At 72.6% G+C, this 57,142-nt stretch carries 53 protein-coding genes, 1 pseudogene and 1 riboswitch (1 of these 55 cut by a window edge); of the genes and pseudogenes, 33 read left to right on the plus strand and 21 right to left on the minus strand.

Annotation, left to right across the window (positions count from 1 at the left end):
- Positions 1-13 precede the first annotated feature (13 nt).
- The 7 genes from GCL84_RS15880 to GCL84_RS15910 all read left to right on the plus strand — a co-directional run bounded on the left by GCL84_RS15880 (position 14) and on the right by GCL84_RS15910 (position 4,015).
- Positions 14-226: a hypothetical protein gene (locus GCL84_RS15880; RefSeq protein WP_407924396.1), complete on the plus strand. Its 213-nt coding sequence runs from the start codon at positions 14-16 to the stop codon at positions 224-226.
- Positions 227-309: 83 nt separating this feature from the next.
- On the plus strand, positions 310-930 hold the full coding sequence (locus GCL84_RS15885; protein ID WP_156756241.1) for a CDP-alcohol phosphatidyltransferase family protein: 621 nt from the start codon (positions 310-312) through the stop codon (positions 928-930).
- A 49-nt stretch (positions 931-979) separates the two neighbouring features.
- Positions 980-1,360 (plus strand): glycine cleavage system protein GcvH, encoded by a 381-nt coding sequence (gene gcvH / locus GCL84_RS15890; protein WP_156756242.1) that lies wholly within the window; start codon positions 980-982, stop codon positions 1,358-1,360.
- A 155-nt stretch (positions 1,361-1,515) separates the two neighbouring features.
- Positions 1,516-1,971 carry a glycogen accumulation regulator GarA gene (gene garA, locus GCL84_RS15895; RefSeq protein WP_156756243.1) on the plus strand — a complete coding sequence of 152 codons (456 nt, stop codon included), beginning with the start codon at positions 1,516-1,518 and terminating at the stop codon, positions 1,969-1,971.
- 20 nt (positions 1,972-1,991) lie between these two features.
- Positions 1,992-2,657 (plus strand): transcriptional regulator FtsR, encoded by a 666-nt coding sequence (ftsR, locus tag GCL84_RS15900; protein ID WP_156756244.1) that lies wholly within the window; start codon positions 1,992-1,994, stop codon positions 2,655-2,657.
- Positions 2,658-2,796: 139 nt separating this feature from the next.
- Complete coding sequence (locus GCL84_RS15905) at positions 2,797-3,270, plus strand: bifunctional nuclease family protein (protein WP_156756245.1); 474 nt, start codon at positions 2,797-2,799, stop codon at positions 3,268-3,270.
- Between the two features lie 187 nt (positions 3,271-3,457).
- Positions 3,458-4,015 carry a MerR family transcriptional regulator gene (locus tag GCL84_RS15910; protein WP_156756246.1) on the plus strand — a complete coding sequence of 186 codons (558 nt, stop codon included), beginning with the start codon at positions 3,458-3,460 and terminating at the stop codon, positions 4,013-4,015.
- Between the two features lie 381 nt (positions 4,016-4,396).
- Here GCL84_RS15910 and GCL84_RS15915 read toward each other — a convergent pair whose 3' ends face one another.
- The gene (locus GCL84_RS15915; protein WP_156756247.1) at positions 4,397-5,176 is read right to left on the minus strand and encodes a GNAT family N-acetyltransferase; all 780 of its coding nucleotides are present in this window, start codon (positions 5,174-5,176) and stop codon (positions 4,397-4,399) included.
- A gap of 94 nt (positions 5,177-5,270) precedes the next feature.
- A riboswitch (glycine riboswitch) is annotated at positions 5,271-5,371 on the plus strand.
- Between the two features lie 174 nt (positions 5,372-5,545).
- On the opposite strand from GCL84_RS15915, the gene gcvP reads away from it, so the two are divergent.
- A complete protein-coding gene (gene gcvP, locus GCL84_RS15920) occupies positions 5,546-8,419 on the plus strand; it encodes an aminomethyl-transferring glycine dehydrogenase (protein WP_156756248.1) in 2,874 nt (957 codons plus the stop codon).
- 63 nt (positions 8,420-8,482) lie between these two features.
- Here gcvP and GCL84_RS15925 read toward each other — a convergent pair whose 3' ends face one another.
- Complete coding sequence (locus GCL84_RS15925; protein ID WP_156756249.1) at positions 8,483-8,674, minus strand: hypothetical protein; 192 nt, start codon at positions 8,672-8,674, stop codon at positions 8,483-8,485.
- Positions 8,675-8,900: 226 nt separating this feature from the next.
- Between GCL84_RS15925 and GCL84_RS15930 the strand changes: the two genes are divergently transcribed.
- Positions 8,901-9,743 carry an aldo/keto reductase gene (locus tag GCL84_RS15930; RefSeq protein WP_156756250.1) on the plus strand — a complete coding sequence of 281 codons (843 nt, stop codon included), beginning with the start codon at positions 8,901-8,903 and terminating at the stop codon, positions 9,741-9,743.
- Positions 9,744-10,023: 280 nt separating this feature from the next.
- Here the strand turns inward: GCL84_RS15930 and rnhA are convergent.
- Positions 10,024-10,524, minus strand: a pseudogene (rnhA, locus tag GCL84_RS15935) (ribonuclease HI); the annotation flags it as partial.
- A gap of 87 nt (positions 10,525-10,611) precedes the next feature.
- Here rnhA and map point away from each other — a divergent pair.
- Complete coding sequence (map, locus tag GCL84_RS15940; protein ID WP_156756252.1) at positions 10,612-11,388, plus strand: type I methionyl aminopeptidase; 777 nt, start codon at positions 10,612-10,614, stop codon at positions 11,386-11,388.
- Between the two features lie 88 nt (positions 11,389-11,476).
- On the opposite strand, the gene GCL84_RS15945 is transcribed toward map, so the two are convergent.
- The 5 genes from GCL84_RS15945 to GCL84_RS15965 all read right to left on the minus strand — a co-directional run bounded on the left by GCL84_RS15945 (position 11,477) and on the right by GCL84_RS15965 (position 16,259).
- On the minus strand, positions 11,477-12,373 hold the full coding sequence (locus tag GCL84_RS15945) for a 3-methyladenine DNA glycosylase (protein ID WP_407924397.1): 897 nt from the start codon (positions 12,371-12,373) through the stop codon (positions 11,477-11,479).
- Entirely contained in the window at positions 12,333-13,382 is a 1,050-nt protein-coding gene (locus tag GCL84_RS15950) for a hemolysin family protein (RefSeq protein WP_156756253.1), read from the minus strand. Before GCL84_RS15950 ends, GCL84_RS15945 begins: the two co-directional genes overlap by 41 nt.
- On the minus strand, positions 13,379-14,707 hold the full coding sequence (locus GCL84_RS15955) for a hemolysin family protein (protein WP_407924398.1): 1,329 nt from the start codon (positions 14,705-14,707) through the stop codon (positions 13,379-13,381). Before GCL84_RS15955 ends, GCL84_RS15950 begins: the two co-directional genes overlap by 4 nt.
- Positions 14,708-14,908: 201 nt before the next feature.
- Complete coding sequence (locus tag GCL84_RS15960) at positions 14,909-15,475, minus strand: TIGR03086 family metal-binding protein (RefSeq protein ID WP_235926304.1); 567 nt, start codon at positions 15,473-15,475, stop codon at positions 14,909-14,911.
- Positions 15,476-15,671: 196 nt separating this feature from the next.
- Positions 15,672-16,259: a TetR/AcrR family transcriptional regulator gene (locus GCL84_RS15965; RefSeq protein ID WP_156756254.1), complete on the minus strand. Its 588-nt coding sequence runs from the start codon at positions 16,257-16,259 to the stop codon at positions 15,672-15,674.
- A 159-nt stretch (positions 16,260-16,418) separates the two neighbouring features.
- Here GCL84_RS15965 and GCL84_RS15970 point away from each other — a divergent pair, with 159 nt between their 5' ends.
- The 4 genes from GCL84_RS15970 to egtD are packed head-to-tail and all read left to right on the plus strand — an operon-like array spanning position 16,419 to position 20,714.
- On the plus strand, positions 16,419-17,654 hold the full coding sequence (locus GCL84_RS15970) for a glutamate-cysteine ligase family protein (RefSeq protein ID WP_156756255.1): 1,236 nt from the start codon (positions 16,419-16,421) through the stop codon (positions 17,652-17,654).
- Positions 17,651-18,982 carry an ergothioneine biosynthesis protein EgtB gene (gene egtB / locus GCL84_RS15975; protein WP_156756256.1) on the plus strand — a complete coding sequence of 444 codons (1,332 nt, stop codon included), beginning with the start codon at positions 17,651-17,653 and terminating at the stop codon, positions 18,980-18,982. The genes GCL84_RS15970 and egtB overlap by 4 nt, the downstream gene beginning before the upstream one ends.
- Before the next feature lie 3 nt (positions 18,983-18,985).
- On the plus strand, positions 18,986-19,729 hold the full coding sequence (gene egtC / locus GCL84_RS15980) for an ergothioneine biosynthesis protein EgtC (RefSeq protein ID WP_156756257.1): 744 nt from the start codon (positions 18,986-18,988) through the stop codon (positions 19,727-19,729).
- Between the two features lie 13 nt (positions 19,730-19,742).
- The gene (gene egtD, locus GCL84_RS15985) at positions 19,743-20,714 is read left to right on the plus strand and encodes an L-histidine N(alpha)-methyltransferase (protein ID WP_156756258.1); all 972 of its coding nucleotides are present in this window, start codon (positions 19,743-19,745) and stop codon (positions 20,712-20,714) included.
- A gap of 179 nt (positions 20,715-20,893) precedes the next feature.
- On the opposite strand, the gene GCL84_RS15990 is transcribed toward egtD, so the two are convergent.
- Positions 20,894-22,228, minus strand: a complete 1,335-nt coding sequence (locus tag GCL84_RS15990) for a VWA domain-containing protein (protein ID WP_156756259.1) — start codon at positions 22,226-22,228, stop codon at positions 20,894-20,896.
- Entirely contained in the window at positions 22,225-23,103 is an 879-nt protein-coding gene (locus GCL84_RS15995; protein ID WP_156756260.1) for an AAA family ATPase, read from the minus strand. Before GCL84_RS15995 ends, GCL84_RS15990 begins: the two co-directional genes overlap by 4 nt.
- 67 nt (positions 23,104-23,170) lie before the next feature.
- Between GCL84_RS15995 and GCL84_RS16000 the strand changes: the two genes are divergently transcribed.
- The 3 genes from GCL84_RS16000 (at position 23,171) to GCL84_RS16010 (ending at position 25,894) form a co-directional block, all read left to right on the plus strand.
- Positions 23,171-24,385, plus strand: coding sequence for a metallophosphoesterase (locus GCL84_RS16000; RefSeq protein ID WP_156756261.1), 1,215 nt, complete (start codon positions 23,171-23,173; stop codon positions 24,383-24,385).
- Between the two features lie 208 nt (positions 24,386-24,593).
- Positions 24,594-25,352, plus strand: coding sequence for an NPP1 family protein (locus GCL84_RS16005; protein ID WP_156756262.1), 759 nt, complete (start codon positions 24,594-24,596; stop codon positions 25,350-25,352).
- A 38-nt stretch (positions 25,353-25,390) separates the two neighbouring features.
- A complete protein-coding gene (locus tag GCL84_RS16010) occupies positions 25,391-25,894 on the plus strand; it encodes a YceI family protein (RefSeq protein WP_197523286.1) in 504 nt (167 codons plus the stop codon).
- On the opposite strand, the gene GCL84_RS16015 is transcribed toward GCL84_RS16010, so the two are convergent.
- The 4 genes from GCL84_RS16015 to GCL84_RS16030 form a co-directional block, all read right to left on the minus strand.
- A complete protein-coding gene (locus GCL84_RS16015) occupies positions 25,884-26,039 on the minus strand; it encodes a DUF397 domain-containing protein (protein ID WP_156756264.1) in 156 nt (51 codons plus the stop codon). The genes GCL84_RS16010 and GCL84_RS16015 overlap by 11 nt on opposite strands.
- 2 nt (positions 26,040-26,041) lie before the next feature.
- Complete coding sequence (locus GCL84_RS16020; protein ID WP_156756265.1) at positions 26,042-26,902, minus strand: helix-turn-helix domain-containing protein; 861 nt, start codon at positions 26,900-26,902, stop codon at positions 26,042-26,044.
- Positions 26,903-27,016: 114 nt separating this feature from the next.
- Positions 27,017-27,856 (minus strand): aminoglycoside phosphotransferase family protein, encoded by an 840-nt coding sequence (locus tag GCL84_RS16025; RefSeq protein ID WP_156756266.1) that lies wholly within the window; start codon positions 27,854-27,856, stop codon positions 27,017-27,019.
- 73 nt (positions 27,857-27,929) lie between these two features.
- A complete protein-coding gene (locus GCL84_RS16030) occupies positions 27,930-30,761 on the minus strand; it encodes an aconitate hydratase (RefSeq protein ID WP_197523288.1) in 2,832 nt (943 codons plus the stop codon).
- Between the two features lie 140 nt (positions 30,762-30,901).
- Between GCL84_RS16030 and GCL84_RS16035 the strand changes: the two genes are divergently transcribed.
- On the plus strand, positions 30,902-31,255 hold the full coding sequence (locus tag GCL84_RS16035; protein ID WP_156756268.1) for a VOC family protein: 354 nt from the start codon (positions 30,902-30,904) through the stop codon (positions 31,253-31,255).
- Positions 31,256-31,555: 300 nt separating this feature from the next.
- Here the strand turns inward: GCL84_RS16035 and GCL84_RS16040 are convergent, their stop codons facing one another.
- Together GCL84_RS16040 and GCL84_RS16045 are read right to left on the minus strand one after the other, a co-directional pair.
- Positions 31,556-33,034 carry a flagellar basal body protein FliL gene (locus GCL84_RS16040; protein WP_156756269.1) on the minus strand — a complete coding sequence of 493 codons (1,479 nt, stop codon included), beginning with the start codon at positions 33,032-33,034 and terminating at the stop codon, positions 31,556-31,558.
- Positions 33,031-33,594, minus strand: a complete 564-nt coding sequence (locus GCL84_RS16045; RefSeq protein WP_156756270.1) for a hypothetical protein — start codon at positions 33,592-33,594, stop codon at positions 33,031-33,033. The genes GCL84_RS16040 and GCL84_RS16045 overlap by 4 nt, the downstream gene beginning before the upstream one ends.
- Positions 33,595-33,779: 185 nt before the next feature.
- Between GCL84_RS16045 and GCL84_RS16050 the strand changes: the two genes are divergently transcribed.
- A complete protein-coding gene (locus GCL84_RS16050) occupies positions 33,780-35,105 on the plus strand; it encodes an NlpC/P60 family protein (protein WP_156756271.1) in 1,326 nt (441 codons plus the stop codon).
- Between the two features lie 73 nt (positions 35,106-35,178).
- Positions 35,179-35,931, plus strand: coding sequence for an ATP-grasp domain-containing protein (locus GCL84_RS16055; protein WP_156756272.1), 753 nt, complete (start codon positions 35,179-35,181; stop codon positions 35,929-35,931).
- On the opposite strand, the gene GCL84_RS16060 is transcribed toward GCL84_RS16055, so the two are convergent.
- Positions 35,916-38,363: a P-loop NTPase fold protein gene (locus GCL84_RS16060; RefSeq protein WP_197523289.1), complete on the minus strand. Its 2,448-nt coding sequence runs from the start codon at positions 38,361-38,363 to the stop codon at positions 35,916-35,918. The genes GCL84_RS16055 and GCL84_RS16060 overlap by 16 nt on opposite strands.
- A 401-nt stretch (positions 38,364-38,764) precedes the next feature.
- On the opposite strand from GCL84_RS16060, the gene GCL84_RS16065 reads away from it, so the two are divergent.
- The 9 genes from GCL84_RS16065 (at position 38,765) to GCL84_RS16105 (ending at position 48,129) form a co-directional block, all read left to right on the plus strand.
- The gene (locus GCL84_RS16065) at positions 38,765-39,145 is read left to right on the plus strand and encodes a VOC family protein (protein WP_156756318.1); all 381 of its coding nucleotides are present in this window, start codon (positions 38,765-38,767) and stop codon (positions 39,143-39,145) included.
- Positions 39,146-39,334: 189 nt separating this feature from the next.
- Positions 39,335-41,656 carry a PEP/pyruvate-binding domain-containing protein gene (locus GCL84_RS16070; RefSeq protein WP_156756274.1) on the plus strand — a complete coding sequence of 774 codons (2,322 nt, stop codon included), beginning with the start codon at positions 39,335-39,337 and terminating at the stop codon, positions 41,654-41,656.
- Complete coding sequence (gene mobA, locus GCL84_RS16075) at positions 41,653-42,201, plus strand: molybdenum cofactor guanylyltransferase (RefSeq protein ID WP_156756275.1); 549 nt, start codon at positions 41,653-41,655, stop codon at positions 42,199-42,201. The genes GCL84_RS16070 and mobA overlap by 4 nt, the downstream gene beginning before the upstream one ends.
- 66 nt (positions 42,202-42,267) lie before the next feature.
- The gene (locus tag GCL84_RS16080) at positions 42,268-43,326 is read left to right on the plus strand and encodes an AAA family ATPase (protein ID WP_197523290.1); all 1,059 of its coding nucleotides are present in this window, start codon (positions 42,268-42,270) and stop codon (positions 43,324-43,326) included.
- Between the two features lie 71 nt (positions 43,327-43,397).
- On the plus strand, positions 43,398-44,279 hold the full coding sequence (locus GCL84_RS16085; protein ID WP_197523294.1) for a DUF58 domain-containing protein: 882 nt from the start codon (positions 43,398-43,400) through the stop codon (positions 44,277-44,279).
- A gap of 2 nt (positions 44,280-44,281) precedes the next feature.
- Positions 44,282-45,265, plus strand: coding sequence for a VWA domain-containing protein (locus GCL84_RS16090; RefSeq protein WP_156756319.1), 984 nt, complete (start codon positions 44,282-44,284; stop codon positions 45,263-45,265).
- 136 nt (positions 45,266-45,401) lie between these two features.
- Positions 45,402-46,118 (plus strand): 3-oxoacyl-ACP reductase FabG, encoded by a 717-nt coding sequence (fabG, locus tag GCL84_RS16095; RefSeq protein WP_156756278.1) that lies wholly within the window; start codon positions 45,402-45,404, stop codon positions 46,116-46,118.
- A gap of 200 nt (positions 46,119-46,318) precedes the next feature.
- Complete coding sequence (gene fabI / locus GCL84_RS16100; protein ID WP_156756279.1) at positions 46,319-47,086, plus strand: enoyl-ACP reductase FabI; 768 nt, start codon at positions 46,319-46,321, stop codon at positions 47,084-47,086.
- 14 nt (positions 47,087-47,100) lie between these two features.
- On the plus strand, positions 47,101-48,129 hold the full coding sequence (locus GCL84_RS16105) for a ferrochelatase (RefSeq protein ID WP_156756280.1): 1,029 nt from the start codon (positions 47,101-47,103) through the stop codon (positions 48,127-48,129).
- 4 nt (positions 48,130-48,133) lie between these two features.
- Here GCL84_RS16105 and GCL84_RS16110 read toward each other — a convergent pair whose 3' ends face one another.
- From GCL84_RS16110 to GCL84_RS16120, 3 genes are all read right to left on the minus strand, one after another.
- Complete coding sequence (locus GCL84_RS16110) at positions 48,134-49,963, minus strand: vWA domain-containing protein (protein WP_156756281.1); 1,830 nt, start codon at positions 49,961-49,963, stop codon at positions 48,134-48,136.
- A 119-nt stretch (positions 49,964-50,082) separates the two neighbouring features.
- Positions 50,083-50,886, minus strand: a complete 804-nt coding sequence (locus tag GCL84_RS16115; protein ID WP_156756282.1) for a hypothetical protein — start codon at positions 50,884-50,886, stop codon at positions 50,083-50,085.
- 48 nt (positions 50,887-50,934) lie between these two features.
- Complete coding sequence (locus GCL84_RS16120; RefSeq protein ID WP_156756283.1) at positions 50,935-51,411, minus strand: YcxB family protein; 477 nt, start codon at positions 51,409-51,411, stop codon at positions 50,935-50,937.
- A gap of 183 nt (positions 51,412-51,594) precedes the next feature.
- Between GCL84_RS16120 and GCL84_RS16125 the strand changes: the two genes are divergently transcribed.
- Complete coding sequence (locus GCL84_RS16125) at positions 51,595-52,998, plus strand: ATP-binding protein (protein ID WP_156756320.1); 1,404 nt, start codon at positions 51,595-51,597, stop codon at positions 52,996-52,998.
- On the plus strand, positions 52,995-54,956 hold the full coding sequence (locus tag GCL84_RS16130; protein ID WP_156756284.1) for a vWA domain-containing protein: 1,962 nt from the start codon (positions 52,995-52,997) through the stop codon (positions 54,954-54,956). Before GCL84_RS16125 ends, GCL84_RS16130 begins: the two co-directional genes overlap by 4 nt.
- Here the strand turns inward: GCL84_RS16130 and GCL84_RS16135 are convergent.
- On the minus strand, positions 54,953-56,116 hold the full coding sequence (locus GCL84_RS16135; RefSeq protein ID WP_156756285.1) for a TIR domain-containing protein: 1,164 nt from the start codon (positions 56,114-56,116) through the stop codon (positions 54,953-54,955). The genes GCL84_RS16130 and GCL84_RS16135 overlap by 4 nt on opposite strands.
- 383 nt (positions 56,117-56,499) lie before the next feature.
- On the opposite strand from GCL84_RS16135, the gene GCL84_RS16140 reads away from it, so the two are divergent.
- Together GCL84_RS16140 and GCL84_RS16145 are read left to right on the plus strand one after the other, a co-directional pair.
- On the plus strand, positions 56,500-56,727 hold the full coding sequence (locus GCL84_RS16140) for a hypothetical protein (RefSeq protein ID WP_156756286.1): 228 nt from the start codon (positions 56,500-56,502) through the stop codon (positions 56,725-56,727).
- Positions 56,724-57,142, plus strand: partial view of a hypothetical protein gene (locus GCL84_RS16145; protein WP_156756287.1) — the 5' portion only. 358 nt of this gene lie beyond the right edge of the window; the window shows 419 of its 777 coding nt (coding positions 1-419); its start codon is at positions 56,724-56,726; its stop codon lies beyond the right edge, outside the window. Before GCL84_RS16140 ends, GCL84_RS16145 begins: the two co-directional genes overlap by 4 nt.

A 57,142-nucleotide genomic window follows, 5' to 3' on the forward strand; every position in this document is an offset into this window, starting at 1 on the left:
AGCCGACCCCCGCGTGGAGAAGGACATCGCGATGCGCAGCACCACCCAGACCGAACCCCCGAGTACCCAGACCGAACTGCCCACCGACCCCTGCAGCGTCGTGTGGAGCCGCGGCCGCGCCTACGTCCTGGAACCGCCCGTGTGGGTCGGTCTCGACAGCTTCGGACGCGCCTGCCGCCTGGCTCCTGCCGACTTGCAACGCCAGGGCTGGTCGCGGCACCGCTGAGAGCGGCCCCAGGCCCCTGAAGGCCACCCCGGGGACGCCAGGGGCGGCGTGGTGGCCCTGGACCCCGCGAATACGCTGCGGGCATGTCCGACGCGGCGCCCCCCACCCCGGCCGACCCGGGGGAGGGGCAACCCACCGACCGGGTGTTGACCATCCCCAACGTGCTCAGCATCCTGCGGCTGCTCGGCGTGCCCCTGTTCCTCTGGCTCCTGCTCGGCCCGCGGGCGGACGGTTGGGCCATCGCGGTCCTGATGTTCGCGGGCCTGTCCGACTGGCTCGACGGCAAGATCGCCCGCTGGCTCAACCAGACCAGCAGGCTCGGCATGCTGCTCGACCCCGCCGCCGACCGGCTCTACACCCTGGCCACGATCCTCGCGTTCGTCGTCCGCGACATCGTCCCCTGGTGGGTGGCGGCGGTGCTGATCGCCCGGGACCTCGTGGTCGCCCTGTGCATCGCGCTGCTGCGCCGCGGCGGGTTCGCCCCGCCGGAGGTCACCTACATCGGCAAGGCCGCCACGTTCAACCTGATGTACGCCTTCCCGCTGCTCCTGCTCGCCCAGGGTTCCTCGGACCTGGCCACCATCGCCCGTCCGATCGCGTACGCGATGGCCATCTGGGGCGGCGGCCTGTTCGTGTACTCGGGCCTGCTCTACGTGATCCAGACCCGGATGGCACTGCGCGGGCCCGTTCGCGCCGCCGGCTAAGCTTCCGCGCGCCCGGCTTGGCGGGCTCGTTTGCGAGAGGCGACCGACGGTGATTCCCGAAGAGCTCCACTACACAGAAGAGCACGAGTGGGTGCAGGCGCGGACCGAGACGCTGGTGCGGGTCGGCGTCACCGAGCACGCCCAGCAGCAGTTGGGCGACGTCGTGCGCGTCCAGTTGCCCGAGGTCGGCGACCAGGTCGACCAGGGCGCGCCGGTCGGCGAGGTCGAGTCGACCACGGGCGTCGCCGAGCTGTTCGCGCCGCTGACCGGCGAGGTCGTGGCCGTCAACGACGAGGTGGTCCAGCAGCCCGAGCTGGTCAACTCCGACCCCTACGGCGAGGGCTGGCTGCTCGAGATCGCCGTGGACGACCCCGACTCCGTCGACGCGCTGCTCGACGCCGAGGCGTACGGACCGCTCACACGCGGTTGAGGTTTCCGTGGGACGATCTTGAGTACACCCGGCGCGCACTCGGCCGGTCGCGGGACCCGATCCCCCCGGGCAGCGGGGGACCACCGTCCGGGGCGCTAGTCGCGCACGGTACGTTGGAACCAGTTAAGCGAAGTGACCAGCAAGGGAGAGCTCAGGTGAGCACGAACGACGGGCCCGGCGTCCCGCCGGAGCAGTCTCCGGAGCGGACTTCGGTCTTCCGGGCCGACTTCCTGGCCGACCCTGAGGCTCCGGCCCAGGCGCCTGCCCCCGAGCCCGCTGTCGCGGGCGTCGACGCGCTGCCTGCCGGGTCCGCCCTGCTGGTGGTCAAGCGCGGCCCCAACGCGGGCTCGAGGTTCCTGCTCGACCGCGACACCACCAGCGCGGGCAGGCACCCCGACAGCGACATCTTCCTCGACGACGTGACCGTGTCGCGCCGCCACGCGGAGTTCCGCCGCGAGGGGGGCGAGTTCGTGGTGATCGACGTGGGCAGCCTCAACGGCACCTACGTCAACCGCGAGCCGGTCGACCAGGCCGTGCTGGCCGGGGGCGACGAGGTGCAGATCGGCAAGTTCCGGCTGGTGTTCCTGACCGGCCCCGGCGCCGGGGCGTAGTCGCCACGGCTGGGGAAGCGATGGCCGGGGGCGGACGGCCGGACCGGGACGGGGCGAGCATCGGAGCGGTGCTCGAGGCGCTGCGCCCCGACTTCCCGGACGTGACCATCTCCAAGATCCGGTTCCTGGAATCGGAGGGGTTGGTCACCCCCGAGCGCACCCCGTCCGGCTATCGCCGCTTCACTGACTCCGACGTCGACCGCCTGCGGTACGTCCTGTCGGCGCAGCGCGACCAGTACCTGCCGCTCAAGGTCATCCGCGAACGCCTCGACCGGGGCGCCCCGCGGCGGCCCGCGGTCGTGGCCCTGGTCGAGCCCGCGCCCACCAACGGCCTCCTGACCAGGGCCGAGGTCGCCGAACGGGCGGAGGTGTCCGCGGAGTTCATGCGCGAACTCGAGGAGTACGCCCTGCTGCGACCCGGCTCCGACGGCCGGTTCGACGCCGCGGCGGTGGCCATCGCCCAGACCGTGTCCGCGCTGGCCGGGCACGGCATCGAACCCCGCCACCTGCGCGCCCACCGGGCCGCGGCCGATCGCGCCGTCGGCTTGGTCGAGCAGGTCGTGGCCCCGATGCGCAAGCAGCGCGACCCCGCCGCGGGCAAGCGCGCCGCCGAGGTGGCCGACGAGCTCGCGGAGCTGTCCGTGGGCCTGCACGCGCTGCTCGTGCGGACGGGTCTGCGCGGCTGACCGGCGGGAAGAAAGTGGGCAGACTTGTGGAATGGATCGGCACTGGGTCCGGATGGCGGGTAGCGTCGAAGCCGGGGATCGGCAATCCTCGACGGATGCGGGACGCCGATGCCCCAGCGAGCGGAGGGAGGCGAACCCGATGAGCGAGATGCGCGTCGTGGGTGTGCGGGTGGAGTTGCCCCAGAACCAGCCCATCCTGTTGCTGCGTGAGGCCGAGGGGGAGCGATACCTCCCCATCTGGATCGGCTCGGTCGAGGCCACGGCGATAGCCCTGGAGCAGCAGGGGGTGCGGCCCGCGCGGCCGCTGACCCACGACCTGCTCAAGGACGTGATCGGGGCGCTCGGCCGCGAGCTGGAGCAGGTCCGCATCACCGACCTGCGGGAGGGGACGTTCTTCGCCGAGCTGGTCTTCGACGGCGACATCCGGGTCTCCGCCCGACCCAGCGACTCGGTGGCACTGGCCCTGCGGATCGGGGTGCCCATCCACGCCGAGGACTCCGTCCTGCAAGAGGCGGGGCTGATCATCCCCGACGAGCAGGAGGACGAGGTCGAGAAGTTCCGCGAGTTCCTCGACTCGATCTCCCCGGAGGACTTCCGCGGAGCCGACACCTAGACCGCCCTTCCCCCGCGCGTCGCGTTGACCTCCCCACGCGCCCGACTTACCGTCATTGACGAGCCCGACATCCAGCGGTGGGACCAGGTGCCCCACCGCCGTGACCGGTGCTCGACCGACGGTCCCCAAGGTGGAACGGGCGGTCTCGTTCGCCGGCCGACGACGGCCGGACGGAGGGGAGGCAGGCGTGTTCGAGCAGGGTCAGGACTCCGCTGAGCAGGGAGAGCTGTTCCCGGACTCCTCCCTCCCGGATGAGCTCGTCGGCTACCGCGGCCCAGCCGCGTGCCAGATCGCGGGAATCACCTACCGGCAGTTGGACTACTGGGCGCGGACCAGCCTGGTCGTGCCCACGGTCCGCAGCGCCGCGGGGTCGGGCTCGCAGCGGTTGTACTCGTTCAAGGACGTGCTGGTCCTCAAGGTGGTCAAGCGCCTCCTGGACACGGGCGTGTCACTGCAGAACATCCGGGTCGCGGTGGACCACCTGCGCAAACGCGGGGTTCGGGACCTCGCCCGGATCACTCTGTTCAGCGATGGCACGACGGTCTACGAGTGCACGTCGCCGGAGGAGGTCGTGGACCTGCTGCAGGGCGGGCAGGGCGTCTTCGGGATCGCGGTGGCGGGGGCCATCCGGGAGATCAGCGGGACGATCCACGAGTTCCCGGCCGAGCGGGCGGATGGACTTGAGGTGGACCACGCCTCGGATGACGAGCTGACTCAACGGCGGAACGCTCGGAACGCGGGCTGAGAGGGTTCGCTCGTTCGGGTGGTTTTTGGGATGAGCTGGGCTGGCGCGGCGTGAGGCTCCAAAAGTGATGCTGAAATGGCGTGGCTTGCTGTAAAGGTGCAGGTCAGTAAGTGTCCTCCCCGCGCAGGCGGGGCTGTTCCCCGCTCGAAACACAGCGCTACGAGCGTCACGAGGTCCTCCCCGCGCAGGCGGGGCTGTTCCCCGCTGGCTATCCAGCATCGACCTTGATTTCCGGTCCTCCCCGCGCAAGCGGGGCTGTTCCGGGCGAGGAAACGCCTCTCAAGGCCAACGACCAGTCTTCCCCGCGCAAGCGAGGCTGTTCCCCCGGTGAGCATCGGTGCGAAGTCTTCCCTGTGCGAACGGGGCTGGGTGGAAGGCGGCTCAGGCGTTGGGGAGGGTGTAGGGGGTGGTGGACGTGATCTTCTGGAAGCCCATCCTGGTCAGGATGGGGCGGCTGGGCGGCATGGCGTCCACGTGGAGCCAGCGGACTCCCCGGTCCAGGGCCAGGGCGGCGCGGTGGGAGACCAGGGCTCGGTAGATCCCCCGGGAGCGCCATTCCGGCACCGTCCCCCCTCCCCACAGGCTCGCCCACGGCCTGCCGGGGTAGTACTCGCTGCGGGCGGCGCTGACCGGGGTGCCATCCGCTTCGGCCACCAGCACGTCCAAGCGGTCGGGGGCCGTTTCCAGGGCGTCCAGGAGGCGGTCGCCGAGCCAGGTGAAGGGGGCGTGGAAGGCGGCCTCGTGGACGGCCACCACCTTGGCGATCCCCGCCTCGTCCGTGACCGGGGTCAGGGTGATGCCGGGGGGCGGGGGGACGGGGGCGATGGCGGCGGTTTCGGCGACCATGACCCATTCGACCTCGCCGGGGCGCAGGCCCGCGGCCACCAGGTACTCGGGGAGCGCCAAGAAGGCGTCGTGGTGGTAGTGCTTCCACTCACAGTCGCCCGGCAGGGTTTTGAAGAGGGCCACCTCCTCGGTGACGACGGACTCGGCCGTGTGCTCGTCGACCTGGCACCAGACCACGCCGGACCAGCCGCGGTCGCGGGGGTCTACGTGCCTGGTCACGTACGGGGTCTGGACGACGGTGGCGTGGTCGTCGAGGGCGGGCATGTCGCGGCGCAGGTCGCGGTCTAGTGCGGCTAGCACGGCGCTGTGGTCCATGGGCCGGTCCATGGACCCAGTCGACCATGGCCGGGCCAGGGTGCGCGACGCGATTACTCCAGGGGTTCGCGGGTTAGACTCGGCGGGACGTCGCAGAACCCGCGCGGGAGAGTCCGGACGGCCGACAGGCCGGGTCGGCGCCGAAGGAGCAAATCCTCCCCGGAACCTCTCAGGCCAACGGACCGCGTGGGTGAGGCGCCTCTGGAAAGCGGGCTCCCCGGCGACCACCGGGTGGCCCCGCCGAAGGTGCAAGCCCGCGCCGAGCGGGTGAAGCTCTCAGGCGCCCGGATCGCCGGGCACGGACAGAGGGGGAGGGCCAGGGCATCGCCGCCCGCACCGGCCCGACCCCGAAATCCGGAGGTAGCCCGCATGACCGCTGACCGCATCCCCCTCGCCGCCCTCGAGCACGGCACCCCGTTCGCCGACCGGCACGTCGGCCCGCGGCCCGCCGAGCTGGCCCGCATCCTCGACGTGGTCGGGGTCGGCTCGCTGGAGGAGTTGGCCGACGCGGTGGTCCCGGACTCCATCCGCGACGCCGACCTGGCGCTGTCGCTGCCCGAGGCGGCCACCGAGGCGGCGGCGCTGGCCGAGTTGCGCGAGCTCGCGGGCCGCAACCAGAACCTGGTCTCGATGATCGGCCTGGGCTACCACGGCACGCTGACCCCGCCGGTCATCCTGCGCAACGTCCTGGAGAGCCCGGCCTGGTACACCGCCTACACCCCGTACCAGCCGGAGATCTCCCAGGGCCGCCTCGAGGCGCTGCTCAACTTCCAGACGATGGTCGCCGACCTGTCCGGGCTGCCGGTGGCCAACGCCTCCATGCTCGACGAGTCCACCGCCGCCGCCGAGGCCATGACCCTGCTGCGCCGCGCGGGCCGGTCGAAGTCGCCGCGGTTCGTGGTCGACGCCGACACCTACCCGCAGACCCTCGCCGTCATCGAGACCCGGGCCGAGCCGCTGGGCATCGAGGTCGTCGTCGCCGACCTGGCCGAGGGGCTGCCCGACGGCGACTTCTACGGCCTGCTGCTGAGCTACCCCGGCGCGTCCGGCGCGGTGGCCGACCACGCCGACCTCATCGCCGAGGCGCACGAGCGCGGCGCGAAGGTGGCCGTGACCGCGGACCTGCTGGCGCTGACGTTGCTGCGCGCGCCCGGCGAGATCGGAGCGGACGTCGTCGTCGGCACCACCCAGCGCTTCGGTGTGCCGATGGGCTTCGGTGGACCGCACGCCGGGTACATGGCCGTCGGCAAGGGCCTGGAGCGGCAACTGCCCGGCCGCCTGGTCGGGGTGAGCACCGACGCCGACGGGAACCTGGCCTACCGGCTGGCGCTGCAGACCCGCGAGCAGCACATCCGCCGGGAGAAGGCCACCTCGAACATCTGCACGGCCCAGGTGCTGCTGGCCGTCGTCGCCTCGATGTACGCGGTCTACCACGGCCCGGAGGGGCTGCGCGGCATCGCGACCCGGACCCACCGCATGGCCGCCGTGCTGGCCGCCGGGTTGCGCTCGGGCGGGGTCGAGGTCGTCCACGGCGGCTTCTTCGACACCGTCACCGCCCGCGTCCCCGGCCGCGCCGCCGAGGTCGTCGAGGCCGCGCGGGCCGAGGGGGTGAACCTGCGGCTCACCGACGCCGACACGGTCGGGGTCAGCACCGACGAGACCACCACCCGGGCCGACCTGGAGCGGGTGTGGCGGGCGTTCGGCGTCGACGCCGAGGCCGACGAGCTCGACCTGGACACCCCGGACGCGCTGCCCGCCGCCCTGGTGCGCACTTCGGACTACCTGACCCACCCGGTCTTCTCCGCGCACCGCTCCGAGACCGCCCTGCTGCGCTACCTGCGCGCGCTGTCGGACAAGGACGTCGCGCTCGACCGCAGCATGATCCCGTTGGGCTCGTGCACGATGAAGCTCAACGCCACCGCCGAGATGGAGCCCATCACCTGGCCCGGGTTCGCGAACCTGCACCCGTTCGCGCCGGTCGACCAGGCCGAGGGCATCCTGCGGGTCGTCAGGGACCTGGAGGACTGGCTGGCCCAGTTGACCGGGTACGACGCGGTCAGCCTGCAGCCCAACGCGGGCAGCCAGGGCGAGTTCGCGGGCCTGCTGGCCATCCGCGCCTACCACCGCTCGCAGGGGCACGGCGAGCGCGACGTCTGCCTGATCCCGTCGAGCGCGCACGGCACGAACGCCGCCAGCGCGGTCATGGCCGGGATGCGGGTGGCCGTGGTCACGTGCGACGACTCGGGCAACGTCGACCTCGACGACCTCAAGGCCAAGATCGACGCGCACCGCGACGACCTCGCCGCCATCATGATCACCTACCCGTCCACGCACGGGGTGTACGAGGACACCGTGCGCGAGGTCTGCGGGCTGGTCCACGACGCGGGCGGCCAGGTCTACGTCGACGGCGCGAACCTCAACGCGCTCATCGGCCTGGCCCGCTACGGCAAGTTCGGCTCGGACGTGTCCCACCTGAACCTGCACAAGACGTTCTGCATCCCGCACGGCGGCGGCGGCCCCGGCGTCGGCCCGATCGGCGTGCGGTCGCACCTGGCGCCGTTCCTGCCCAACCACCCGTTGCAGCCCGCGGCCGGTCCGGAGACCGGGGTCGGCCCGATCAGCGCCGCGCCGTGGGGCTCGGCGTCGATCCTGCCGATCTCGTGGGCGTACGTGCGGATGATGGGCGTCGACGGCCTGCGCCGGGCGACCCTGACCGCCGTGGCGTCGGCGAACTACATCGCCCGCGTGCTCGACGAGCACTACCCGGTGCTCTACACCGGCGCGGGCGGGCACGTCGCCCACGAGTGCATCCTCGACCTGCGGCCGCTGACCAAGGCCACCGGCGTGACCGTGGACGACGTGGCCAAGCGCCTCGCCGACTACGGCCTGCACGCGCCGACGATGTCGTTCCCGGTCGCGGGCACGCTGATGGTCGAGCCGACCGAGTCCGAGGACCTGGCCGAGATCGACCGGTTCTGCGACGCCATGATCGCCATCCGCCGCGAGGTCGACCGGGTCGCGGCGGGGGAGTGGCCCAAGAACGACAACCCTCTGGTCAACGCCCCCCACACGGCAATGTCGATCGCGGCCAAGTGGGACCACCCCTACACCCGCGAGGAGGCGGTGTACCCGGCGGGCACCGCGGCGCCGAAGATCTGGCCGCCGGTGCGCCGCATCGACGGCGCGAAGGGTGACCGCAACCTGGTCTGCTCCTGCCCGCCGATCGAGGCGTTCAGCGGCTGAGGTCCACCTGGGACTGTCCCGACCGAACGGCGCCGACCCCCGCGGTCGGCGCCGTTCGACGTCCTAGACCAGCTCCAGGCTGAACTTCTCGCCGCCGGCGTCGACGTTGATCACCCGGACCTCGACGACTGAGCCGACCTCGACGGTCTGCCCGTACAGCAGGCCGTGGGCGCCTCCGGGGTGCTCGACGAACGAGCCGAAGGGCGCGTTGCTGACGACCGTGCCCGTGAAAGTGCTGTCCTTTTTGGGAAGCATGTGTGGTTTCACCTCCTTCCTCCCGCGAGTCCGTCAGGACGTCCAGCGGGGGCGGAGGGGCCCGGATCAGGTCCGGGCCGGGCAACCGTTCTGTGCGCGGCACGTGGCCGACCCGGCAGTCATGAGGAGAGCCTAGCGGGGGATGGGTCACACGTGGAAGGTTTGAGCCGGTTGTGATTGTTGGTAGTACCGGAAGAGCAGCGAACAATCGGAGGATGCACAGTCCATGGCAGCCGCACCCCGCGCGACAGTTCCTACGGTGGCCCTCAACGACGGCTCCGTCATCCCGCAGCTCGGCTTCGGGGTGTGGCAGGTCCCGGAGGACGAGGTCACCGCGGCCGTCGCCACCGCCCTGGCGGCCGGTTACCGGTCGATCGACACCGCTGCCATCTACGGCAACGAGAAGGGCACCGGCGAGGCCATCGCCGCCTCGGGCATTCCGCGCGACGAACTCTTCGTCACCACCAAGCTGTGGAACTCCGCGCAGGGCTACGACTCGACCCTGCGCGCGTTCGACGAGAGCATGGCCAAACTCGGCCTCGACCAGCTCGACCTGTACCTGATCCACTGGGCCTCGCCCCGGCGGGACAAGTACGTCGAGACGTTCAAGGCCTTCGAGAAGCTGCGGGCCGATGGCCGGGTGCGCGCCATCGGCGTGTCCAACTTCCACATCCCGCACCTCGAGCGCCTGCTCGACGAGACCGATGTGGTGCCCGCGGTGAACCAGATCGAGCTGCACCCGAACCTGCCGCAGGCCGAGCTGCGCGCCTTCCACGCCGAGCACGGCATCGCGACCGAGGCCTGGAGCCCACTGGCCTCCGGCGGCCTGCTCGGCGACGAGACGCTGGGCGCGCTGGCCGACAAGCACGGCAAGTCGCCCGCCCAGGTGATCCTGCGCTGGCACCTGCAACTGGGCACCATCGCCATCCCCAAGTCGGTCACCCCCGAGCGCATCCGCGCCAACATCGACGTCTTCGACTTCGAACTGGACGCGGACGACCTCAAGGCCATCGCGGGCCTGGAGAACGGCGAGCGCACCGGCCCCAACCCGGACGAGTACGAAGACTGAGCGCCCGGTCCCCCCGATCTCGGGCCCCGTCCTGCGACCCAGGGCGGGGTTCGTGCTGTCAGCGGTGGTAGTCGCACCGCCCGCCCCCGGTCGCGATGGCGCACGGCCGGCCGTCGCGCTTGGTCACACCGCACTGGACGGCGGGGTCGTGCACGTGGCACAGCCCCGAAGGGCGCGGTGTCACCGGACAGGGCGTGCCCTTCTTCGTGACCGCCTTGCACGAGCCCTCGCCGATCGGTCCCGGCACCCGTTCGCGCTCGGGCTTGGCGGGTTTCCCGACCACCGGCACCCCGGCCGCCCGCAAGGACTGCTGGAGACCCCGCAGCGCCAGCCGGTCGGCCCGCTCGTTCTCCGGGTGTCCACTGTGCCCCTTGACCCAGTGCCACTCCACCTCGGCGACCCGCACCAGCTCGTCGAGCCGCTTCCACAGGTCGACGTTCTTCACCGGTGTGTTGGTCGAGGTCATCCACCCCCGCTTGCGCCACCCCGCCACCCACTGCGTGATCCCGTTGCGCACGTAGGTGCTGTCGGTGTAGATCGCCACCGGCACCTGCCGCGTCAACGACTCCAGCGCCCGGATGGGCGCGGTCAGCTCCATCCGGTTGTTGGTCGTCTCACTCGCCTCGCCACCGCACAGCTCCCGCTCGTGTCCGTTGTAGCGCAGCACAGCGCCCCAGCCGCCCGGGCCGGGATTGGGCACGCACGCCCCGTCGGTGTAGATCTCCACCAAGCTCACGCCGCAGCACGCTACCCGGGCGGCGCCGTTCGGCGGGGAAACCATCCACAGGCCCCCGCCGAGGACGGCCGCGACACCGGTACCGGTATGATATGGCCGGTATAGTTATTGGTCATTTCGAGGAAGGCCCGCATGATCGAGATCCTGAACCCCACCGACCTGCCCCGAGCGAGGCAGGCGGGAGCCCTGGTCGCCGACATCCTGCAGGCGCTCAAGAGCCGCAGCGCGGTGGGCACCAACCTCCTGGACATCGACAAGTGGGCCGAGTCGATGATCGTCGAGGCCGGGGCGCTGTCCTGCTACGTCGACTACGCGCCCTCCTTCGGGCGCGGGCCGTTCGGCCACTACATCTGCACGTCGGTCAACGACGCCGTGCTCCACGGGCTGCCCCACGACTACGCGCTCGCCGACGGCGACCTGGTGTCCCTCGACCTCGCGGTCTCCCTCGGCGGGGTCGTCGCGGACTCCGCCATCAGCTTCATCGTGGGCGACTCCGAGCCCCCGGAGAGCGTCGCGATGATCAGCGCGACCGAACGCGCGCTGCGCGCGGGGATCGCCGCTGCCGGGCCCGGGGCCCGCGTCGGCGACATCTCGCACGCCATCGGCTCGGTCCTGTCCGAGGCGGGGTACGCGATCAACACCGAGTTCGGCGGCCACGGCGTCGGGTCGACGATGCACCAGGACCCGCACATCTCCAACACCGGACGGCCCGGTCGCGGGTACAAACTGCGCCCCGGGCTGCTGCTGGCACTGGAGCCGTGGGTCATGGCGGACACCGCCGAGCTCGTCACCGACGAGGACGGGTGGACGCTGCGCAGCGCGACGGGCTGCCGGACCGCGCACAGCGAGCACACGATCGCCATCACCGGCGACGGAGCCGAGATCCTCACCTTGCCGAAGCAGGCCTAGGCCGTATTTCGAAAGCCGCTGTCCGCGATAGCCGCGCCAGGGACCACACCGATCACGTCTCTCATCGAACGGACTCCCGAAACACGGCCTAGCCCAGCAGCCTCCGGCAGAGATCGATCAACCGGGCGCGCAGGGGAGCGCCGCGCTCGGCGAAGGCCGCCTGGCGGCGGGCGTACTCGGCGCGGCCTTCGGGGGTCTCGATGGGCACCGGGTCGTACCCCAGCTCGGACAGGTCGTACGGGCTGGCGCGCATGTCGAGGGCGCGGATGTCCATGGCCAACTCGAAGCAGTCCGCCACCAGCTCCGACGGGGTGTACGGGTCGAGTTTGTAGGCCCACTTGAACAAGTCCATGCCCGCGTGCAGGCAGCCCGGCTGCTCCATGCCGGTCTGGCCCTCGCGGGACGGCGACAGGGTGTTCAGCGGGCGGGCGGGGGGCGTGAAGAAGCGGAACGCGTCGTAGTGGCCGCAGGCGATGCGCTGGGACTCCACGACCGCGTCCGTCCCCGCCTGTCCCAGGCGCAGGGGCCAGGCGACGTGGCGGATCTGCTCGGCGGGCTGGCGGTAGACCATGGCCCACTCGTGCAGGCCGAAGCAGGACAGGCGGGGCGGCCGCGACGCCGTGGCCTGCAGGAGGTCGCGGACGAAGACGGCGGTGCGGCGGCGGTTGTCCGGCAGCACCGGGTCGACGGTGACGCCCGCGTCGGTGGTGGTGTAGTGCTTCCAGCGCAGGTATTCGGCGGCCGACGGGCCCTGTAGCGCGACGCCGACGCCGGGGTGCCAGCGCTCCAGGTGGGCCGGGCGGTGGCTGTAGTAGGTGAACAGGAAGTCCAGCACGGGGTGCTTCTCGCCCAGCGCGCGGCGGCGCACGTGCGGCCCGGTCCACTGGCGGACCCGCCGCTCGTGCGCCGCGCGGCGCTCGTGCCAATGCGGTTCGGCGAGCGGCTCAGCCACTGCCGCCGACGTGCGTTCCGTCTCGGACGACACCGACGTACTCCTCCAACAGGTCCTCCAACGCCACTACACCCAGCACCGTACGGTCCGCCGACACGGCCTTGGCGAGGTGGCTGTGCGCGCGGCGCAGGGCGGTCAGCGCCTCGTCCACGCGCGAGTCGGCGGGCAGCTCCGGCAGGCCGCGCACCCGGGACCACGGCATCCGCGTGCCGGGGTCGGCGTCGACCAGGTCGAGGACGTCCTTGACGTGCACGTACCCGTTGAGGGTGCCGTCGGCCATGCGGACCGGGAAGCGGGAGAACCCGGTCTCGGCCACCGCCGCCTCCACCGCGCCCACGGTGGGCGGGTGCGGGATGGTCTTGAGCTCGTCCATCGGCACCAGCACCTCGGCGACGGTGCGCTCGGCCGAGCTCAGGGTGTTGGTCAGGCGGCGGTGCTCGGAGTCGTCGAGCAGGCCCTCGGCCCGCGACTCGGCGATCATCGTGGCCAGCTCGTCGGAGGTGTAGGCGGTGTCCAGCTCATCCTTGGGCACGACCCCGAACCGGCGCAGGACAGCGGTGGACGCCCTGGTGAACAGCGCCAGCAGCGGCCGGACGAGTTTGCAGTAGGCGAAGTGCAGCGGCACCAGCGCCATCGCGGTGCGCTCCGGGCCCGCGATGGCCAGGTTCTTCGGCACCATCTCGCCGATCACCGTGTGCAGGGCGGTCACCATCCCCAGGGCGATCGCGAACGCCACCCCGTGCACGACCGCGGCGGGCAGCCCGAGGGCGGCGAACGGGACCTCGATCAGGTGCGCGATCGTCGGCTCCGCCAGCGCGCCCAGACCCAGCGAGCACACGGTGATGCCCAACTGCGCCCCCGCGATCAGCAACGGCAGCTCCCGCGACGCGTCGATGACCAACTGCGCGCGGGCCGCGCCCTCGCGGGCCAGCGCCTCCAACCGGTCGCGACGGGCGGTGATGATGGCGAATTCAGAACCTACAAAAAAGGCATTCCCCAACAGCAGGAGCAGTGTGGCCAGGAGGGCGAGGGCGTCGCTCACGCGGTCGCCTCCTGGCGGGGCAGGCGGGCCACGCGCAGTTCGGCGATGCGGTGGCGGTCCATCCGCATCACCGTGATGCGCCAGCCGTCGAGGCGGATCTCGTCGTTGACCTCCGGGATGCGGCCCAGCTCGCTGAGCACGAGTCCGGCGACGGTCTCGTACTCGCCCCGCGGCATGCGGAGACCGGTCGCGTCGGCGAGTTCGTCGTCGCGCAGCAGGCCGGAGACCATCCAGCTCTCGCGGCCCAGCGGGCGCACCGGGCTGACCTCGCCGCGGTCGTGCTCGTCGCGCACGTCGCCGACGATCTCCTCGACCAGGTCCTCCAGGGTGACCAGGCCCGCGGTGCCGCCGTACTCGTCGACGACCACGGCCACCTGCAGGCCGGAGCCGCGCAGCCGCTCCAGCAGCACGTCGCCGTCGAGGGTCTCCGGGACGGTGGGCACCGGCCGGGCCAGCGAGCCCACGCGCGTGGTCTGCCGGACCGCCGCGGGCACGCTGAACACCTGCTTGACGTGCACCACGCCGCGGATCTCGTCGAGGTCGCCGCCGTGCACCGGGAAGCGCGAGTGGCCGGTGGCCCTGGCCAACGAGACCAGGTCGGCCACGGTGGCGTCGGCGCGCAGCGCGCGCACCCGCACCCGCGGGGTCATCAGCTCGCCGGCGGTGCGGTCGCCGAAGCGCAGCGACCGGCTCAGCAGCGCCGCCGTGCCGGTGTCCAGGGTGCCCGAGGCCTCGCTGGAGCGGACCAGGCCGCCCAGCTCCTGCACCGAGCGGGCCGACCGCAGCTCCTCCTGCGGCTCGACGCCCATCCGCCGCACGACCCAGTTCGCCGACCCGTTGAGCCCGTTGATCAGCCACCGGAACACCGACGAGAACACCGCCTGCGCCCCGGCCACCGCCCGCGCGGTCGGCAGCGGCTTGGCGATGGCCAGGTTCTTGGGCACCAGCTCGCCGAACACCACCGACAGCGCCGTGGCCACCAGCAGCGCGATCACGATCGCCACCGGCTCCGCGCCCGCCTCGGGCAGGCCGACCAGGGTCAGCGGCCCCTCGATGAGCGCGGCGATGGCAGGCTCGGCGATGTAGCCGGTGACCAGGGTGGTGATCGTGATGCCCAGTTGTGCGCCGGAGAGCTGGAAGCTCAACGTCCGGTGCGCCTTGGCGATCGCCACCGCGCGCCGGTCGCCCACCTGCTCGACGTGGCTGTCGACCTGCGTGCGCTCCAGGGTGGTGAGGGAGAACTCGGCTGCCACGAACAGCGCCGTGCCCAGGGTGAGCGCGCCGACGGCCAGCAGCCCCGCCACGCTCAGCAGAGTCTCGATCACCGGGCCGCTCGCGCGGTGATCGCGCCGGTATGGTCGCCGGGGTCGTCTCCCGGCCCGCTGCCGCGACCTGGGGACTGGGAGGACTTGCGCACGGGAGGTGTGCCTCTCGGTGTGATGAGGTGCTGTTCGTGGGGACAGGGCTGTGACCCACCCAGTTTAAGCCCTGTTCGGCGGAGATCGACCCCTTGTGGCCCCGCCGGGTCACGGCCGCCAGTGCGGATCGCGGCCCATGAGCGCCACCAGCCGGTCGGTGGGGCTGGCGTCGCGGTCGGTGGCGACGGCGTCGGCGAAGATCCAGCCCCGCCACGCCTCGATCTGCTCGGTGAACTCGGTGATCAACGCCTCGGCGACGGCTGCGTCGACCGCGGGGTCGGCGCCGGTGGCCTTGGCCATGTCCCAGCCGTGCACGGCCAGGTCGAGGGTCATCTGCCACCGGTAGTCGCGGGCGGGGGCCTCGCCGGAGGACAGGTGGACCGGCATGTCGTCCGAGGTGGCGGCCCAAGCCGCCGCCGCGGCGGTGTTGGCCCGCTCCCAGGCGGCTATCGGGTCGTCGCCGAGCACGTCGCCGTCGTAGCGGTTGCCCACGTCGTCGGTCGTCTCGCCGTTGAGCAGGTGCGGGACCCAGAGCTGCTCGGAGACCAGGTGGTTGAGCAGGTCGCGGGCCGTCCACCTGGCGCACGGAGTGGGCGCGGACCAGTCGGTGGCGGTGTGGACGACGCGGTCGAAGAAGGCGCGTGCGGAGTCCATGTGCTTGCTGGGCTGTGTCACCGTTCCCAGTCCAGCACCCGGGGCCGGGACCTGCCACTCAGCGCGCCCACGGCGACCAGGCTGGAGTGGTCGCCGCTGGTCAGCGGCAGCGCGCGGTTTCCGGTGCGGTGCATGACAAGCAGGACGAATGCGACACCGGCCCTCTCGTCGGCCGCTCGCGCGGTCGTCGCGGCGACCAGGCGCCTGGCCGTGTCCCTCAGAAGCCGCGGCGGTGGCGCCTGACCGTTTCCTCGACAAGGTCCAGGACCGGGTCCATGTCGTCGGCGGGCAGGCCCATCGCCAGGTGCGAGACCAAGCCCTCCAGGACCAGCTCCAGGAAGGAGGTCAGGACGTCCACGTCGATGTCGTCGCGCAGGTTGCCCGCCTCGCGCTGGCGCAGGAGGCGTTCCCTGGTCGCCTTGGTGAGCTGTTCGGAGCGCGCGGCCCAGCGGGCGCGGAACTCCGGGTCGGTGCGCAGGCGGCGGGAGACCTCCAGGCGGGTACCCAGCCAGTCCGCGGGGTGGTCGCCCTCGGCGGGCGGGGCGATCAGCTCCCGCATCACCTGCACCAGGCCCTGTTCGGCGACGATGTCGGTCATCCGCAGCACGTCGTCCTCGGCCAGGGCGAGGAACAGCGACTCCTTGTCGCGGAAGTGATGGAAGATCGCCCCCCGGGACAGTCCGGTAGCCTCCTCCAACCTGCGCACGGTGGCGCCCTCGTATCCGTGGCGCGCGAAGCACGAGCGCGCGCCGTCGAGGATCTGGCGCTTGCGCGCGTCGAGATGGTCCTGGCTCACCCTGGGCACCCGGGCATGGTCTCAGCATCGCCGGACGCTGGCAATCCGTACGTACGTTTTGGGAGACGCGCCACCCAGGCGGCGCAATCGGCCACCTGCGTGTGTCTGTGCCCGCGTGTAGCGTCGAACGGGCGTGTCGCGACCTCTCTTCCGTTGCGGCGAAAGGGGATGATCAACCTGACTGCCGTCCAGCGCCCAGGCGCGGTGGAACCGGACCAACGCCGGTTCCGGGCCCGCGTCGAGGCCGAGGCGTACGTCGCCTCGGTCTGCTTCAAGCACGGGCCCCCGAGACTCGTCGGAGTCGAACTCGAATGGACCGTCCACCACCACGACGACCCCCGGCGACGCCTCGACCGCCACCACCTCGCCGACGCCCTCGGGCCCCACGCGCCGCCGACACTGGCCGCGGACAGCCCCCATCTCCCTCTCCCATCCGGCTCGTCGTTGACCGTCGAGCCCGGTGGCCAGGTCGAGATCTCCTCCCTCCCCTCCCCCTCGCTCGGTTCGCTGGTCGACTCCGTCACCACGGACACCGAGCACCTCACCACCCTGCTCGCCGAGGCCGGGCTGGCGCTGGGCCCCGGGGGGCTGGACCCGCACCGCAGCCCGCGCCGGGTCCTCGACACCCCCCGCTACACCGCGATGGAGCGGGCCTTCGCCCGCGTCGGCGACGCCGGGATCACGATGATGTGCGCCACGGCGGGACTGCAGGTCTGCCTCGACTCGGGCGAGCGGGCGGACGTGGCGACCCGGTTCGCCGCGGTCACCTCGCTCGGGCCGGTGTTCGTCGCGCTGTTCGGCAACTCCCCGGCCCCCGGCTGGCACTCCGCCCGCACCAAGGCGGTGCAGGCGGTGGACCCCTGCCGGTCCAAGCCGCTGCCGATCACCGACGACCCCGCCGCGGACTGGGCGCGCCGGGTGCTGGACACGCCGCTGCTGTTCGTACGGCGCGACAGCGACGACTGGAGCGCCCCGGGCGGGGTGACCTTCGCCGACTGGATCGCGGGCGCGTTGCCCGAGCCACCCACCCACGACGACCTCGACTACCACCTGACCAGCATGTTCCCCCCGGTGCGCCCACACGGCTACCTCGAGGTGCGCTACCTCGACGCCCAGCACGGGGCCGACTGGGCCGTGCCCGCCGCACTGCTCACCGCGCTCATGGCCGACCCGGCCACCGTCGACCGGGTCGTGGAGCTGTGCGCGCCCGCCGCCGACCGCTGGGTGCGGGCCGCGCGCCTCGGCCTGGCCGACCCGGCCACCAGGGCGGCGGCCCACCGGGTGCTGGACCTGGGTCTGCCCGCCGTCGCGGGCCTGGACCTGCCCCCACCGACCGCCGAGGCGGTCACCACCGCCCTCACCCGACTCGCTGACCGCACCGCACTGCCCGGGAGGCAGCAGTGACCAGCACCGACAACCGCTCCACCGACCGACTCCGCGACCACGTGGCCGAGCAGTTGCGCCGCTCCCGCGAGCGCAGCACCGCGCTGGCCGACGCCGTCGACGAACACGACCTCACCCGCCAGCACTCCCCGCTGATGTCGCCGCTGGTGTGGGACTACGCCCACATCGGCAACCAGGAGGAGCTCTGGCTGGTGCGCGACGTGGGCGGCCGCGAGCCGGTCCGCGACGACATCGACAACATCTACGACGCCTTCCAGCACTCCCGCGCCTCCCGGCCGGGACTGCCGCTGCTCACCCCCGCCGAGGCCCGCGGCTACGTGCGCGAGGTGCGCGACAAGGTGCTCGACGTCCTGGACACCACCCCGCTGGAGGGCGACCGGCTGGTCGCCGACGGGTTCGCCTTCGGCATGATCGTCCAGCACGAGCAGCAGCACGCCGAGACCATGCTGGCCACCCACCAGCTCCGCGTGGGCGCCCCGGTGCTGCACGCCCCCGCGCCGCCGCCCGCCACCGCCCCGCCCCGGGCCAAGGAGGTCCTGGTCCCCGGCGGGGAGTTCACCATGGGCACCTCGGCCGAGCCCTGGGCGCTGGACAACGAGCGGCCCGCGTTCCGCACCCACGTGGACGCCTTCTTCATCGAGACCGCCCCGGTCACCAACGGCGAGTACCTGGCCTTCGTCGACGCGGGCGGCTACGACGACCCCCGCTGGTGGACCGACGAGGGCTGGGCGCACCGCCAGGCCGCCCGCCTGGTCGCGCCCCAGTTCTGGGAGCGCGGCCCCGAGGGCTGGCAGCGCACGCGCTTCGGCGTCGTGGAGCCGGTCGCGCTCGACGAGCCGGTGGTGCACGTGTGCTTCCACGAGGCCAAGGCCTACGCGGCCTGGGCGGGCAAGCGCCTGCCGACCGAGGCCGAGTGGGAGAAGGCCGCCCGCCACGACCCGGACGGTGACCGCTCCCGCCGCTACCCCTGGGGCGACAACGACCCCGGTCCCGAACACGCCAACCTCGGGCAGCGCCACCTGCGCCCCGCCCCGGTCGGCGCGTACCCGGCGGGGGAGTCGGCCCTGGGCGTCGCGCAGCTCCTGGGCGACGTGTGGGAGTGGTGCGACTCGGACTTCGTGCCCTACCCGGGTTTCGCGTCCTTCCCGTACAAGGAGTACTCGGAGGTCTTCTTCCGCGGCGACTACAAGATGCTGCGCGGCGGGTCGTTCGGCACCGACGCCTCGGCCGTGCGCGCCACCTTCCGCAACTGGGACCACCCGGTCCGCAGGCAGATCTTCTCCGGCCTGCGGCTGGCCCGCGACGCCGCGCCGCACGAGACGCGCTGAGGGGTGTGCCGCCACCTGGGGTACCTGGGCCCCGCCGTGCCCGTCGCCGGGCTCGTCGGCGGCCCGCGCGGGCTGCTGACCCAGACCTGGGCCCCCGCCGACATGCGCGGCGGGGGCACGGTCAACGCCGACGGGTTCGGCGTCGGCTGGTACCCCGCCCCGGGCGCCGACCCGGTCCGGTACCGGCGCGCGGTCCCGATGTGGGCCGACGCCTCGTTCGCCTCCCTCGCCGGGGCGGTGACCAGCACGGCGGTGCTGGTCGCCGCCCGCTCCGCGACGGTGGGCATGCCGGTCGTGGAGACCGCGTGCGCGCCGTTCGCGGAGGGGCGCTGGCTGTTCAGCCACAACGGCGTCGTGCGCGGCTGGCCGGACAGCGTCGCCGACCTGGCCTCGACACTGCCCACCACCGACCTGATGACCCTCGACGCCCCCACCGACAGCGCCGTGCTGTGGGCCCTGGTGCGCCACCGACTGCGCACGGGGGCGGCGCCGGGTGACGCCCTCGCCGAGGTCGTGCTCGCGGTCGCCGACCGGGCGCCCGACTCCCGGCTCAACCTGATGCTCACCGACGGCACCACGCTGGCGGCCACCACCTGGTGGCACTCGCTGTCGGTGCTCGCCGGACCGGACAGCGTCGTCCTGGCCTCCGAGCCGTGGGACGACGACCCCCTGTGGACCCCCGTGGACGACCGGCGGCTCGTGGTCGCCACGGCCGGGACGACCCCCAGCGCCACCGCGCTGGGATGACCGAGGAGAACCCTTGCCAGATCCCAGGATCGACGTCCACCTCCCGCCCGACCACGCCGCCACCGCCCTAGCCACCGATGCCCGCACCGGGCTCACCTCCACCCCGAAGACCCTGCCCCCCAAGTGGTTCTACGACGCCCGGGGCAGCGAGCTGTTCGACGAGATCACCGCCCTTGACGAGTACTACCCGACCCGCTCCGAGCGGGCCATCCTCCAGGCGCGCGCCGCCGACATCGCCGCCGCCACCGGCGCGAACACGTTGGTGGAGCTCGGGTCCGGCTCGTCGGAGAAGACCCGCCTGCTGCTCGACGCCCTGCGCGACGCGGGCACCCTGGAGCAGATCGTCACCCTCGACGTCTCCGAGACGGCCTTGCGCGCCGCCGCGGCGGACCTGGCGGCTGAGTACCCGGCCGCCCGCGTCGAGGGCGCGGTCGGCGACTTCACCGAACACCTGCCGCTGCTCCCCGGCGATCCCACCCGCCTGGTGGCGTTCCTCGGCGGCACCATCGGCAACTTCCTGCCCGCCGAACGGGACCTGTTCCTCCGCGCCGTCCGCGACATGCTCAAGCCGGGGGAGTGGTTGCTGCTCGGCACCGACCTGGTCAAGGACCGCGCGACTCTGGAGGCCGCCTACGACGACGCCCGGGGTGTCACCGCCGAGTTCAACCGCAACGTCCTGCACGTCCTGAACAGGGAACTGGGCGCCTCCTTCGACATTGACGCCTTCGCCCACGTATCGCACTGGGACGATGAGCACGAGTGGGTCGAGATGCGCCTGCGGGCGCTGTCGGCACAGACGGTGCGGGTGCCCGCGCTGGACCTGACCGTGGAGTTCGCCGAGGGCGAGCAGATGCGCACGGAGATCTCGGCGAAGTTCCGGCGTGCCGGCGTGGAGCGGGAGTTGGAGGCCGCCGGGTTCACGCTGTCGCAGTGGTGGACGGACCCGGAGGGTCGCTACGCGCTGTCGCTCTCCCACGCGGAGTAGGACCGCCACGGGCGAGTGCTGGACCGAGTTCATCTGACTTCTCCTCAAGTCGGGTTGGCTCGGTCCAGCATCGTCCCGGCGCGACAGGGGATCCAGACCCGCGTCGGATCTGTGGATGAATCCGGCGCTTGTGGACAACTCGGCGGCGCCCACCTCACCGCGCGGGGTTCTCTCGCGCGTCAAGTGGGAAGGAGCTTGCCCACCAGGGTGGTGAGCTGGCGGGTGTTGCGGCATTCGTGCATGGGGACCACGGTCGCGTACCGGTCCGCCTCGGAATCCCCTGTGGACCACAGGGCGGTGCGCTCCGGGTTGAGCCAGTGGGCGTGCCGGGCCGGGGCCAGCAAGTCCCGCAGCACCGCCAGCTCGGGGTCGGCGCCGTTGGTGCGCGCGTCGCCCAGGATCAGGACCGAGGTGCGCGGGCCGATGGCGTCGGCGTGGTGCGCGGCGAAGTGGCGGAAGGCGCGGCCGTAATCGCTGTGGCCGTCCCAGGTGGACAGGGTGGCCTCGCTGTGGACGCGGGCACCGAGGCTGTCCGGGTTCGCGGCGCCGGTGTGCACCAAGTGGGTGATCTCGTCGACCGTGTCGATGAAGCCGAAGACGCGGATCTTGCTGAACTGGTCGCGCAGGGCCTGCACGAGCAGCATGGTGAAGTTGGCGAAGCCCGCCACCGAGCCGGACAGGTCGCAGACCAGGACGATCTCCGGGCGGGCCGGGCTGCGCCTGCGGTGGGCGAGGTGGATGGGCACGCCGCCGGTCGACAGGGATCGGCGCAGGGTGCGGCGGATGTCGATGTGGCCCCGGTTGGCGCGGCGCCTGCGGGCGGCCAGGCGGGTCGCGAGCTTGCGCGCGAGGGGCTGCACGGCCCTGCGCAGTTCGGCGAGCTGCTTGCGGTTGGCGACCAGGAAGTCCACCCGGTCCGCCGAGGGGGCCACGGCGTGTTCGAGCACCCGTTGCCTGCCGCGCGCCTCGGCCGTGCGCCTGCGGGCCTCGGTGCGCACCGCCTCCCGGAACGACTCGACCCGGCGGCGCACCTCGTCGCGTTCCAGCCGGTCGGTGAAACCGCCGCCCCCGCCACCGGACTCGGCCAGCACGCGCGCGACCAGGGTCTGCGGGCGGACCCGCTCCAGCGCCTCGTACGCCGAGAACCCGCCGCCGTACCGGCCGAAGGCCTCGACGGCGATGCCCGCGAGCCTGCCCACCGCGTCCCCGTCGTCGTCAGCGAGGGCGGCCACCAGTTCGTCGCGCAGGCGGTCGAGGTCCCAGTCCTGGTCGCGGGCCAGCTCCGGGGATCCCACACCCAGCGGGAAGCACACGTCGAAGACCGCGTCGAACACCGGGCGCTGGCCCTCGCCGCGCAGCAGCGCCGCCGCCAGACCGGCGCGCAGCCGCTCCCGGTCGGCCAGGCCGAGCACCCCGGCCACCGCGGCGGCGTCGACCGTCTCGCTCGACCCGACGGCCACGCCGTGCCCGCGCAGCGCGGAGACCAGCTCCACCAGCCGCGAGGGCAGGCTCACCGGCCCGCCTCGGACAGGTTCAGCCGGTCGCGAACACGGGTCACGTCGTCCTGGTGCTTGACGATCACGCCGAGGCTCTGCCGCACCAGGTCGTCGTCGAGGGTGTCCGCGCCCAGCGCCAGCAGGGTGCGCGCCCAGTCGACGGTCTCGGCGACCGACGGGGCCTTGCGCAGCTCCATCGCCCGCAGCGCGCCGACCACCCGCACGAGTGACGCGGCCAGCGCCTCGTCGACCCCGGGCACCTTCGTCCGCACGATCCGCTGTTCCAGCTCGGCGTCGGGGAAGTCGATGTGCAGGAACAGGCAGCGCCGCCGCAGCGCGTCGGACAGGTCGCGCGTGGCGTTGGAGGTCAGCACGGTGAACGGCTTGCGCTTGGCCACGATCGTGCCCAGCTCCGGGACGGTGACCTGGAAGTCGCCGAGGACCTCCAGCAACAGGCCCTCCACCTCGACGTCGGCCTTGTCCACCTCGTCCACCAGCAGCACCGTCGGCTCGTCGCCGGTGATCGCGGTCAGCAGCGGGCGGGCGAGCAGGAACTCCTCGGTGAATATGTCCGCGCGCGCGGCCTCCCAGCCCTCGTCGCGGCCCGCGGTGATGCGCAGTAGCTGCTTGGCGTGGTTCCACTCGTAGAGCGCCCGCGCCTCGTCGACGCCCTCGTAGCACTGCAACCGCACCAGCCGCGACCCCGTGGCCGCCGACACCGCCCGCGCCAGCTCCGTCTTGCCGACCCCGGCCGGGCCCTCCACCAGCAGCGGCCTGCCCAGCCGGTCGGCCAGGAACACCGTGGTGGCCACGGCCGCCGAGGCCAGGTAACCCCGCGCGGCCAACCGGTCGACGACGTCGTCGACCGAGGCGAAGAATCCGCTTTCCGTCACACCGTCACCGTACGGTAGGCCCCGTTCCGCGCGGGTATCGTGCGGATATCGAGGAAGGAGCGGTCCGATGTCCGGTCCGGTTCACCACACAGAACCCACAGCCGCGCTCAGCGCGGAGCTCGCCGACGTCCCCGCCCCGCCTTCGGGTCCGCGGCGGGTGTCGTTCGCCGTCATCGGCGTGATCGCGGTGGCGCTGCTGTTCGGCGTGCCCTGGTGGCTGCTGGTCGTCAACGGCCAGGCGTGGCCCGGGTGGCTGGTCGCCGCGGCGACGGTGGTGCTGGCGGGGATGGCGGTTGCCTTCCCGGTGCTCATGGTGCGCGGCCACACCCGCGGCAGCGACCGCGCGTCCCTGATCGCGGACACGACCCTCGGCGTGATCTGGGTCGTGTTCACCTGGAGCATCATCGGCTCGCTGGTGAGCCTGGCGCTCGCGTTGGCCGGTGTGGACAACCCCGGTCGGGCCAGGTGGGTGACGCTCGCGATCCTCGTCGTGTCGGCGACCCTGTTGGCGTACGGGCACTTCGAGGCGATGCGCGTGCCCAGGGTGCGGCGCACGGAAGTGCGCGTCCCCCGGCTCGGGGCCGGTTTGGACGGTCTGCGGCTCGTGCTCCTCGCTGACACGCACTACGGCCCCATCGACCGGGCGCGGTGGTCGGAGAAGACCGTGGCCGCCGTGAACGCCCTCGAACCGGATGTGGTCGCCCACGCGGGCGACATCGCCGACGGTCGGGTGGCCGAACGCGAACCGCAGTCGCGCCACCTCGGCGACGTCCGCGCCACGCTGGCCCGCGTGTATGTGACGGGCAACCACGAGTACTACAGCCAGGCCCAGGAGTGGCTCGACCACATGGCCGACCTCGGCTGGGAGGCACTGCACAACCGGCACGTCGTCATCGAGCGCGACGGCTCCCGCATGGTCGTGGCGGGCACTGACGACCGCACCGCGCACGGCTCGGGTCTGCCCGGCCACGCCGCGGACGTCCCCCAGGCCCTCGCGGGCGCCGACCCCGACCTGCCGGTGCTCCTGCTGGCCCACCAGCCCAAGCAGGTCGGCGAGGCCGTGGCCGCGGGGGTGGACCTCCAGGTCTCCGGCCACACCCACGGCGGCCAGATCTGGCCGTTCCACTGGCTGGTGCGCACCGACCAACCGTGGTTGCAGGGGCTGACCCGGCTCAACGACCGCACGGCGCTCTACACGACCCGGGGCGCGGGCTTCTGGGGGCCGCCGTTCCGCGTGTTCGCGCCCTCGGAGATCTCCCTGCTGGTGTTGCGCGCCGGCTGAGAGGTCGGGTGAGCCCAACTGGGGGCCAAGTCGAGATCAGGTTGCGCCGGACAACATGCCGGGCGCCCAAGGTGGCCCGCGCTTGGGTGCTGACGTCTCGCGCGTGATGACTGCCCTTTCGCCCCCGTTCCCCGTTGGTGGTTGTGCTGTTCAGTGAGCGGTTGGTAAATCTTGTCCGCACTGTTCGGCCGGGGAGCGGAGGCGCGGGATGGGGTTCGGGAAGCGCAAGGCGGGATTCGTCGTGGCGGTGGCCGCGGTGGTCGGGATCGCGGTGCCCGGTGTGGCGTGGGCCGACCCGCCCACGGCGCTGCCGGGGAGCGCGGCGGCCGAGGACGCCCGGTGGCAGCCCGCGTTCGACTACGACGGGGACGGGTGCTACCCCACCCCGGCCATCGGGCCGAACGGCGTGGTGGCGCCGGGGCTGAACAACTCGGGCGCGCTCAACGGCAACTGCCGCGACCAGTCCGACTTGGACAACACCAACTCGTACTCGCGCTCCAAGTGCAACAACGGCTGGTGCGCGTACCTCTACGACCTGTACTTCGAGAAGGACCAGGCCGTGCCCGGCCTCGACTGCTGCGGGCACCGGCACGACATCGAGCACGTGGTCGTGTGGGTGCAGGACAACCAGGCGAAGTTCGTCTCCACCTCGGCGCACGGCAACTACTCCACCCGCGGCCGCGACTCGGTCTCCTGGGAGGGCGAGCACCCCAAGATCGTCTACCACAAGGACGGCGTGGGCACGCACTGCTTCCGCCTGGCCAGCGCCAGTGAGGCCCCGGAGAACCACTACGGCGCCTGGCAGTACCCGGACCTGGTGAGCTGGGACCACTTCCCCGGCGGCATCCGCGACACCCTGGTCAACGCCGACTTCGGCAGCGCGAGCCTGGGGATCAAGGACTCCGCGTTCAACGACAACCTGAACAAGGCCAAGCCCAGCGGCATCGCCTTCAACCCCTACGCCTGACCCGCCCGGCCGCGCGCCCGGGGGCTATGGTCCAGGCCATGACCATCCAGATCCCGCCCCCGGGCGAGTACCGCATCGACCCGGCCGCCAGCACGGTGGCGTTCCGCACCAAGCACTTCTTCGGCCTCGGAGCGGTCAAGGGCACCTTCACCATCGCCGAGGGTGACATCACCGTCGCCGACCCGCCGACCGCATCAACCGTTCGAGTGGTCATCGTCGCCGACAGCATCAACACGGCGAACCCGACCCGCGACAAGATGGTGGTCTCCAAGACCTACCTGGACGCCGCCAACCACCCGACGATCACCTTCGTCGCCGATTCCGTGAGCCCGCCCGCGGTGCAGGGCGACCTCGCGGTCCGCGGCTCCAGCGCCTCGGTGACGCTGACGGTCGAGTCCGCCGTGACCGATGGGGAGAACCTGACCCTGAACGCCACCACCGAGATCGACCGCTACGACTTCGGGGTCAAGGCCATGCCCGGCATGACCGGCCGCAAGCTGGCCTTCACACTCGACGTGGTCGCCCGAAAGGTCAGCGGCTGAGCTTGGTGATCAGCTCTCGCACGGCGGCGCGGGGCAGGGGCAGCGTGACGATCGGCTGCTTGCTGTCCCGCACGGCCGCGAGGTCCTGCCGCAGCTCGACGCAGTTGCCGGTGCTGCCGGAACGGGACGACTTGCGCCACTCCATGATCACAACCTCTCTCGTAGTCGCTTGACCATGCTGCGGCTTTCCGCGCTGGAAAGCGCTCGCTGATCGAGCATCGAGCGCATTTTCTCATAGCCGTGCACCTCGGAATCGTGCAGATACACACCGCTTCCGTACAGCTCCACGTAGAGCACCGGGGTCGTGTCGGGGAAGTCCAGCAGCATCCAGGAGTGCAGCAGCACCCGGTGTGGCACGTGTTCTCGCACGATCCTGATGCCGAGGCCTCGGTTGGTGGCTGCCTCCAAGTGACTCAGTTGCTCTTTGAGGGCGTCGACGCCACCGAAGGGCCTGCGGAGGGCGCTCTCGTGGATGAAGGCCACATAGTCGACCGTGGGCACGACCTGTTGCCGTCGGAGTCGAGCGAGCCACCGCATCTCGATGTCCTGCGGCTCGACGCCGTCATCCGCCATGATGCCCGCGGCGTACTGCTCGGTTTGCAGCAGACCTGGGACGACGGTGAGGGACCAGTCTGTGATCCCGCTCGCCGAGGCTTCGTAGCTGGCGAGGGTGCCCACGTCGGGCAGCACCCCGGGCAGCGGACGCGACCACCACCCGGCCAGGGCGCCGACCCGTGCGCTGGCGATCAACTCCTCGCGCTGGGCGGTCGGCACGCCGTAGATGGCCAGGACCGTCGCCACGTCCTCGCTGGTGATGTGCCGTTTGCCGTTCTCCGTCCGGCTCAGCGTCGCCGCCGACCAGCCGATCGCGCGGGCGGCGGCTTCCAGGCTCAGCGTGGTCTGCTCCACCCGAACGGCTTTGAGCTGCGCGCCGATAGTCCTGTCGCGCGCTTGAGGGCTCTTCCTCTGACCGGACACGGGATTCCTTTCCACCCCGGCAAGGAACACGCGCCCTCAACACGGGGAATCTACAGTGTGGGACCCACGCACACCGCAGACTTCACATCCCCCTCAGAATAGGAGACCCTGAAACACCCGTACAACAAGGGGTCTACGAAGGACTCAACCCAGCACCGTCCGGATTACGTGCCGGGCATTGCCCGCCATCGCCGGGTTCGTCGTCCGGTAATACGGCAGTGCCACCATCGCCTGCGACAGTGTCCGTGCCCGCCCGCGGGCCCAGGTCGCGTCGTCCACGCCGAGCGCCTCGCGGAACACCTCCCGGGCGTCGGCGGGCAGCAGGTTCCACGCCGGGAACAGGTCGCAGGCCGGATCACCGATGCCCGCGCAGCCAAAATCGATCACGCCGGTCAGCCTGCCGTCCTCGACCAGGAGGTTGCCGGGCATCAGGTCCGCGTGCAGCCACACCGGCGGCCCGTCCCACTCCGGCGCGTCCTCCCACACGGCGAGCGCGGCGTCGCAGTCGACAGCCTCCTCCGGGACCGTGCGCAACTCCTCGATCGCCGACCGGGTCGCCGCGTCGAGTGCGGCCAGTGGCCCACCGCGGTGGGCTGGGGGAGCGCCGGGCAGCGTCACCTCCCGCATCGCCGCTACGAACGCGGCCAAGTCCTCGGCCAGTGGCGCGCCCGGGGTTCCCGCCTCGGGGTTCTCGCCGGGTAACCACCGGTACACCGACCACCGCGACGGCCAGCCCTCGGCGGGCTCCCCGGCCCCGAGCACCTGCGGGATGGCGGTGGGCAGCAGGGGCGCGAGCCGCGGCAACCAGCGCCGTTCACGCGGTACATCCCCGTCGTCGGCCAGTGGCAGCCGCACGACCATGTCCGCGCCCAGCCGGTACATCGCGTTGACCGTGCCGCCGGAGGGCAAGCGCCGCATCGGGAGCCCGGCCCAGTGCGGGAACTGCTCGGCTATCAACCGCCGCACGAGGTCTTCGGTGCTCATCGGGTTCCATCCGACTCGAGAGCAGAGCGGGGCCGGTCCACAAAGGACCGACCCCGCTCCTTGGCCCAGCAGGTCAGCTGTTGACCATCTTGCGCAGCACGTACTGCATGATGCCGCCGTTGCGGTAGTAGTCCGCCTCGCCCGGGGTGTCGATGCGCACGACCGCGTCGAACGACGTCGCGGTGCCGTCCTCGGCGGTCGCGGTGACCTTGACCGTCTTGGGGACCGAGCCGTCGTTGAGGGCGGTGACGCCCTCGAAGGCGTAGGTCTCGGTGCCGGTCAGGCCCAGCGACTCCGCGGTCTTGCCCTGCGGGAACTGCAGCGGGAGCACGCCCATGCCGATGAGGTTGGAGCGGTGGATGCGCTCGAAGCTCTCGGCGATGACCGCGCGGACGCCCAGCAGGCTGGTGCCCTTGGCCGCCCAGTCGCGCGAGGAGCCGGAGCCGTACTCCTTGCCCGCGAGCACGACCAGCGGGGTGCCCGCGGCGGCGTAGTTCTGCGCGGCGTCGTAGATGAACGCCTGCTCGCCGCCCTTGGTGAAGTCGCGGGTGTAGCCGCCCTGCACGCCCTGGCCGCCGTTCTCGTCCGCCAGCAGCAGGTTGCGCAGGCGGATGTTGGCGAAGGTGCCGCGGATCATGACCTCGTGGTTGCCGCGGCGCGAGCCGTAGCTGTTGAAGTCGCGGCGCTCGACGCCGTGCTCGTTGAGGTACTGGCCCGCCGGGGTGTCGGCCTTGATCGCGCCCGCGGGGGAGATGTGGTCGGTGGTGACCGAGTCGCCGAGCAGCGCCAGCACGCGCGCGCCCGCGATGTCGGTGACCGGGGCGGGCTCCATCTCCATGCCCTCGAAGTACGGGGGCTTGCGCACGTAGGTGGACTGCGCGTCCCACTCGAAGGTCTTGCCGGTGGGGGTCGGCAGCGACTTCCAGCGCTCGTCGCCCGCGAACACGTCCTTGTAGGAGTCCGAGAAGCTCTCCGCGGACAGCGCCTGGGTGATCGTCTCCTGGATCTCCTGCGGCGTCGGCCAGATCTCGCTGAGGTAGACCGGCTTGCCGTCGGAGCCCGTGGCCAGCGGCTCGGTGGTGATGTCGATGTCCATCGACCCGGCCAGCGCGTAGGCCACCACCAGCGGCGGGGAGGCCAGGTAGTTCATCTTGATGTCCGGGTTGATCCGGCCCTCGAAGTTGCGGTTGCCGGACAGCACCGACACCACGGCGAGGTCGGCCTCCTGCACGCCCGCGGAGATCTCCTCCTGCAGCGGGCCGGAGTTGCCGATGCAGGTGGTGCAGCCGTACCCGACCAGGTTGAAGCCCAGCTTGTCCAGGTACGGGGTCAGGCCCGCGCGGTCGAAGTAGTCCGAGACGACCTTCGAGCCCGGCGCCAGGGTGGTCTTCACCCAGGGCTTGCGCTCCAGGCCGCGCTCGACGGCCTTCTTCGCCAGCAGCGCCGCGCCGATCATGACCGACGGGTTCGAGGTGTTGGTGCACGAGGTGATCGCGGCGATCGCGACCGCACCGTGGTCGATCTCGAAGGTGTTGCCGTCGAGGGTGATCGTGGTCGGCCTGGTCGTGCGGCCGGTCGCGCCGTTGGCCGCCGAGTGCGTGACCTTCGGCGCCACGTCGTCCTCGGGCCCCGGGGTGGGGGAGTCGCTGGCCGGGAAGCTCTCGTCGTTGGCCTCGTCCACGCCGTTGGTGGGCGCGTCGGTGGCGTAGGCGCCCAGCGCGTCGCGGAACGACCGCTTGGCCGCCGCCAGCTCGATGCGGTCCTGCGGGCGCTTGGGCCCGGCGATGGACGGCACGATGGTGGCCAGGTCCAGCTCCAGGACCTCGGAGAACTCCGGCTCGTGCGACGGGTCGTGCCAGAGGCCCTGCTCCTTGGCGTAGGCCTCGACCAGGGCGACCTGCTCGGCGGAGCGGCCGGTGAAGGTGAGGTAGTCGATCGTCTCGGCGTCGACCGGGAAGATCGCGGCGGTCGAGCCGAACTCCGGGCTCATGTTGCCGATGGTGGCGCGGTTGGCCAGCGGCACGGCGGTGACGCCGGGGCCGTAGAACTCGACGAACTTGCCGACGACGCCCTGCTTGCGCAGCATCTCGGTGATCGTGAGCACCAGGTCGGTGGCGGTGGCGCCCGCGGGCAGCTCGCCGTGCAGCTTGAAGCCGACGACCTTGGGGATCAGCATGGAGACCGGCTGGCCCAGCATGGCGGCCTCGGCCTCGATGCCGCCGACGCCCCAGCCCAGCACGCCCAGGCCGTTGACCATGGTGGTGTGCGAGTCGGTGCCGACCAGGGTGTCGGGGTAGGCCTGCCCGTTGCGGGTCATGACCACCCGCGCCAGGTGCTCGATGTTGACCTGGTGCACGATGCCGGTGCCCGGCGGGACGACCTTGAACTCGTCGAACGCGGTCTGGCCCCAGCGCAGGAACTGGTAGCGCTCCTTGTTGCGCTCGTACTCCAGGTCCACGTTGCGCTCGAACGCGTCCGGGCGGCCGAAGATGTCGGCGATGACCGAGTGGTCGATGACCAGCTCGGCCGGGGCCAGCGGGTTGACCTTGTCCGGGTCGCCGCCCAGCGTGGTGACGGCCTCGCGCATGGTGGCCAGGTCGACGATGCAGGGGACACCGGTGAAGTCCTGCATGACGACGCGGCCGGGGGTGAACTGGATCTCCGTGGAGGGCTCGGCCTTGGCGTCCCAGTTCGCGAGGGCCCGGATGTGGTCGGCGGTGATGTTCGTGCCGTCCTCGGTCCGGAGCAGGTTCTCCAGCAGGATCTTCAAGCTGTAGGGAAGACGCTCCGCGCCCTCGACCGCGGACAGGCGGAACACCTCAAAAGAGGCGTCGCCCACGGTGAGCGTGGCGCGGGCGCCGAAGCTGTCGAGGTTGCCCTCGGTGGTGGAACTCGTCTCGGTCACGTCCAACTCCAGTGGCGGCGCATGTCAGTTCGGCTTGTGAGTCTGGCCTACCCGGTCGGGGTGCGTCCCAGTGCCTCACGCTTGCAAACAGTACGCTTGTCCTATTTCGGGTTCAAGAGGACATGCCACCGGAGGGGAATGTGATCCATCACGTCCAGGTCGCCTGCCCGGTCGACGGGGAGGCCGCCGCGCGGGCCTTCTACGCCGGTTTGTTGGGGTGGGCGGAGCTGCCGAAGCCGCCGCTGCTGGCCGCGCGGGGCGGGTGTTGGTTCGCCGTGCCGGGTGGGGGAGAGGTGCATGTGGGGGTCGAGCAGGACTTCCGGCCCGCGCTCAAGGCGCATCCGGCGTTCGTGGTCGACGTGGGCGCGTTGGCGGGGGCGCTGGAGGCCGCGGGGTGGCCGGTGACCTGGGCCGATCCGGCGGAGATCCCTGGTCGGGCTCGATTCCACACCGTTGACGGGTCGGGGAACCGAGTGGAGTTCTTGGACGGGTGAGGGTGACGCCTTCGCGCGGGTCGGGCGGCCTGGGAGCCTGCTTCGGGCGGCTGGGGGAGTTATCCACAGGCAAGATCGACTTTGGGGGGTGGTGGGGGCTGGGCCGGTAGAATGGGCACCGGGACGCCCCCAGTGGTGTGGCGGGGTGTGTTGACGTGCGCGGGGTGGGGTGTCACAAGGTGGGGTGTGTTCTTGGGGAGCAGGGTGAGTGGCGGGTTGGGTGGGGGCTGACCGCTGACGCACGGCGGCCCGGCACCCCGCGCCGGGTGCCGGGCCGCCGTGCCCGCGGTCGGGTGGCTGCTACTCGTCGGCCAGCTCGATCAGCGCCTTGATGTCCTCGGGCTGGAGGCTCTTGAGGGCGGTGACCTCGATGTCGGTCAGCGACCGGATGGGGCTGACGTACCACTTTCCGTCGACCTGGGTGGTGACCACGCCGGTGTTGGCCATCATGCCCTTGACCAGGTTGGTCACCGCGCGCTCGGCCTCCGGGGACATGCCGGAGCCGCCCAGCTCGGTGGCCAGGTCGTCGGCGCACATCTGTTCCTTGTCGCCCTCGACCTCGACGGCGTAGCACTCGCCGTCCTTGGTGACGCGCAGCCGCTCGCCGCTGTCGTCGTCGCGGAGGGTCACCTCCTTGAGGATGACCTTCGTCGCCTTGTCGACGTCCTGGGTCTCGGTGGACAGGTCCAGGAGGGTCACGCCGCTGGCGGCGTCGTCGCCGACCTCCTCGATGATGGCCGGGCCCACGTCGTAGAGCACGCCCATCTCGTCGGGGGGCAGGTGGCCGATGGCCCCGGCCAGGTCGCCTGCCAGGCCCGCCTCGACCAGGCCGCGCACCGCGCCCTCGGGGTCGGAGCCGCCGACCTTGGGCAGCGGGGTGGTGGGCCAGTCCCGCTTCTCCTCGGCCAGCGCGTAGTCGGCGAAGGTGTAGAGCAGGCTCGGGTACCACTCGCCGTCGACCTGGACCGTGGCGATCCGCACCGGCTCGCCGCCGTTGCTCTTGGCGACCTCCTCGGCGATGTCGATCGTCTCGGTCTCCTTGCCGCCGGGCACGCCGTCGGGGAAGGCGATGTCGAGGAATTCCTGGGTGAACGGCAGCTTCGCCGCGTCCGAGGTGAGGGTGATCTTGCCGCTGGTCAGCTTGGTGATGGTCAGGTGGTCGTTGACCCGCTCCGCGCCCGACTCGTCGAACACCAGGTTCTCGGTGGTCAGCTCCATGCCGCTGATCTTGTTCGGGTCGACGTCGGAGCGGTACACCTCGAGCCGCTGCAGCTCCTTGGTCGTCTCCGAGTTCAGCGTCGTCATCAGGTCGCGCTCGGCCGGGGCCAGCTCGGTGAGCAGCCCGGCGACGTCGCCCTTGGTCAGCGCGTCCACCAGGCCGGTGGCGGCCGCGGTGGGCGAGTCGGACCCGGCCTGCGCCTCGCCCCGGTTCAGCGCCCAGACGGTCACGCCCGCGCCCGCGGCGACCGCGAACACCGCCGCGACCACGCCGATGACCAGGCCCTTGCGCTTGCGGCCCCCGGGCTGCTCGGGCGGCAGCGGGTAGCCGCCCTGGTCCCACTGGCCGGTCGGCCCGTAGCCCTGGCCCGGGTACTGCTGGCTCTGATACTGCTGACCCTGGTACTGCTGGCCTGGGTACTGCTGCCCCTGGTACTGCTGCTGCGGGAACCCGCCGGACTGCGGGAACTGCTGGTCCTGCGCCGGGTGTTGCTGCGGGTACTGCTGCTGGTGCGGGTCATTCGGCTGCCACTGGCCACCAGGCCCCGGCGGATAGGTCACGGTCTCCCCTTCGCTCTTTCTCGGGCACTGCGGCGCCCGCTCACCAGGACGCCGACCGCGCCCACCGCGGCCAGCGTCGCACCGATCGCGGTTGTGGTCGGCCCCGCCGTCGCGATGCCGACGGGGGTGTCCCCGTTGCCCGCTTCGACGACGGCGACCCCCGCGACGGTTCCGCTGATTATCGTCACGAACAGGCAAATCGTTGCGGCCGTCCGGCGCAGACCCAGCGCGTACGCGGCGACGCAGAGCGTGACCGCCGGAACGATGCCGAACCAGGCGCCGGGCAACCAGGTCAAGCCGGTGCCCGCTAGCGCGCCGAGTGTCCGGATGACACCGAGGAACTCGAAGCTGTCGCGCAGCACCGAGCCCGAGCGCAGCCAGGGCAGGAACAGGCCGAGCGCCGTGGCGGCGAGGCCGAGCGCCGCGGTGGCCGTCCACCCCGCTCCGGGTCGTCTGAACCGCATCCGGCCATGCTCGCAGTCGGTGTGCGGCCCGTTGTGGTCGCCCTCGTTCAGGTGACCGAATGCCGCGCGATCCGAGGTCGCGTGATCGCCGATCACACCCAGAGTGAGAGGCGTGCGACAAGTTGCCCCCGTTACGGAAGTTTCGCAAGTTGCGGCTGGTGTGCTTGGTGTCTGTTTGGCACAGTCAGGGGCGGCGGTCTCGTGTGGACCGACAGGTCGAACCGCCCGTCGGGCCGGGTTCGTGGAGCGCTGGAAGGTGGTGCGCCGTGCGGGGATGGCGGATGTCGAAGATCGGTTTCTTCGCCACCTCGGTGGCGTTGTGCGCGGTCGTCTCGACCGCGACCACCGCGGCGGCCGTGCCACCGCCACCGCCCAACCCCAGCGACTCCGAGATCGAGGGCGGCCGTGCCGAGGTCAACGCCAAGGCGGGCCAGGTCGGCGAGCTGACCAGCAGGCTCGCCCAGGCGGAGGCCCGGCTGACCCGGCTGCAGGCCGAGGTCGAGGCGAAGATGGAGGACGCCAACAAGGCCCGCGTCGACCAGGAGACGGCCGAGCGGGCCGCGGCCGAGGCGGAGTCGGCGGCCCGGGCCGCCGACCGCGAGGCGGCGGCGGCGGGCAAGGCCATCGAGACCGCGCGCGGCCAGCTCGACCAGTTCGCCGCGGGCAGCTACAAGCAGGGCAGCACGGTCGGGTCGATCTCCGCCTACCTGGGCGCCTCGAGCCCCGAGGACCTGCTCGCCCGCGCCCAGCTCCTCAACGCCGTGTCCGGCAGCAGGCTCGACGCCCTCGACGGCATGGAGCGCGCCCGCACGGTCAAGGCCAACAAGGACTCCCAGGCGCGCGCCGCGCTCGAGCTGGCCAACGCGAAGGAGCAGCAGGCCCGCCAGGCCAGGGCCGCCGCCGACACCGCCACCGAGACCGCACGCCAGGCCCGCTCGTCGCAGGCCTCGCGGTCCCAGGAGCTGCAGGCGGCCAAGGCCGACTACGAGCAGCAGCTCACCGCCGCCCAAGCCCGCGTCGGCGGGTTGGAGGGCCAGCGCGAGAAGTACCAGCAGTGGCTGGCGGCCAAGGAACGCGAGGACGCCGTCAAGGCCGCCGCCGCCGCTGCCGCCGCCGCTCAGCAGGGCGCCACCGCCCCTCAGCCGGGCGGTGGCGGCGGTGACTCGGCAGGCCCCGCCCCGGTGGGCTCGGCCCGGCGCGTGATCGACCGGGCCCTCTCACAACTGGGCGTCCCGTACGCCTGGGGCGGCGGCAACGCCAATGGGCCCACGCGCGGCATCCGCGACGGCGGTGTGGCCGACTCCTACGGTGATTTCCAGAAGGTCGGCTTCGACTGCTCGGGCCTGATGATCTACGCGTTCGCCGGGGTGGGGATCAGCCTGCCGCACTACAGCGGGTACCAGGCCACGGCCGGGCGCCGGGTCCCGTTGAGCCAGAAGGCGCCGGGGGACATGCTGTTCTGGGCCAGTGGCGGTGGGCGTATCCACCACGTGGCGCTGTACATGGGGAACGGGCAGATGGTCGAGGCCCCGTACTCGGGGTCGCGGGTGCGGATCGCCCCGGTCCGGTACGGCGGCATCGTCCCCTACGCCACCCGCCTGCTCTAGGGCATGGAAGTGGCTGGTGACACACGGACCGCGAGGCGGTCGACACCAGGATCGTGACCGCTAACGTCGTGGTGTGACCGTCCTCTTCCCGCCCCGGCTGACAGCGAGTGCCGAGGCCATCCTGGCCGCCGCCGCGCGCCGGGGGCTGCGGACGGTGCGCTTGCCGTCGTTCGAGCTGCCCGCGGGGCTGACCGCGCAGCACCTGCACGCGGGGCCGAGCTTCGCGGACGCGGTGGGTGCGCCGTTGGGCATCGCCCTGCTGGAGGCCCCGGCGGACTGGCTGGCTCGATTGCCGGGGGAGTTCACCCGGCGCGCAGTGCGGTTCATGCCGATCCGGGAGGCGTGGGCGCTGCGGTACCCGGTGTTCGCCAAGTCGCCCAACGACAAGGGCATTCGGGCGATGATCTACAGCGATGGGTCCAGGCTCCCCGGGGCGGACGCCGTCGACCCCGACACGCCGGTGCTGGTGTCCGACGTGACGCGGTTCGACGCCGAGGTGCGGTTGCACGTCCTGGACAACGCCGTGGTCGCCGCCAGTCGGTACGCCCGAGACGGCCGCCGCGATCTGGGGCCCGCTCCCACCGACGCCCTGGCGTTCGCCGCCGATCTGCTCTCCGCCGTCGGGAGCACGCTGCCCAGCGCTGTCGTGGTCGACATCGGCGTGGTCGACGGCGGGTGGGCGGTCATCGAGGCGAACGCGGCGTGGGCGAGTGGGATCTACGTCGCCGATCCGGACACCGCCCTCGATGTCGTTCTGCGGGCGGCCCGGCCGGTCGCTGGGCTCAGTGAGCGTGACCGCCGGTTCACCCGTCAGCCGGTCGAGTAGCGGAAGCGGCCGATCGCCTGCGCCCAGGTGGCGATCTTCTCCGGGGTCGGGGTCGACTCCGGGATGATGCTGTTGTCGGCGAGCAGGGCGTTCCAGGTGCGCAGCGGCTCCTGGGTGAGGTCGTGGAAGACGGCGGCCGGGTTCGGGGCCGCGACCACGAGGCCGATCAGGATGATGACGAGCTCGTGGTCGCGGTCGAGGAACTCCGAGGCCGTGCTCAGCTCGCGGGTGGCGCGGATCATGCGGTAGATGTTGACCAGGCGCTTGGCCGCGCGTGGGGTGTCGACCAGGCCGCTGACGCGGTCGAGGGCTCGTAGTTCGCGGGTTGTCAGGCCGTGGTGGGGCGCGGGGTCGGCGGGGCGGTGGACGGCGGTGTCCAGGGGTGAGCCGCGTTCGACCGTCGTGGCCTCGGCCGTGGTGGCGGGGACGGGGTGCGCGGCCGTGGGGGCGATGTCGACCAGGGATCGGAGCATTTCGCCGACCTGGGCCCTGGGCATGGCGGGCAGGGCGAAGGGGATGGTGATGACCTTCTCCAGGTACCTCTCCGCCGAGCCGTCGCGGACCGAGTCGCGGTGGCGGGCGTCGACTGAGCGTTGCAGCCATCCGGGGTCGACGCCCAGGACGACGACGAACAGGTCCATGGCCAGCAGCAGGTGCACGGCCTCCAGCACCTCGACCACCTGGTGGGCGTCGCAGCGGTCCAGGTCGTCGATGTAGAGGACGATCCGCTCCACCGGCTTGTCGTCGGGCCCGGCGTCGTCCCGCCAGTCGCGCAGCAGGGACACGAGGTCCTCGAAGTCCTCGCGGAGCTGCGTGACCGTGCCGAGCCGACGCGTGTACAGGTCGCCGCGCGCCCGCGTGCCGACGAACTCGCCCCAGCGCCGGGAGGGGGCCAGGCCTTCCAGCTCCGCGCGCAGACCGGCGAGCCGCGTCACGGCCGCGTCCGCACCCGCCACCGCGGCGGCCTCGCGGTCCTCGGCCTCGCGCAGCCGGTGCAACGCCTCGCCCACGAGCACGTCGGCCTGCGCGTCCAGGCTGCCGCGGATCTCCTCGCCCAGTTCGCGCAACCGGACCGCCCCGCGGTGCGCGCGCTCCATCCATGCCGCGCCGACCGCCCCCAGCACGAGCGCCACGGGTCCGCCGACCGCCGCCGTCCAGCTCCAAGCCGCCGTCAACGCAACCGAGACCACCAGGACGAGCGCCGCCGCCGCCAGCGCCATGGCCCCGTGCCGCGTCCTGGGCAGCTCGCGCAGCTTGGCCGTCTCGCCCGCCAGGCCGCTGAGCTCCCGGACGATGATCGTCGCGTCCTCGGGCACGCCCAGCTTGTCCGCCAGGTCCGGGACCTCCGCCTTGGCCCGCTCGGAGTCGCGGACGGCCCGCACCAGGTCCCGCACACCCGTCCTGGTCGAGGCGCGGGCGCGCCGCACCTCGGAGCGCAGCCGGTCCAGCTCCTTGCCCGCCTCCGCGCGCTCCTGCTCCAGGGTGCTCACGTCATCGCCGTGCCGCTCGATCAGCTCGCGCAACCGCTCCCGCTGCCGGGCGGGCCCCGGCTCCTCGACGGCGAGACCGCGGAACACGACGTCGGCGATGCTGGCCCACAGGTCGGTGTCGGCGTAGTGCCAGGCGTTGAACGAGATGTGCCGCACCTGGCCGCACAGCCGCGGCGCCCCGGAGGCGGCGAGGTCCTCGATGTGCTTGCGCAGCAGCCCGAGGAAGAACGACTTGCCCGACCCCCACTGCCCGAACACGCCGATGGACAGCGGGGTCGTCGTCTCGCGGTCGACGATGACACCGGCCAGCATCCGCGCGAAGGGGGAGACCCCGAGCTTGTCCCGCTCGGCGGGGATCGGCTGGGTCACGTCCACCAGGTCGGTCAGCGCGCCGCCGGACAGCTCCGCCGGCGGGGCACCCGCCCGCAGCTCGGTGGACACGTCGGCGCTGTCGTCGAAGACGATCACGCGCCGCAGCTCGGACGTGTCCAGGGCCCGGAGCCGGGCGCCGAGGTGGACCGCGATCTCGTGCTTCGACATCCCCAGGGAACCGCCGCCGATCAGCGGGAGGGCCACGGTGTCGCACCGCGTCGCCGCTGCTTCGAGGGCTGAGGCGGTCGCGGTCCAGACCGAGGACAAGGAGGCCTCCCTGTCCTCGCCGTGCGGGGAGGTGAGGATGACGTGCCGCACGCGGGCGTCGAGGTGCCGGGGGAGTTCGACGCCGGTCGTGCTGGTCGGGGTGATCTGGTCGAAGGGGAGCCCGTGCAGCGGGCCGTCGAGCTCGGGGAGGTGGCGGAGCAGCGCTCGCGCGAGGGTGCCGAGCGTGTCGCCGACTGGGACAACGAGGGCGTCGACGTCGAGGTCCCACGGCTTCGCGGTGATGGCGAAGAGCACTTCGGTGCCGTTGAAGTCGCCGATGGCCACGAGCGCGGGGCTGATCATGTGAACGGACCTTAGTGCCACAGCGGCGGCCTGGGGCACCTGACGCGTCGTGGCCTCGGCGGGCTCGGGTGTGGTGATCCCGCGCCGATCGCTACTCGTCGCCGCGGGTGGTGCGGGAGCGGGCTTCGACGTGGAAGCGTTCGCGGCGGTGCGCGGTGTCCGCCTACGGCGTGCACATCGTCTCCGACCAGGTGACCGATGTGCCCAACGCATAACGCGCACTGGCGTGAACGGGGCTTCCGGCAACCTGCGTCGACGCGGCCGCCGCCGTCTGTTCACACGCTCCACATCGGTCTCACACGCGGTGTGTTCGCCTCAACCCGCCGCGTGGGCAAGGAAGTTCAGTGGTAGGTGACGCCGCGCAGGTGTCGGTCTTGCCTGTCCCAGGCATTCCCGACACGATGGTCGCGGGCACCTCCGGGACGCTGACGTTCTACCAGGAAGTGTTCGGCGGCGACCTGGTGCTCAACACCTTCGCCGACAACGGCGCGGCCGACGAGCCGTTCGCCGACCTGATCATGCACAACATGCTCACCACCGAGGCCGGCTACACCCTGATGGCCTCGGACACCCCGCCGGGGATGGAGTTCACGCCGGGCACCAACATCACCATCAGCCTCAGCGGCGACGACGCCGAGGACCTGCGCGGCTACTGGGAGCGGCTCGCCGAGGGCGGGACCGTGGCCGTGCCGCTGGAGCGCCAGGTCTGGGGCGACGAGTTCGGCCAGCTCACCGACCGGTTCGGCACCCCGTGGATGGTCAACATCTCGACGGCGGGCTGATCTTCCTCCCCCGGTCGTGTCGAAGGGCTCCCGGCCGGGAGACGACGATGCCATTCGTTGTTGCGCCCGAGTTGTCCACAACCCCCGGAATTCATCCACAGAAAGGGAAAGCGGGAACCCGAAGCGGATGTGACACCCGATCCGGGGTAACCCCACCACTTCGCACCGATCCACGGGCACACTGTTGGCATGGGGGAAACACCACTCACCACGCCGCTCTCGCACGCCACCGACCACGCCGAAGCGGGCGGCAAAGCCCGTTCGCTCGCCGCTCTGCTCCGGCACGGCTTCCCCGTCCCGGACGGGTTCGTCGTCACCACCTCCGCCTATCGCCGCCGCGGCGACCCGGAGACCGCCGCCGCGATCGCACAGGCCGCCCGGGGGCTGACCGGGCCGGTGGCCGTCCGCTCGTCGGCCACCGCCGAGGACCTCCCCGGCCTGTCCTTCGCGGGTCAGCACGACACGGTCCTCGGCGTCGAGGGGCCGGAGGCGATCCTCGCGGCGGTCCGGAAGTGCTGGGATTCGCTCGACTCGGAACGAGCCCGCGCTTATCGGGAGCGAACGGGGATCGCGCACGCCGAGATGGCCGTGGTCGTCCAGCGCCTGGTACCCGCCGAGGCCGCGGGTGTGCTGTTCACCGTCGACCCGGTCACCGGGGTCGAGGCGATGGTGATCAACGCGGGGTGGGGGCTGGGTGAAACGGTGGTCGACGGGACGGTCACGCCGGACACCTATGTCCTGGGGCCGCAGGCGCGGCGGGAGGTCGGGGACAAGGCTGTCCGGACGGTGTTGACCGCTACCGGTACGGCTGTGCAGCCGGTGCCAGAGGCGATGCGGCGGGAGCAGGTCCTCGACGAGGGGCAGATCCAACGGCTGGCGGCGTTGGGGGACAGAGCGCACCGGGTGTTCGGACCGTCCGATGTGGAATGGGTGTGGGACGGGTCGGAGTTCGCTGTCGTCCAGGTGCGGCCGGTCACCGGGCAGGCGGCCGAGGCGCGGGAGTGGAACGACACCGTGCGGGGCGACTACCTGTGGACCTGCGTCAACCTCGGCGAGGCGGTGCCCAGCGTGATGACGCCCGCGACCTGGTCGGCGGTGTCCGCGCTCGCGCCGCCGCCGCTGGCCGGGCACCGGATGACCGGGATCGTCGGCGGGCGCTTCTACCTCAACGTCAGCGCCGCGATCGCCGTCGGGCGGGCCCTCGGCCTGGGGGCCCTGGTGCGCAAGGGGATGCGGCAGACGATGGGCGAGCTGCCCGACGACATCCCGCGGTTGCCGCTGTCCCGGTTCGAGGCGGTCAAGGGTGCACTGCGGGTCGCCCGGAAGATGCTCGGTGCGGCGACGCGGTACCGGCGCACGATCTCCCGGTTGGTGGCGGGCAACGCCCGTCGCTGCGCTGACCTGCGGGAAGCGATCACCTCGGCCGCCACGCCCGCCGCGCTGGCCGCCCTCTGGCGCTCTGACCTGCACGACCTGCTGCACACCGACTGCCGCACCTTCGACACCGGCGCGCGCCAGGGCGGGCCGGGCAGGCTGCACGCCAGGGTCCGCGCGCTCGTCGGCGAGCGCGACGCCGCCACGCTGGTCACCGGACTGCACGACGACAGCGCGCGGCTGGACAGCCTCGGGCCGGTGCTCGGCCTGGCCCGGGTCCGGCGGGGCGAGCTGGACCGGGCCGAGTACGCCCGCGTCTGGGGCCACCGCTGCGCCGACGAGTTCGAGCTGTCCGCGCCGCGCCCGGCCGAGGACCCCGCCTGGCTCGACCGGGAACTGGCGCACGCCGACGGCGACCCCGACGAGCTGCTGCGCGCCCAGCGCCAGGCCCGCGAGCGGGCGTGGGCCCGCCACCCGCACCTGCGCGCCAAGCTGCGCGCGCCCCTGGCCAGGGCCGCCGCCGCGGCCAGGGAACGGGAACGGGCGCGTTCGGAGGTGGTGCGCTGCTTCGCGGTCCTGCGCGCCTTCTGGCTGCGCGCGGGTGAGTTGACCGGGCACGGCGACGACGTGTTCTTCCTGCCCGAGGCCGAGTTGCTGCGCGTCCTCGACGGGGACCAGGGCCCGGTGGCCGCCGTCCCCGGCAGACGGGTCGCCTACGAGCGCTACCGGGCGCTGCCGCCGTACCCGCCGGTGATCCGCGGCCGGTTCGACCCGGTGTCCTGGGCGGCGGGGAGGGGCGCGCCGGCAGGCGGGGCGGCCGGCATCACCGGTTTCCCCGGCGCGGCCGGGGTGGTCGAGGGGGCCGTGCGGGTGTTATCCACTGTGGAGGAGGGGGTGGCGTTGCAAGCGGGGGAGGTGTTGGTGACGACGGTGACCAACATCGGCTGGACGCCGCTGTTCCCGCGCGCGGCCGCCGTGGTCACCGACATCGGCGCCCCGCTGTCGCACGCCGCCATCGTCGCCCGTGAGCTGGGCGTCCCCGCCGTGGTCGGCTGCGGGGACGCCGTCGCCCGGCTGCGCACCGGGACCAGGGTGCGCGTCGACGGCGCGGCCGGGACCGTGACGGTGCTCGGGTGAGGGCCGGGATCGTCGTCGCCGGGGGAGCGGGGCGCAGGCTCGGCGGGGTCGACAAACCCGCGCTCGTCGTCGGCGGGCGGACCCTGCTCGACCGCGCGCTGGACGCGCTGGGTGAGGTGCGGACTGTCGTCGTCGGACCCGAGCGGGCGACCAGCAGGCCGGTGGAGTGGACGCGGGAGGACCCCGCCGGGACGGGGCCGGTGGCCGCGGTGCGCGCCGGGGTCGAACGGTTGTCCGATCTGTCCGATGAGGCCGTTGTGGTGCTCCTGGCCGCGGACCTGCCCGCCGTCACGCCCACCGTGGTGCGCCGGGTGGCCGACGCGGTGGGGGAGTCCGGGGCGGTGCTGGTCGACGCGGCAGGTCGGGAGCAGTGGCTCCTCAGCGCGTGGCGGCTGGGCGCGCTGCGCCGGGCGGTGCCGGTCGAAGCGGCAGGCCTGGCGCTCCGGCGGGTGCTCGCCGGGCTCGCGCCGGTCGCTGTGGACGACGTGGACGGGGCCGCCGGGGACATCGACACGCCGGACGACCTGACCCGCCTCGATGGGTAGTTCACAGGCTTCTCACCGGCCATCGGGTTTGCTGGGCCCCGGTGGAATGACCCTGTTGCAAGGAGGATGCCGGTGACCGAGCCCGGTCAGGCCGAGGTCCAGAACGAGGCGGCGACGCCTGCTCGGGACGCCCAGTTGCTCGAGCGGACCGTGTTCGAGGTCAAGCGCGTCATCGTCGGCCAGGACCGGCTGGTCGAGCGGATGCTCGTCGGCCTCCTGGCCAAGGGCCACCTGCTGCTCGAGGGCGTGCCCGGCGTGGCCAAGACCCTCGCGGTGGAGACCTTCGCCCGCGTCGTGGGCGGCTCGTTCTCGCGCGTGCAGTTCACCCCCGACCTGGTGCCCGCCGACATCCTCGGCACCCGCATCTACCGGCAGGGCCAGGAGCGCTTCGACGTCGAACTGGGCCCGGTGGTGGCCAACTTCGTCCTCGCCGACGAGATCAACCGCGCCCCGGCCAAGGTCCAGTCCGCGATGCTGGAGGTCATGGCCGAGCGGCACGTGTCCATCGGCGGGCAGACCTTCCCGATGCCCGACCCGTTCCTGGTGCTGGCCACCCAGAACCCCATCGAGAACGAGGGCGTCTACCCGCTGCCCGAGGCGCAGCGCGACCGCTTCCTGTTCAAGATCCTCGTCGAGTACCCGACGGTCGAGGAGGAGCGCGAGATCGTCTACCGGATGGGCGTCACGCCGCCGCAGCCGCAGCAGGTGCTCAGCCCCGAGGAGCTCAGCAGGCTGCAGGGCGTCGCCTCCACGGTGTTCGTGCACCACGCGCTGGTCGACTACACCGTCCGGCTCGTGCTGGCCACCCGCAGCCCGGCCGAGCACGGCCTGTCCGACGTCGCCGGGTGGATCGCCTACGGCGCGTCCCCGCGCGCCAGCCTGGGCATCGTCGCCGCCTCGCGCGCGCTGGCGCTGGTCCGCGGCCGCGACTACGTGCTGCCCCAGGACGTCGTCGACGTGGTCCCCGACGTGCTGCGCCACCGCCTCGTGCTGTCCTACGACGCCCTGGCCGACGGCGTGCCCGTCGAGCACATGGTGTCGCGCGTGCTGCAGACCGTGCCGCTGCCGCAGGTGTCCGCCCGGCCGTCGAACGGCGCCCCCGCAGGGGTGGCGGGCAGGTCGTGACCAACCCGCAGGACACCGGTCCGGAGGGCAAGCGTCCTGACTGGGCGCCCCCGGTGCTGCGGGGCGACCGGATGGAGGCGGGCCTGCGGCTGCTGGAGATCGACGTCCGGCGCAGGCTCGACGGCCTGTTGCAGGGCAACCACCTCGGCCTGGTCCCCGGCCCCGGCTCCGAGCCGGGCGAGGCCCGCCCGTACGCGCCCGGCGACGACGTGCGCCGGATGGACTGGGCCGTCACCGCGCGCACCACGACCCCGCACATCCGCGAGACCGTGGCCGACCGCGAGCTGGAGACCTGGCTGGTCGTCGACCTGTCGGCCAGCCTGGACTTCGGCACCGCCGCCTGCGAGAAGCGCGACCTGGCCGTGGCCACCGTCGCCGCCATCGCGCACCTGACCCGCGGCGGCGGCAACCGGATCGGCGCGCTCATCTCCACCGGCGCGGACCTGATCCGCGTCCCCGCCCGCGGCGGTCTCGCGCACGCCCGCGGTCTGGTCCGCAAGGTCGCCCAGACCCCGCGCGCCACCGAGGGGGTGCGCGGCGACCTGGCCTCGGCCATCGAGCAGCTGCGCAGGCCCCCGCGCCGCCGCGGCCTGGCCGTGGTCGTCTCCGACTTCCTCGGCGACACCGGCTGGCAGCGGCCGCTGCGCGCGCTGTCGCTGCGCCACGAGCTGGTCTCGGTCGAGATCGTCGACCCGCGTGACGTGGAGCTGCCCGACGTCGGCACCGTCGTGCTCGCCGACCCCGAGACCGGTCGCCAGCGCGAGGTCACCGCCTCGGCGCTGCTGCGCAAGGAGTTCGCCGCGGCCGCCGCCGAGCACCGCGACGCCGTGGCCACCGGCATCCGCCGCGCGGGCAGCGGCCACCTCGTGCTGCGCACCGACTCGGACTGGATCGCCGACACGGTGCGCTTCGTCGTCTCCCGCAAGCGCCGGTGGTCCGGGGGTGCCGCGTGACGCTGAGCCTGACCGACTTCACCGCGCCGTGGTGGTTCCTGCTGCTGCTCGCCGTCGCCGCGCTGGTCGCGGGGTACGTGCTGGTCCAGAAGACGCGCAGGCGCCGCACGCTGCGGTTCACCAACCTGGAGCTGCTCGAGCGGGTCGCGCCCAAGCGCCAGAACACGCTCCGGCACATCCCGGCCGCGGCGCTGGTGCTGGCCCTGGTCCTGCTGACCATCGCCATGGCCGGGCCGACCGCCGAGCAGCGCATCCCGCGCAACCGGGCCACCGTGCTGCTGGTGATCGACGTGTCGCTGTCGATGGAGGCCACCGACGTGGCCCCCACCCGGCTCGAGGCGGCCAAGGTCGCCGCCAAGAGCTTCGCCAAGGGCCTGACCCCCGGCGTCAACCTGGGGCTGATCACCTTCGCGGGCACGGCCACCGTGCTGGTCGCCCCCACCACCGACCGCGCGGGCGTGGGCAAGGCCATCGACAACCTCAAGCTCGCCCAGTCCACCGCGACCGGCGAGGCGATCTACGCCGCGCTGCAGTCCATCGACGGCTTCTCCTCGGTGGTCAGCGGACCCGAGGGCCCGCCGCCCGCCCGCATCGTGCTCATGTCGGACGGCAAGCAGACCATCCCGACCGAGTCCGAGGACGACCCCCGCGGCTCGTTCACCGCCGCGCGCGCGGCCGCCGAACGCGAGATCCCGATCACGACCATCTCCTTCGGCACCGACGACGGCGTCGTCGAGATCGAGGGCCGCACCCAGTCCGTGGCCGTCGACGACGCCGCCATGGAGGAGATCGCCACCCTCTCCGGCGGCGACTTCTACAAGGCCGCCACCGCCGAGCAGTTGCGCAAGGTCTACGACACCCTCGGCGAGCAGATCGGCTACGAGATCAAGAGGGCGGACGCGAGCAGGCCCTGGCTCATCCTCGGCACGATCCTGGCGCTGCTGTCGGCCGCGGGCTCCCTGGTGTTCAGCCAGCGTCTGCCTTAAGGGCCGCTTCACCGAACCCCCGCGCGTCGCGCTAGCACCAGCGGCAGCGCGACATGAGCGGCCCGCCAGGACAGCGTTCGGGCGCGGGGCGATAGCCTCGTCCCGTTCGCTGGACGCGGTCGGAACGGGGAGTCGGATGGAGCAGTCCCAAGGGCGGTCGGTGCTGGTCACCGGGGGGAACCGGGGGATCGGGTTGGCGATCGCGCGGGCGTTCGCCGACCAGGGCGACCGGGTCGCGGTCACCCACCGGGGTTCCGGTGCGCCGGAGGGCCTGCTCGGGGTCAAGTGCGACGTGACCGACGCGGCGGCCGTGGACGCGGCGTTCGGCGAGGTCGAGGCGGCGCACGGCCCGGTGCAGGTGCTGATCGCCAACGCGGGCATCACCGACGACACCCTCCTCATGCGGATGGAGGAGGAGCAGTTCACCCGGGTCGTCGACGCGAACCTCACCGGGGCGTGGCGGGTCACCAAGCGCGCCACCCGGGCCATGCTGCGCGCCCGCTACGGGCGCATCGTCTACATCTCGTCGGTCGTCGGCATGACCGGCTCGCCCGGCCAGGTCAACTACGCGGCCAGCAAGGCGGGCATGGTGGGCATGGCCCGCTCCATCGCCCGGGAGCTGGGCTCGCGCAACATCACCGCCAACGTCGTGGCGCCCGGGTTCGTCACCACCGACATGACCGAGGCGCTCACCGAGGAGCGGCGGCAGCAGATCCTCGCCAACGTCCCCGCAGGCCGCTACGCCGAACCCGCCGAGGTGGCCGCCGCGGTCACCTTCCTGGCCTCGGACGCCGCCGCCTACGTCACCGGCGCGGTCCTGCCGGTCGACGGCGGCCTGGGCATGGGCCACTAGGCCGTGTTGCGAAAGCCGCTGTTCGCGATAGCCGCGCCGGACGCGGCCCCTGGCGGTCACGACTCTCATCGAACCGACTTCCGAAACACGACCTAGGCCACTTCCCGGCGCCGTCCCCGGCTCCGCGGCGGGACGGCGGCACGGCAGGGCGGCGAGTGACAGGCACTCCCGTTGGAATCGCACTCAGGAGGAACCCCGGCATGACCGGTCTGCTCGAAGGCAAGCGGCTGCTGATCACCGGCGTGATCACCGACTCGTCCATCGCGTTCCACGTCGCCAAGGCGGCCCAGGAGCAGGGCGCCGAGGTCGTGCTCACCGGGTTCGGCCGGATGAGCCTGGTCACGCGCATCGCCAAGCGGCTGCCCAAGCCCGCCCCGGTGATCGAGCTGGACGTGCAGGACACCGAGCAGCTCGACAGCCTGGCCGACCGGGTCCGCGAGCACGTGGACGGCCTCGACGGCGTCGTGCACGCCATCGGCTTCGCCCCGCAGTCCTGCCTCGGCGCGCCGTTCCTCGACGCCCCCTGGTCGGACGTGGCCGTGGCGCTGGAGGTCTCCGCCTACTCGCTCAAGTCGCTGGCCGTGGCCGCGCTGCCGCTGCTGTCGCCCGGCTCGTCGATCGTCGGCCTGGACTTCGACGCCCGGGTCGCCTGGCCCGCCTACAACTGGATGGGCGTGGCCAAGGCCGCATTCGAGTCCACCAACCGCTACCTGGCCCGCGAGCTGGGCCCCCGGGGCGTGCGGGTCAACCTCGTGGCCGCCGGGCCGGTGCGCACGATGGCCGCCAAGTCCATCCCCGGCTTCTCCGAGCTGGAGGACGCCTGGGGCGACCGCGCCCCGCTGGGCTGGGACGTCAACGACGCCACCCCGGTCGCCAAGTCGGTGTGCGCGCTGCTGTCGGACTGGCTGCCCGCCACCACCGGCTCGATGGTCTGGGTCGACGGCGGCGTGCACGCCACGGGCATGTGAGCTGAGATCTGAGCATGACCGACGCACTGCTCTGGCTCTCCTTCGGCGGCCCCGAGGGCCCGGCCGAGGTCCGCCCGTTCCTGGAGAACGTCACCCGGGGTCGCGGCGTGCCCCCGGAACGCCTGGACGAGGTGGAACAGCACTACCAGCACTTCGGCGGCGTCTCCCCGATCAACCGGCTCAACCGCGAGGCCATGGACGCGGTGCGCGCCGAGCTGGCCGCGGCCGGGATCGACCTGCCGGTGTACTTCGGCAACCGCAACTGGCACCCGATGGTGGAGGACACCCTCGCCACGATGGCCGCCGACGGCGTCACCACGGCGCTGGTCTTCCCGACCAGCGCCTACGGCGGCTACTCGGCTTGCAGGCAGTACGACGAGGACATCGCCCGCGCCCGCGCCGCGTTCGGCGCGGGCGCCCCCGACCTGGTCAAGCTGCGCCACTTCTTCGACCACCCGCTGTTCGTCACCGCCTTCGCCGACGCGGTCCGCGCCGCCGCCGAGGGCCTTCCCGGGGACTACCGGCTGGTCTTCACCGCCCACTCGGTCCCCGAGTCGGCCGACCGCGCCGCGGGCCCGCCGGAGGAGGGCGGCCGCCGCTACTCCCGCCAGGTCACGGAGGCCGCCCGTCTCGTCGCCGCCGAGGTCGGCCGCCCCGACCACGACGTGGTGTGGCAGTCGCGCTCCGGGCCGCCGCAGATCCCCTGGCTCGCCCCGGACATCGTCGACCACATCGAGGCCCTGCACGCCGAGGGCGTCCCCGGTGTCCTGGTGTGCCCGGTCGGGTTCGTCAGCGACCACCTGGAGGTCGTCTGGGACCTGGACACCGAGGCCAAGGAGCGGGCGGACGAGCTGGGCATGGCCTTCGCCCGGGCCGCGACGCCGAATGGCGATCCCCGGTTCGCCGCGTTGGTCGTCGAGTTGGTCCAGGAGCACCTCGCCGGCGCCGCGGTCCGCAAGCTCTCGGACTTCCCCAAGGCGGGGTGCACGCTCAACGGCGCCCCGTGCGCGGTGGCGTGTTGCGAACCCGCCCGCCGCCGGTAGCGCCTCACAGGTTGCTGAAGGCGCTGACGAACACGTCCGAGATGTCCGTGGGTGAGGTCTTGGCGTCGAACCACAGGGCCTTGGAGTTGACCGCGATCTGGCGCAGTGTGTCCACGTCGGCGCCCTTGCCGTAGGGGATGGTGAAGATGCGGACGCTGGTCTCGGATTGCTGGGCGTCCACCGTGGCGAGCATGCGGTCCCTGCCTGCCGGGTCGTCGGGGAAGTTGGCGCCGTCGGTCAGCAGGACGATGGCGTTGATGGAGCGGGCGTCGATCTCGTCGGTCATCTTGCGGTGGGCCTCGATGACGGTGCGGTAGAGGTCGGTGTTGCCCTTGGCCACCAGGCCGTCGACCGCCTGGTCGAGGCGGTCGGCGACGTCGCGGACGGGGGTCATGGGCAGGACCTCGGTGTGGCCGGGGGAGGAGAACGACCACAGGGCGACGCTGTCGGCGTCGCCGAGGAGCTGGGCCGCTTCCTTGACCGCGGGCTTGAGCAGTTCGATCTTGGACTTGTCGCTGGCGGGGGAGGCGGTGGTGCCGTCGTCGACGGCGGGTTCGTTCATGGAGCCGGACACGTCCAGCACGATCAGCACCCTGGCGGGCTTGCGGGTCTCCTCCCAGCCCTTGACCATGCGCTGCAGGACGGCGGGCGTGGGTGGGGGCAGCGGGGTCAGCGCCTGGTTCGGCGACAGGCCCAGGGTGCGGCCGAGCTGCTCGGTTGGCTGCCCGGCCCGGCCCTCGGCGTCGACCGGGGGGCGGAAACCGGCGTCGGACAGGCGGGCCCGCTGGTCCTCCTCGAGCAGGAAGGCGCGGAAGTCGTCGGCGGCCTCGCGCTGCTCCAGGGTGGCGCCGCCGAGCACGATGAACGGGTGGTCGAACACCACCGTGCCGTCCTTGGGGTAGATGGCGGTCAGCGGCCGGTTCGGCTTCTCCGAGGGGTTGGCCAGCTTGGCCGGGTCGCCGTCGGGAACGCCCAGGTTGTACAGGTGCACCAACTGCTCCTGCATCACGATGGCGCTGACGAACGGCTTCTCGGGGTTCTTGCGGTCCTCCTCGTAGATCTGCACCGCGTACTTGGCCGCGTCGTCGCCGTAGCTGCCGACGGAGCTCTCCACGTCGTGCACGAACGCGCTCACCCTCGGGTCGGACACCGTCGCGTCGGTCGGTTCGCCACCGGTCACCGCCAGCGACGCGGCGTGGTAGGTCGCCACCGTCGCGCCCAGGCCGGAGCTGGAGAACAGCGGGTTGTCCCGGCCGAGCACGAACTCGCCCCACTCCGGGTGCCCGTGGGCCGCCCAGCCGCCGGGGGCCTTGGACAGCTCGATCAGGTCGCTCCACCCCGGCTGCGGCGCGCGCTCGAGCAGCACGTCGGCCATCGGCTGCGGCATCGCCAGGACCACCGCGCTGGAGGCGATGGACGGCGGGACGTCGTCGACGGAGATGGACGGCTTGCCCGGCTCGGCCACCACCCGCAGCCACAGCGAGGTGCTGGGCAGCCACACCTGCGGCTGGGGCGCGCCCGCCTCGTCGGCGTCCCACCGGGTGGACAGCATGGTCGCGGCGGTGCCGGAGGTCAGGCCGTGCACGCTGACCTCGACGCACCGGCCCGCGCGGGTCGAGCGGCCGGAGCCGTTGTAGGCCGTCGCCATGTCGGCGATCAACTGGTCCTTCTCGGTCGAGGCGCTGACCTCGAACTCGACGCACGGCCCGGTGGCCGACGGGCGGTCGGTGAGCCGGTCGACCGTGATCACGGCGACCACCAGCGCGAGCACGCCCAGCACGGCGCCGACCACCAGACCGGCCTTGCCGCGCCTCGTCCGCGTTGGTTGCGCCACCGGTGCGTCCCTCCGTCCAGCCGGGCCACCCGCTCGTGAGCCCGGTCGGACATTGTCGCACCGACGATCTTCGGTTGTCCCGGTGTTTCGCCCTTCTGGCGGCCGAATGGCCTACGGGGCTAGGAGGACTCGGAGCTGGGCTGGTGCTCGGAGAAGACCCGCACGGCCTCGTCGACCGCGGCCAGCCGGGCGACCCGGACCGCGTCGTTGAGCGGGCGCAGCGCCTCGGCGCGGCGGCGGGCCGAGGAGGACGACAGGGCGCCGCCCGGGGCGTGCTCGCCCGCGAGGTCGAGGATGGCGGAGACCTCGTTCGCCCGTTGCAGCACCCGCAGCGCCCGGGGCGGGGTGCCCTCGGGCCACGGGGCGGTGGAGCGGTGCGCGACCCGGGCGGTGATCTCCTCGCGGACGCCGGAGCGCTGCTTGGCCACCCCCAGCTCGGTCAGCACGCCCGCGGCCACGCGCATGGCGCCGGTCAGCTCGTGCTCGGCCTCGCCCAGCGGCAGGTGCTCGGCGGCCGGGGCCTCGCCGATGTCGAAGGCGGTCCAGCGCAGCACGCCGTCGGCGATCTTCTCGGGCACCAGCCCCACCGCGGCGCCGTGCAGCACCACGGCCTCGCCGGAGTGCAGGGCGGTGCCCGCGAACTCGCTGCGGCCGCCCAGGCCGCGCACGTCGCCGGGCACCGGCAGGACCACCCGGCCCCCGGTCACCCCGCTCCGGCGCAGCGCCGCGAGCAGGGCGGCGACCTGCCCGCCCGCCTCGCCGCGCACCGGGATCTCCAGGGCCTGCCCGGTGGCCGCGTCACCCGCGACCACGTCGTGCAGCTCCGCCCAGTGACCCAGGGCGTCCAGGACGTCGTCAGCGGCGGCGGACCCGTTCAGCCAGGCCGAAACCCAGACCGCGAATGTCGCACTCGGAGTTGACACGGGAGCCGAGGGTACGCGATCGCCTGCCGCCGGGTCGGGGGCGGGGGATCAGCGCGCCCGCGGCTCGCCCAGCGCGGTGGTGAGCCACCCTCGGAACGCGTCGATGTCCTCGGTGGAGTCGAACGCGCGGCCCGGCACCGGGTGGAAGTCCACCTGCCCGTCGAACAGCACGAAGCAGCGGTCGGTCTCGGCCCAGCGGTCCAGGTCGGCGAACACCACGTCGGTGGCCGCGGTGCCGTCGGCGAGCATCAGCCGCACCGACCGGGCACTGGCCTCGGCGGTCATCTCCTTGCCCGCCACCGGGTCCCGGCGGAACGCCAGCCACACCACCGCCCTGGGCACCGCCGCGACGACCGCGGCGAGCACCACGCCGAGCACCGCGGGCCAGAGCAGGCCGAACCACAGCAGCGCCGCCGAGAACACCAGCAGGAGCAGGGCGTACCAGCGCACCCGCCGCAGCAGCGGTATCGCGATCAGCAGGCCGTCGGCCCAGTCGGCGGCGGCCGGTTCCCAACGCAGGCGCATGCCCGGCAACCTATCCGAGACCCGGAGCGGGTCGTGCCGGGCCCGTGCGCCTGGGCCCGCCGCCGGGACCAGCGCCACACGATGCGCCGTGAGACCCGCAGGTCACCAGACACCGCGCGCGGTTGGAGCGCACTCCACGTCGACCCAGCGCCGGATCGTGCGTAGCGTTCAAGCGTGACCGTTGTGAACACGCCTCCCGCAGACCTGCCCCGCACCGCCGGAGCGCTGCGCGAGCAGGGGCACGCGCCCAAGGGCGTGAAGACCGAGATCCGCGACAACCTGCTGGTCGCGCTGCGCGCGGGCCGCGACCCGTGGCCCGGCATCCTCGGGTTCGGCAAGACCGTGCTGCCGCAGCTCGAGCGCGCCCTGCTGGCCGGGCACGACGTGGTGCTGCTCGGCGAGCGCGGGCAGGGCAAGACCCGCCTGGCGCGCACCCTGGCCGGGCTGCTGGACGAGTGGACGCCGGTGATCGAGGGCTCCGAGCTGGGCGAGCACCCGCTGGAGCCGATCACCCCGGCCTCGATCCGGCGCGCCGCCGAGCTGGGCGACGACCTGCCGGTGGCCTGGCGGCACCGGTCCGAGCGCTACACCGAGAAACTGGCCACACCGGACACCTCCGTCGGCGACCTGGTCGGCGACGTCGACCCGGTGAAGGTGGCCGAGGGCCGCGCGCTGGGCGACCCGGAGACGATCCACTTCGGACTCGTCCCGCGCGCCCACCGCGGCGTCGTGGCGATCAACGAGCTGCCCGACCTCGCCGAGCGCATCCAGGTAGCGCTGCTCAACGTCATGGAGGAGCGCGACATCCAGATTCGCGGGTACACCCTGCGGCTGCCGCTGGACGTGCTCATGGTCGCCACCGCCAACCCCGAGGACTACACCAACCGCGGGCGCATCATCACCCCGCTCAAGGACCGCTTCGGCGCCGAGGTCCGCACCCACTACCCGACCAGCCTCGCCGCCGAGGTGCAGGTCATCCGGCAGGAGGCCCGCCTCGTCGCCGAGGTCGGCGACCCGCTGCTCGAGGCGCTCGCCCGGTTCGTGCGCAACCTGCGCGACTCCTCGGCCGTCGACCAGCGCTCCGGGGTCTCGGCGCGGTTCGCCGTCGCCGCGGCGGAGACCGTCGCCGCCGCCGCGCTGCGCCGCTCCGCGCTGATCGGCGAGGAGCCCGCCGTGGCCCGCCCGATCGACCTCGACGCGGTGCCCGCCGTGCTGCGCGGCAAGCTCGAGTTCGAGTCCGGCGAGGAGGGCCGCGAGCAGGAGCACCTCGTGCACCTGCTGCGCCGCGCGGTGTCCGAGACCGCCCGCGACCGGTTCGCCGGGCTCGACCTGCGCCCGCTCGTCGACGCCGTGGTCGACGGCAACCTGGTGGCCACCGGCGAGCGCGTGCCGGGCAGCGAGGTCCTCGCCGCGCTGCCGGAGCTGCCGGTGCTGCACGAGGTGGCCGTCCGGCTCGACGTCTCACCGACCGATCCACCGGGGCGCGTCGCCGCCGCGATCGAGCTGGCGCTGGAGTACCTGTACCTGGGCCGCAAGCTGGCCAAGGACTCCGAGGGCGCCGGGGGAGCGGCGGTGTACGGCCCGTGACAGCCGACTTCTCCGGCCGCTGGGAGTACCGCCCGTACCACGACGGCCCCGACCCGCTGGCCCCGCCGGTGGACCTGCGCGACGCGCTGGCGGCCATCGGCCAGGACGTGATGGGCGGGTCGTCGCCGCGCTCGGCGCTGGAGGAGCTGCTGCGCCGCGGCACCGACCGCACCCAGGGCCTCGACGACCTGACCAGGCGGCTGTGGGAGCGGCGCTCGCGCATCCAGCGCCGCAACAACCTCGACGGCACCCTCGCCGAGGTCAGGCAGCTCCTCGACCGCGCGCTGGCGGCGGAGAAGCGGGCCCTGTTCCCCGACCCGTCCGACGACGCCCGGTTCCGCGAGGCCCAGCTCGACGCGCTGCCCACCGGCACCGCCGCGGCGGTCAACGAGCTGGCCACCTACGACTGGCAGTCCCCGGAGGCCGCCGAGGCATACCAGCAGATCCGGGACAAGCTCGGCCAGGAGCTGATGGAGTCCCGGTTCCAGGGCATGAAACAGGCGCTGGAGCAGACGACGCCGCAGGACCTCGAGCGGGTGCGGGCGATGATGGCCGACCTGAACGACCTGCTGCTGGCGCACCTGCGCGGCGACGACACCCAGGAGCGGTTCCAGGCGTTCATGCGCGCGCACGGGGAGTTCTTCCCGGAGAACCCGCGCACGGTCGAGGAGCTGGTCGACGCGCTGGCCGCCCGCGCCGCCGCCGCGCAGCGGATGATGAACTCGATGAGCGCCGAGCAGCGCGCGGAGCTGTCCGAGCTGATGGGCAACGCCTTCGGCGACCCTGGGCTGGCCGAGCAGGTGTCCACACTGGACGCCAACCTGCGCGCGCTGCGCCCGGGCGAGGACTGGTCCGGATCGGCCCGGATGCGCGGGGAGAACCCGCTGGGCATGGGCGAGGGCGCGCAGGCCATGCAGGACCTCGGCGAGCTCGACGCGCTGGCCGAGCAGCTCTCGCAGTCCTACCCCGGCGCCCGGCTCGAGGACATCGACCTCGACGCGCTGCGGCGCCAGCTCGGCGACGAGGCCGGTGTCGACGCCCGTCGCCTGGCTGAGCTGGAACGCGAGCTCAACCGCGCAGGCCTGATCGAACGCGCCGCGGACGGGTCGCTGCGCCTGTCGCCCAAGGCCCTGCGCAAGCTGGGCGAGTCGGCCCTGTCGGACGTGCTCACCGCCATGCGCTCGACCAGGGGCGAGCGCGACACCGCCCGCGCGGGCGCGGCGGGCGAGCCGACCGGGGGCACCCGCCCCTGGGAGTTCGGCGACACCGAGCCCTGGGACGTGCCCAGGACCCTGCGCAACGCCGTGCTGCGCGGCGGGTCCTCGGACGGGCGGGTCCGCGTCGAGGTCTCCGACGTCGAGGTCGTGGAGACCGAGCAGCGCGCCAGGGCGGTGGTGGCGCTGTGCGTCGACACGTCGTGGTCGATGGTCCAGGAGGACCGCTGGCTGCCGATGAAGCGCACCGCGCTGGCCCTGCACCAGCTCATCAGCACCCGCTTCCGCTCCGACGAACTACAGCTCGTCACCTTCGGCCGCCAGGCCGCGTCGGTCGACATCGGTGAGCTCACGGCCCTGGAGGGCGCGTGGGAGCAGGGCACCAACCTGCACCACGCCCTCCTGCTCGCGGGCCGCCACCTGCGCCGCCACCCCGGCGCCGAGCCGGTGGTCCTGGTCGTCACCGACGGCGAGCCCACCGCCCACCTCGAACCAGACGGCGAGGCGGTCTTCCAGTACCCGACCACCGAGCGAACCCTCCGCAAGACCCTCACCGAGGTCGACTCCCTGGCCAAGCTCGGCGCCTCGGTGACCGTGTTCATGCTCGGCGACGACCCGAGCCTGGCCGACTTCGTCGACGTGGTCGCGAAGAGGGGCGGCGGCAAGGTCGTCAACCCGGACCTGGACGGCCTGGGCGCCGCGGTGGTGGGCGGCTACCTCCGCACCCGCCGCGGCACGGCCTAGCCGCAGACCCGCCACTCGCCGCTCTCCAGGACGAACGGGAGCGTGCGCCGGTCGACGGCGCCGGTGGCCTCGTTCGTCGTCAGCACGGTGAAGGTCGGCGGGTCCGCCTCATCGTCCACGCTCTCCAGGGTGAGGCGGTAGCCGCCGCCCAGGAAGCTGGATTCGGCGTGCGGCCGAACCCGCTCACACGCCACGTCGCTCAAGGCGGCGACGTCGCGCACGTTCACGGCGTCGACGAACGTGCGGGCGACGGACGCCGGGGTGGGGCCCGGGCCGCTGAACCACAGCCAGCCCGCCGCCACCGCCGCCACGCACGCCACCGCCGCCCCGGACACCCACAACCACCGGCGGCGTCCCCGGACCGGTCGACGCGGCGGGGTGTCGACCAGGTGCGGGCGCCTCGGGCTGCCCGACCACGTGGCCTCCGGCGGCGGCACCCGGCGCTCGCTGAACTCGCGGCCCTCGTGGCGGACCAGGGTCGTCCACTCCGCCCCGTCCCAGTAGCGGCGCTCCACCCGGTGCTCCGGGTCCGGCTGCCAGCCCGGCGCCAGCAGGCGCTCCAACTCGCCCGCCACCGGGCGCGGGACGTCCTGGCGGTCGCGCAGCAGCACCAGCAGCGCCCACACCCGGGCCCGGTCCGGGTCCTCGCGTAGGCGGGCGCGCAGTTCGTGGAAGACCGTGCGCAGTTCGGGCTCGGTCAGGGCGGTGTCGAGGATGCGTTCGCGGTAGGGCTCCAGGTAGGGGACCGGGGGGTCGGGGGGCAGGGGGGTGGGCAGCGGCGGGGTCGACGGCAGGGAGCGCAGGGCCACGCGGAGCTTGACCACCCGATCGGCGCCCAGGTCCGCCGGGTCGAAGACGGGGGCGTCGGCCACCTCGGGGGGTGCGTCCGCCGGGCGGGCGGGCACCAGCAGCACGGGTCGGCGCAGGGCCAGCGCCTGGCGCAATTGGGCCAGGCAGCCGGGGCTGCGGGCCGAGTCGGGGGACAGCACGAGCACGAACACCTCGGTGTTGCGCAGTCGGTGCAGGACACCGGGCCACCAGTCGGGGCCGACGGGCTCGCCGCGGTCCACGGCGACCTGCCTGCCCAGTTGGGCCAGGTCCGCGCGCAGACGCGCGGCGGCCTCGCGGTCCGCGGCCGCGTGGCTGACGAACACGTGCATCGTTGATCCACTCCGCGATCAGCGGCCCAGCGGGGTGCGGGGGCCTGGCGGGGGCGGCGGACGGGGCCCGGTCCCGGGTCGGCCGCCGTCGGTGTCGCATACCCGCCACACACCATTGTCCACGCGGGCCGGTGTGCTCAACCCCTGTCGGCGAGCCGTGTCGAAGAACGCACCGGGCCACGCTAGGGCCGGGGCACCCGCCTCGACAGGGACCAAGGACCCTGTCCGGCTGGGCGCACGCGCCGGGAGCGGCGAAGACGAGAACGGCTCGACATGCGCGGCGGTGGTCCGCGCACCGCTGGTTGACCACGGCGTCCGGTGTCGTTCGCACCATCCACCTCGGGCCGTGCGCGTTAGAGTCGTGGCGAGGCTGGGAGGTCGGTGTGGACGGAGCGCGCGACGGCGCCGTGGACGAGCTGCGGGAGCGGTACGACGAGCCGCTGCCGGAGTCGGTCGAGGCGCTGCCCGCCGACGACGCGCGCGACCTCGCCGCCGCCATGAGCGAGTCGCGGCGGCGGCTGCGCCGGGAACTGAGCGAGTCCACCGACGCCTCGCTGGCGCAGCTTCCCGGGGCCCTGCGCGCGCTGATCAAGCGGGTGCTGGGCCTGTGACCACCCGCATCGAGGTCGCCAAGCTGGCCAGGGTGCTCGGCGAGGACCCGGCGCGCTTCGACTACCTGCTGCCGCTGCCGCCCGAGGACGTCCGCGTGCTGCGCGAGCGGGCCACCGAGCGCCTCTTCAGCGAGAACCGGGCGGCCTACGAGCGGATCGCGGCGGCCAGCAGGCTCGTGCCCAACGCCATCACGGCCGCCATCGCCCAGCGCACCTTCGGTCCGCTGATGTGCGCGCGGGTCGCCGGGGTCCTCGACGCCGACCGCGCCCTGGACCTGGCGGGCAGGCTGAGCGTGGGCTTCCTCGCCGACGTCGCCGCCCAGCTCGACCCGCGCAAGGCCGGGCCGGTCATGGGCAGGCTGCCGCTGGAGACCGTCGTCGCGGTCGGCCGCGAGCTGGTCCGCCGCGGCGACTA

The sequence above is a fragment of the Actinokineospora pegani genome (genome assembly GCF_009745975.1).
GTDB classification, from domain to species: Bacteria; Actinomycetota; Actinomycetes; order Mycobacteriales; family Pseudonocardiaceae; genus Actinokineospora; species Actinokineospora pegani.

What these genes read in the sequence shown, in the direction of transcription:
- GCL84_RS15885 (WP_156756241.1), top strand. Translation starts at nt 310, where the DNA reads ATGTCCGACGCGGCGCCCCCCACCCCGGCCGACCCGGGGGAGGGGCAA.
- ftsR (WP_156756244.1), top strand. Translation starts at nt 1,992, where the DNA reads ATGGCCGGGGGCGGACGGCCGGACCGGGACGGGGCGAGCATCGGAGCG.
- GCL84_RS15905 (WP_156756245.1), top strand. Translation starts at nt 2,797, where the DNA reads ATGAGCGAGATGCGCGTCGTGGGTGTGCGGGTGGAGTTGCCCCAGAAC.
- GCL84_RS15915 (WP_156756247.1), bottom strand. Translation starts at nt 5,176, where the DNA reads ATGGACCACAGCGCCGTGCTAGCCGCACTAGACCGCGACCTGCGCCGC.
- gcvP (WP_156756248.1), top strand. Translation starts at nt 5,546, where the DNA reads ATGACCGCTGACCGCATCCCCCTCGCCGCCCTCGAGCACGGCACCCCG.
- GCL84_RS15925 (WP_156756249.1), bottom strand. Translation starts at nt 8,674, where the DNA reads ATGCTTCCCAAAAAGGACAGCACTTTCACGGGCACGGTCGTCAGCAAC.
- GCL84_RS15930 (WP_156756250.1), top strand. Translation starts at nt 8,901, where the DNA reads ATGGCAGCCGCACCCCGCGCGACAGTTCCTACGGTGGCCCTCAACGAC.
- map (WP_156756252.1), top strand. Translation starts at nt 10,612, where the DNA reads ATGATCGAGATCCTGAACCCCACCGACCTGCCCCGAGCGAGGCAGGCG.
- GCL84_RS15970 (WP_156756255.1), top strand. Translation starts at nt 16,419, where the DNA reads ATGATCAACCTGACTGCCGTCCAGCGCCCAGGCGCGGTGGAACCGGAC.
- GCL84_RS16000 (WP_156756261.1), top strand. Translation starts at nt 23,171, where the DNA reads ATGTCCGGTCCGGTTCACCACACAGAACCCACAGCCGCGCTCAGCGCG.
- GCL84_RS16005 (WP_156756262.1), top strand. Translation starts at nt 24,594, where the DNA reads ATGGGGTTCGGGAAGCGCAAGGCGGGATTCGTCGTGGCGGTGGCCGCG.
- GCL84_RS16010 (WP_197523286.1), top strand. Translation starts at nt 25,391, where the DNA reads ATGACCATCCAGATCCCGCCCCCGGGCGAGTACCGCATCGACCCGGCC.
- GCL84_RS16015 (WP_156756264.1), bottom strand. Translation starts at nt 26,039, where the DNA reads ATGGAGTGGCGCAAGTCGTCCCGTTCCGGCAGCACCGGCAACTGCGTC.
- GCL84_RS16025 (WP_156756266.1), bottom strand. Translation starts at nt 27,856, where the DNA reads ATGAGCACCGAAGACCTCGTGCGGCGGTTGATAGCCGAGCAGTTCCCG.
- GCL84_RS16050 (WP_156756271.1), top strand. Translation starts at nt 33,780, where the DNA reads ATGTCGAAGATCGGTTTCTTCGCCACCTCGGTGGCGTTGTGCGCGGTC.
- GCL84_RS16060 (WP_197523289.1), bottom strand. Translation starts at nt 38,363, where the DNA reads ATGATCAGCCCCGCGCTCGTGGCCATCGGCGACTTCAACGGCACCGAA.
- GCL84_RS16065 (WP_156756318.1), top strand. Translation starts at nt 38,765, where the DNA reads ATGGTCGCGGGCACCTCCGGGACGCTGACGTTCTACCAGGAAGTGTTC.
- GCL84_RS16070 (WP_156756274.1), top strand. Translation starts at nt 39,335, where the DNA reads ATGGGGGAAACACCACTCACCACGCCGCTCTCGCACGCCACCGACCAC.
- GCL84_RS16080 (WP_197523290.1), top strand. Translation starts at nt 42,268, where the DNA reads ATGCCGGTGACCGAGCCCGGTCAGGCCGAGGTCCAGAACGAGGCGGCG.
- GCL84_RS16085 (WP_197523294.1), top strand. Translation starts at nt 43,398, where the DNA reads ATGGAGGCGGGCCTGCGGCTGCTGGAGATCGACGTCCGGCGCAGGCTC.
- fabG (WP_156756278.1), top strand. Translation starts at nt 45,402, where the DNA reads ATGGAGCAGTCCCAAGGGCGGTCGGTGCTGGTCACCGGGGGGAACCGG.
- fabI (WP_156756279.1), top strand. Translation starts at nt 46,319, where the DNA reads ATGACCGGTCTGCTCGAAGGCAAGCGGCTGCTGATCACCGGCGTGATC.
- GCL84_RS16105 (WP_156756280.1), top strand. Translation starts at nt 47,101, where the DNA reads ATGACCGACGCACTGCTCTGGCTCTCCTTCGGCGGCCCCGAGGGCCCG.
- GCL84_RS16120 (WP_156756283.1), bottom strand. Translation starts at nt 51,411, where the DNA reads ATGCGCCTGCGTTGGGAACCGGCCGCCGCCGACTGGGCCGACGGCCTG.
- GCL84_RS16135 (WP_156756285.1), bottom strand. Translation starts at nt 56,116, where the DNA reads ATGCACGTGTTCGTCAGCCACGCGGCCGCGGACCGCGAGGCCGCCGCG.